Annotated in this window: 76 protein-coding genes and 1 tRNA gene (2 of these 77 only partly in view); 68 read left to right on the plus strand and 9 right to left on the minus strand. The window is 62.9% G+C overall.

From position 1 onward, the window contains the following. Positions 1–126, plus strand: partial view of a zinc finger domain-containing protein gene (locus B5527_RS47600; protein WP_425305098.1) — the end only. The gene continues 198 nt to the left of window position 1, outside the view; the window shows 126 of its 324 coding nt (coding positions 199–324); the start codon falls outside the window, past its left edge; the stop codon is at positions 124–126. A 72-nt stretch (positions 127–198) separates the two neighbouring features. Beyond that, a tRNA-Thr gene (locus B5527_RS14525) sits at positions 199–273 on the plus strand. Positions 274–374: 101 nt separating this feature from the next. Here B5527_RS14525 and B5527_RS43880 read toward each other — a convergent pair. Both B5527_RS43880 and B5527_RS43885 read right to left on the minus strand, forming a co-directional pair. Beyond that, a complete protein-coding gene (locus tag B5527_RS43880) occupies positions 375–551 on the minus strand; it encodes a hypothetical protein (RefSeq protein WP_154072243.1) in 177 nt (58 codons plus the stop codon). Then, positions 544–687 (minus strand): hypothetical protein, encoded by a 144-nt coding sequence (locus B5527_RS43885; RefSeq protein ID WP_154072244.1) that lies wholly within the window; start codon positions 685–687, stop codon positions 544–546. The genes B5527_RS43880 and B5527_RS43885 overlap by 8 nt, the downstream gene beginning before the upstream one ends. A 357-nt stretch (positions 688–1,044) precedes the next feature. Between B5527_RS43885 and B5527_RS14530 the strand changes: the two genes are divergently transcribed. From B5527_RS14530 to B5527_RS14710, 43 genes are all read left to right on the plus strand, one after another. Beyond that, positions 1,045–1,245 carry a hypothetical protein gene (locus B5527_RS14530; RefSeq protein ID WP_079601984.1) on the plus strand — a complete coding sequence of 67 codons (201 nt, stop codon included), beginning with the start codon at positions 1,045–1,047 and terminating at the stop codon, positions 1,243–1,245. A gap of 36 nt (positions 1,246–1,281) precedes the next feature. Further along, positions 1,282–1,497, plus strand: a complete 216-nt coding sequence (locus B5527_RS14535; RefSeq protein ID WP_079601985.1) for a hypothetical protein — start codon at positions 1,282–1,284, stop codon at positions 1,495–1,497. 111 nt (positions 1,498–1,608) lie between these two features. Beyond that, positions 1,609–1,860, plus strand: a complete 252-nt coding sequence (locus B5527_RS14540; protein ID WP_079601987.1) for a hypothetical protein — start codon at positions 1,609–1,611, stop codon at positions 1,858–1,860. Between the two features lie 2 nt (positions 1,861–1,862). Next, positions 1,863–2,045: a hypothetical protein gene (locus B5527_RS14545; RefSeq protein WP_079601988.1), complete on the plus strand. Its 183-nt coding sequence runs from the start codon at positions 1,863–1,865 to the stop codon at positions 2,043–2,045. Continuing rightward, positions 2,042–2,419: a hypothetical protein gene (locus B5527_RS14550; protein ID WP_079601989.1), complete on the plus strand. Its 378-nt coding sequence runs from the start codon at positions 2,042–2,044 to the stop codon at positions 2,417–2,419. The genes B5527_RS14545 and B5527_RS14550 overlap by 4 nt, the downstream gene beginning before the upstream one ends. Further along, positions 2,416–2,541 carry a hypothetical protein gene (locus B5527_RS47100; RefSeq protein ID WP_276329332.1) on the plus strand — a complete coding sequence of 42 codons (126 nt, stop codon included), beginning with the start codon at positions 2,416–2,418 and terminating at the stop codon, positions 2,539–2,541. The genes B5527_RS14550 and B5527_RS47100 overlap by 4 nt, the downstream gene beginning before the upstream one ends. A 20-nt stretch (positions 2,542–2,561) precedes the next feature. Then, positions 2,562–3,071: a hypothetical protein gene (locus B5527_RS14555; protein ID WP_079601990.1), complete on the plus strand. Its 510-nt coding sequence runs from the start codon at positions 2,562–2,564 to the stop codon at positions 3,069–3,071. Next, positions 3,065–3,397, plus strand: a complete 333-nt coding sequence (locus B5527_RS14560; protein WP_079601992.1) for a hypothetical protein — start codon at positions 3,065–3,067, stop codon at positions 3,395–3,397. Before B5527_RS14555 ends, B5527_RS14560 begins: the two co-directional genes overlap by 7 nt. Then, positions 3,394–3,624, plus strand: a complete 231-nt coding sequence (locus B5527_RS14565) for a hypothetical protein (protein ID WP_079601993.1) — start codon at positions 3,394–3,396, stop codon at positions 3,622–3,624. The genes B5527_RS14560 and B5527_RS14565 overlap by 4 nt, the downstream gene beginning before the upstream one ends. After that, positions 3,621–3,773: a hypothetical protein gene (locus tag B5527_RS43890; RefSeq protein WP_154072245.1), complete on the plus strand. Its 153-nt coding sequence runs from the start codon at positions 3,621–3,623 to the stop codon at positions 3,771–3,773. Before B5527_RS14565 ends, B5527_RS43890 begins: the two co-directional genes overlap by 4 nt. Beyond that, a complete protein-coding gene (locus tag B5527_RS14570; RefSeq protein WP_079601994.1) occupies positions 3,773–4,051 on the plus strand; it encodes a hypothetical protein in 279 nt (92 codons plus the stop codon). Before B5527_RS43890 ends, B5527_RS14570 begins: the two co-directional genes overlap by 1 nt. Before the next feature lie 9 nt (positions 4,052–4,060). Continuing rightward, on the plus strand, positions 4,061–4,789 hold the full coding sequence (locus B5527_RS14575; RefSeq protein ID WP_079601996.1) for a hypothetical protein: 729 nt from the start codon (positions 4,061–4,063) through the stop codon (positions 4,787–4,789). After that, positions 4,786–5,259 carry a hypothetical protein gene (locus B5527_RS14580; RefSeq protein ID WP_154072246.1) on the plus strand — a complete coding sequence of 158 codons (474 nt, stop codon included), beginning with the start codon at positions 4,786–4,788 and terminating at the stop codon, positions 5,257–5,259. The genes B5527_RS14575 and B5527_RS14580 overlap by 4 nt, the downstream gene beginning before the upstream one ends. After that, entirely contained in the window at positions 5,256–5,405 is a 150-nt protein-coding gene (locus tag B5527_RS43895) for a helix-turn-helix domain-containing protein (RefSeq protein WP_154072247.1), read from the plus strand. The genes B5527_RS14580 and B5527_RS43895 overlap by 4 nt, the downstream gene beginning before the upstream one ends. A gap of 7 nt (positions 5,406–5,412) precedes the next feature. After that, a complete protein-coding gene (locus B5527_RS14585; protein ID WP_079601998.1) occupies positions 5,413–5,625 on the plus strand; it encodes a hypothetical protein in 213 nt (70 codons plus the stop codon). Then, positions 5,625–5,813 (plus strand): hypothetical protein, encoded by a 189-nt coding sequence (locus B5527_RS14590; protein WP_079601999.1) that lies wholly within the window; start codon positions 5,625–5,627, stop codon positions 5,811–5,813. The genes B5527_RS14585 and B5527_RS14590 overlap by 1 nt, the downstream gene beginning before the upstream one ends. Before the next feature lie 120 nt (positions 5,814–5,933). Then, positions 5,934–6,329 carry a hypothetical protein gene (locus B5527_RS14595; protein WP_079602001.1) on the plus strand — a complete coding sequence of 132 codons (396 nt, stop codon included), beginning with the start codon at positions 5,934–5,936 and terminating at the stop codon, positions 6,327–6,329. Between the two features lie 30 nt (positions 6,330–6,359). Further along, complete coding sequence (locus tag B5527_RS14600) at positions 6,360–6,839, plus strand: hypothetical protein (protein WP_079602002.1); 480 nt, start codon at positions 6,360–6,362, stop codon at positions 6,837–6,839. 17 nt (positions 6,840–6,856) lie between these two features. Beyond that, the gene (locus tag B5527_RS14605) at positions 6,857–7,384 is read left to right on the plus strand and encodes a hypothetical protein (RefSeq protein ID WP_079602004.1); all 528 of its coding nucleotides are present in this window, start codon (positions 6,857–6,859) and stop codon (positions 7,382–7,384) included. A gap of 46 nt (positions 7,385–7,430) precedes the next feature. After that, a complete protein-coding gene (locus B5527_RS14610) occupies positions 7,431–7,610 on the plus strand; it encodes a hypothetical protein (RefSeq protein WP_079602005.1) in 180 nt (59 codons plus the stop codon). 73 nt (positions 7,611–7,683) lie between these two features. After that, the gene (locus B5527_RS14615; protein WP_079602006.1) at positions 7,684–8,166 is read left to right on the plus strand and encodes a hypothetical protein; all 483 of its coding nucleotides are present in this window, start codon (positions 7,684–7,686) and stop codon (positions 8,164–8,166) included. Further along, entirely contained in the window at positions 8,153–9,808 is a 1,656-nt protein-coding gene (locus tag B5527_RS14620; protein WP_079602007.1) for a phage terminase large subunit, read from the plus strand. Before B5527_RS14615 ends, B5527_RS14620 begins: the two co-directional genes overlap by 14 nt. Before the next feature lie 30 nt (positions 9,809–9,838). Next, positions 9,839–10,150 (plus strand): spike base protein, RCAP_Rcc01079 family, encoded by a 312-nt coding sequence (locus B5527_RS14625; protein WP_079602008.1) that lies wholly within the window; start codon positions 9,839–9,841, stop codon positions 10,148–10,150. Between the two features lie 75 nt (positions 10,151–10,225). Next, on the plus strand, positions 10,226–11,827 hold the full coding sequence (locus B5527_RS14630; protein WP_154072248.1) for a phage portal protein: 1,602 nt from the start codon (positions 10,226–10,228) through the stop codon (positions 11,825–11,827). Positions 11,828–11,832: 5 nt separating this feature from the next. Beyond that, positions 11,833–11,994 (plus strand): hypothetical protein, encoded by a 162-nt coding sequence (locus B5527_RS43900; protein ID WP_154072249.1) that lies wholly within the window; start codon positions 11,833–11,835, stop codon positions 11,992–11,994. Then, on the plus strand, positions 11,991–13,421 hold the full coding sequence (locus B5527_RS14635; RefSeq protein ID WP_079602010.1) for an SGNH/GDSL hydrolase family protein: 1,431 nt from the start codon (positions 11,991–11,993) through the stop codon (positions 13,419–13,421). Before B5527_RS43900 ends, B5527_RS14635 begins: the two co-directional genes overlap by 4 nt. 32 nt (positions 13,422–13,453) lie before the next feature. Then, on the plus strand, positions 13,454–13,753 hold the full coding sequence (locus B5527_RS14640; protein ID WP_079602011.1) for a hypothetical protein: 300 nt from the start codon (positions 13,454–13,456) through the stop codon (positions 13,751–13,753). Between the two features lie 161 nt (positions 13,754–13,914). Further along, entirely contained in the window at positions 13,915–17,016 is a 3,102-nt protein-coding gene (locus B5527_RS14645; RefSeq protein WP_079602012.1) for an NUDIX domain-containing protein, read from the plus strand. 86 nt (positions 17,017–17,102) lie between these two features. Then, positions 17,103–17,489: a dATP/dGTP diphosphohydrolase domain-containing protein gene (locus B5527_RS14650; protein ID WP_154072251.1), complete on the plus strand. Its 387-nt coding sequence runs from the start codon at positions 17,103–17,105 to the stop codon at positions 17,487–17,489. Next, on the plus strand, positions 17,486–18,025 hold the full coding sequence (locus B5527_RS14655) for a hypothetical protein (RefSeq protein WP_079602014.1): 540 nt from the start codon (positions 17,486–17,488) through the stop codon (positions 18,023–18,025). Before B5527_RS14650 ends, B5527_RS14655 begins: the two co-directional genes overlap by 4 nt. Positions 18,026–18,194: 169 nt before the next feature. Further along, complete coding sequence (locus tag B5527_RS14660; protein ID WP_197689303.1) at positions 18,195–19,802, plus strand: hypothetical protein; 1,608 nt, start codon at positions 18,195–18,197, stop codon at positions 19,800–19,802. Positions 19,803–19,890: 88 nt separating this feature from the next. Then, on the plus strand, positions 19,891–20,217 hold the full coding sequence (locus tag B5527_RS14665; protein WP_079602015.1) for a hypothetical protein: 327 nt from the start codon (positions 19,891–19,893) through the stop codon (positions 20,215–20,217). Positions 20,218–20,525: 308 nt separating this feature from the next. Next, positions 20,526–21,413 (plus strand): hypothetical protein, encoded by an 888-nt coding sequence (locus B5527_RS14675; RefSeq protein ID WP_079602017.1) that lies wholly within the window; start codon positions 20,526–20,528, stop codon positions 21,411–21,413. Positions 21,414–21,415: 2 nt separating this feature from the next. Further along, the gene (locus tag B5527_RS43905; RefSeq protein WP_154072252.1) at positions 21,416–21,571 is read left to right on the plus strand and encodes a hypothetical protein; all 156 of its coding nucleotides are present in this window, start codon (positions 21,416–21,418) and stop codon (positions 21,569–21,571) included. Beyond that, entirely contained in the window at positions 21,572–21,952 is a 381-nt protein-coding gene (locus tag B5527_RS14680) for a hypothetical protein (RefSeq protein ID WP_079602018.1), read from the plus strand. A 2-nt stretch (positions 21,953–21,954) separates the two neighbouring features. Then, positions 21,955–22,113, plus strand: a complete 159-nt coding sequence (locus tag B5527_RS43910; RefSeq protein WP_154072253.1) for a hypothetical protein — start codon at positions 21,955–21,957, stop codon at positions 22,111–22,113. Next, the gene (locus B5527_RS14685) at positions 22,114–22,989 is read left to right on the plus strand and encodes a hypothetical protein (protein WP_079602019.1); all 876 of its coding nucleotides are present in this window, start codon (positions 22,114–22,116) and stop codon (positions 22,987–22,989) included. 18 nt (positions 22,990–23,007) lie between these two features. Then, positions 23,008–23,163, plus strand: coding sequence for a hypothetical protein (locus B5527_RS43915; protein WP_154072254.1), 156 nt, complete (start codon positions 23,008–23,010; stop codon positions 23,161–23,163). Between the two features lie 80 nt (positions 23,164–23,243). After that, positions 23,244–25,205: a hypothetical protein gene (locus tag B5527_RS14690; RefSeq protein ID WP_079602020.1), complete on the plus strand. Its 1,962-nt coding sequence runs from the start codon at positions 23,244–23,246 to the stop codon at positions 25,203–25,205. A gap of 101 nt (positions 25,206–25,306) precedes the next feature. Beyond that, a complete protein-coding gene (locus tag B5527_RS14695) occupies positions 25,307–25,744 on the plus strand; it encodes a hypothetical protein (protein WP_154072255.1) in 438 nt (145 codons plus the stop codon). A gap of 39 nt (positions 25,745–25,783) precedes the next feature. Then, positions 25,784–26,167 (plus strand): hypothetical protein, encoded by a 384-nt coding sequence (locus B5527_RS14700; RefSeq protein WP_079602022.1) that lies wholly within the window; start codon positions 25,784–25,786, stop codon positions 26,165–26,167. Positions 26,168–26,349: 182 nt separating this feature from the next. Continuing rightward, positions 26,350–27,612: a peptidoglycan recognition protein family protein gene (locus B5527_RS14705; protein WP_079602023.1), complete on the plus strand. Its 1,263-nt coding sequence runs from the start codon at positions 26,350–26,352 to the stop codon at positions 27,610–27,612. 18 nt (positions 27,613–27,630) lie between these two features. Further along, the gene (locus tag B5527_RS14710) at positions 27,631–28,095 is read left to right on the plus strand and encodes a hypothetical protein (RefSeq protein ID WP_079602025.1); all 465 of its coding nucleotides are present in this window, start codon (positions 27,631–27,633) and stop codon (positions 28,093–28,095) included. A gap of 15 nt (positions 28,096–28,110) precedes the next feature. On the opposite strand, the gene B5527_RS14715 is transcribed toward B5527_RS14710, so the two are convergent. Continuing rightward, positions 28,111–28,548: a GIY-YIG nuclease family protein gene (locus tag B5527_RS14715; protein ID WP_172842561.1), complete on the minus strand. Its 438-nt coding sequence runs from the start codon at positions 28,546–28,548 to the stop codon at positions 28,111–28,113. 139 nt (positions 28,549–28,687) lie between these two features. Between B5527_RS14715 and B5527_RS14720 the strand changes: the two genes are divergently transcribed. The 23 genes from B5527_RS14720 to B5527_RS14825 all read left to right on the plus strand — a co-directional run bounded on the left by B5527_RS14720 (position 28,688) and on the right by B5527_RS14825 (position 46,541). Further along, the gene (locus tag B5527_RS14720; protein WP_079602027.1) at positions 28,688–30,655 is read left to right on the plus strand and encodes a hypothetical protein; all 1,968 of its coding nucleotides are present in this window, start codon (positions 28,688–28,690) and stop codon (positions 30,653–30,655) included. Between the two features lie 11 nt (positions 30,656–30,666). Beyond that, complete coding sequence (locus B5527_RS14725; protein ID WP_079602029.1) at positions 30,667–31,149, plus strand: hypothetical protein; 483 nt, start codon at positions 30,667–30,669, stop codon at positions 31,147–31,149. Then, the gene (locus tag B5527_RS14730) at positions 31,146–31,463 is read left to right on the plus strand and encodes a hypothetical protein (protein WP_079602030.1); all 318 of its coding nucleotides are present in this window, start codon (positions 31,146–31,148) and stop codon (positions 31,461–31,463) included. Before B5527_RS14725 ends, B5527_RS14730 begins: the two co-directional genes overlap by 4 nt. Further along, a complete protein-coding gene (locus B5527_RS14735) occupies positions 31,460–31,696 on the plus strand; it encodes a hypothetical protein (protein WP_079602032.1) in 237 nt (78 codons plus the stop codon). Before B5527_RS14730 ends, B5527_RS14735 begins: the two co-directional genes overlap by 4 nt. Before the next feature lies 1 nt (position 31,697). Beyond that, the gene (locus B5527_RS14740; RefSeq protein ID WP_079602033.1) at positions 31,698–32,786 is read left to right on the plus strand and encodes a hypothetical protein; all 1,089 of its coding nucleotides are present in this window, start codon (positions 31,698–31,700) and stop codon (positions 32,784–32,786) included. Then, the gene (locus B5527_RS14745) at positions 32,783–33,298 is read left to right on the plus strand and encodes a hypothetical protein (RefSeq protein ID WP_079602035.1); all 516 of its coding nucleotides are present in this window, start codon (positions 32,783–32,785) and stop codon (positions 33,296–33,298) included. The genes B5527_RS14740 and B5527_RS14745 overlap by 4 nt, the downstream gene beginning before the upstream one ends. Then, positions 33,295–34,242 carry a tail fiber domain-containing protein gene (locus B5527_RS14750; RefSeq protein WP_079602036.1) on the plus strand — a complete coding sequence of 316 codons (948 nt, stop codon included), beginning with the start codon at positions 33,295–33,297 and terminating at the stop codon, positions 34,240–34,242. The genes B5527_RS14745 and B5527_RS14750 overlap by 4 nt, the downstream gene beginning before the upstream one ends. Continuing rightward, positions 34,235–34,603 (plus strand): hypothetical protein, encoded by a 369-nt coding sequence (locus B5527_RS14755; protein WP_079602038.1) that lies wholly within the window; start codon positions 34,235–34,237, stop codon positions 34,601–34,603. Before B5527_RS14750 ends, B5527_RS14755 begins: the two co-directional genes overlap by 8 nt. Before the next feature lie 53 nt (positions 34,604–34,656). Then, positions 34,657–35,766 carry a baseplate J/gp47 family protein gene (locus B5527_RS14760; protein ID WP_172842562.1) on the plus strand — a complete coding sequence of 370 codons (1,110 nt, stop codon included), beginning with the start codon at positions 34,657–34,659 and terminating at the stop codon, positions 35,764–35,766. Continuing rightward, the gene (locus B5527_RS14765) at positions 35,763–36,503 is read left to right on the plus strand and encodes a hypothetical protein (RefSeq protein WP_079602041.1); all 741 of its coding nucleotides are present in this window, start codon (positions 35,763–35,765) and stop codon (positions 36,501–36,503) included. Before B5527_RS14760 ends, B5527_RS14765 begins: the two co-directional genes overlap by 4 nt. A gap of 1 nt (position 36,504) precedes the next feature. Continuing rightward, the gene (locus B5527_RS14770; protein ID WP_154072256.1) at positions 36,505–37,533 is read left to right on the plus strand and encodes a hypothetical protein; all 1,029 of its coding nucleotides are present in this window, start codon (positions 36,505–36,507) and stop codon (positions 37,531–37,533) included. After that, entirely contained in the window at positions 37,533–38,453 is a 921-nt protein-coding gene (locus tag B5527_RS43920) for a glycine-rich domain-containing protein (protein ID WP_154072257.1), read from the plus strand. The genes B5527_RS14770 and B5527_RS43920 overlap by 1 nt, the downstream gene beginning before the upstream one ends. A gap of 84 nt (positions 38,454–38,537) precedes the next feature. Then, on the plus strand, positions 38,538–40,271 hold the full coding sequence (locus B5527_RS14775; RefSeq protein WP_079602044.1) for a hypothetical protein: 1,734 nt from the start codon (positions 38,538–38,540) through the stop codon (positions 40,269–40,271). Next, positions 40,272–40,811 carry a DUF4376 domain-containing protein gene (locus B5527_RS14780; RefSeq protein WP_079602045.1) on the plus strand — a complete coding sequence of 180 codons (540 nt, stop codon included), beginning with the start codon at positions 40,272–40,274 and terminating at the stop codon, positions 40,809–40,811. Between the two features lie 44 nt (positions 40,812–40,855). Continuing rightward, entirely contained in the window at positions 40,856–41,497 is a 642-nt protein-coding gene (locus B5527_RS14785) for a glycoside hydrolase family 19 protein (RefSeq protein ID WP_079602047.1), read from the plus strand. Then, entirely contained in the window at positions 41,497–41,694 is a 198-nt protein-coding gene (locus B5527_RS14790; RefSeq protein WP_079602048.1) for a hypothetical protein, read from the plus strand. Before B5527_RS14785 ends, B5527_RS14790 begins: the two co-directional genes overlap by 1 nt. Before the next feature lie 2 nt (positions 41,695–41,696). Continuing rightward, a complete protein-coding gene (locus B5527_RS14795) occupies positions 41,697–42,164 on the plus strand; it encodes a hypothetical protein (protein WP_079602050.1) in 468 nt (155 codons plus the stop codon). Between the two features lie 50 nt (positions 42,165–42,214). Next, entirely contained in the window at positions 42,215–43,069 is an 855-nt protein-coding gene (locus B5527_RS14800; protein WP_079602051.1) for a hypothetical protein, read from the plus strand. 61 nt (positions 43,070–43,130) lie between these two features. Next, a complete protein-coding gene (locus B5527_RS14805; protein ID WP_154072258.1) occupies positions 43,131–43,316 on the plus strand; it encodes a hypothetical protein in 186 nt (61 codons plus the stop codon). 37 nt (positions 43,317–43,353) lie between these two features. Continuing rightward, the gene (locus B5527_RS14810) at positions 43,354–44,028 is read left to right on the plus strand and encodes a hypothetical protein (protein ID WP_079602054.1); all 675 of its coding nucleotides are present in this window, start codon (positions 43,354–43,356) and stop codon (positions 44,026–44,028) included. Positions 44,029–44,097: 69 nt separating this feature from the next. Then, the gene (locus B5527_RS14815; protein ID WP_079602056.1) at positions 44,098–45,324 is read left to right on the plus strand and encodes a hypothetical protein; all 1,227 of its coding nucleotides are present in this window, start codon (positions 44,098–44,100) and stop codon (positions 45,322–45,324) included. After that, the gene (locus B5527_RS14820; protein WP_079602057.1) at positions 45,321–45,686 is read left to right on the plus strand and encodes a SprT-like domain-containing protein; all 366 of its coding nucleotides are present in this window, start codon (positions 45,321–45,323) and stop codon (positions 45,684–45,686) included. The genes B5527_RS14815 and B5527_RS14820 overlap by 4 nt, the downstream gene beginning before the upstream one ends. Before the next feature lie 273 nt (positions 45,687–45,959). After that, the gene (locus B5527_RS14825) at positions 45,960–46,541 is read left to right on the plus strand and encodes a hypothetical protein (protein ID WP_154072259.1); all 582 of its coding nucleotides are present in this window, start codon (positions 45,960–45,962) and stop codon (positions 46,539–46,541) included. 305 nt (positions 46,542–46,846) lie between these two features. Here B5527_RS14825 and B5527_RS14830 read toward each other — a convergent pair whose 3' ends face one another. From B5527_RS14830 to B5527_RS14855, 6 genes are all read right to left on the minus strand, one after another. Then, positions 46,847–47,452 (minus strand): RNA ligase family protein, encoded by a 606-nt coding sequence (locus B5527_RS14830; protein WP_079602060.1) that lies wholly within the window; start codon positions 47,450–47,452, stop codon positions 46,847–46,849. Positions 47,453–47,469: 17 nt separating this feature from the next. Further along, complete coding sequence (locus B5527_RS14835) at positions 47,470–47,841, minus strand: hypothetical protein (protein WP_079602062.1); 372 nt, start codon at positions 47,839–47,841, stop codon at positions 47,470–47,472. Between the two features lie 250 nt (positions 47,842–48,091). Then, the gene (locus B5527_RS14840; RefSeq protein WP_079602063.1) at positions 48,092–48,523 is read right to left on the minus strand and encodes a hypothetical protein; all 432 of its coding nucleotides are present in this window, start codon (positions 48,521–48,523) and stop codon (positions 48,092–48,094) included. A 164-nt stretch (positions 48,524–48,687) separates the two neighbouring features. Continuing rightward, positions 48,688–48,858 (minus strand): hypothetical protein, encoded by a 171-nt coding sequence (locus B5527_RS45320; protein ID WP_172842563.1) that lies wholly within the window; start codon positions 48,856–48,858, stop codon positions 48,688–48,690. Between the two features lie 207 nt (positions 48,859–49,065). Next, a complete protein-coding gene (locus B5527_RS14850) occupies positions 49,066–49,761 on the minus strand; it encodes an MgtC/SapB family protein (protein WP_079602067.1) in 696 nt (231 codons plus the stop codon). A gap of 518 nt (positions 49,762–50,279) precedes the next feature. Beyond that, positions 50,280–52,206, minus strand: the 3' portion of a protein-coding gene (locus tag B5527_RS14855) for an AAA family ATPase (protein ID WP_079602069.1). Its footprint extends 326 nt past the window's final position; 1,927 of the gene's 2,253 nt are visible here — the last part of the coding sequence; its start codon lies off the right edge, out of view; it ends in the stop codon at positions 50,280–50,282.

Genomic DNA, 52,206 nt, shown 5'->3' on the forward strand with positions numbered 1-52,206 from the left:
GCCTGCCAGCAGCTCAGACCTGATCGGATCAGGGTCGTGCCGACGCACTCCGCTCGCCGGAAGCTGCTCGAGCAACCAGTCAGGGTTCGTACCGCAAGCCGCAAGGCCCCACGCTCCCTCGCGTAGCCGTCGAAGTACAAGGCGGGTAGTCGCGGATCAAAGCGGGTTGGTGACGGCGGGAAAGAACGCACCCAATTCGCTGGAATAGCTCAGCGGTAGAGCAGCAGTTTTGTAAACTGACGGTCGGTGGTTCAATCCCATCTTCCAGCACCAACCAAAGCGCGGTGCCAGCCGTTCGTCACCTGAAGACATAGGGGTGGCTGGCTAAGTGGGGCCATGTGTCAACGGCCGCGCCCATTTCATTTCGCCGTGAGTTAATCCTCGGAGGTGAACATCCAGAGGCGGACTCGCGGACTTTGTCCCGTCGCCCACTTCCACGCCCAGATCGAGATGTAGACGGGCAGGCATATCACCCAAAGGACGACGGCAAACATCCACACCAGCACGTTCTTGACGCCGATGTCAGGCGGCGCCTTAAACTCATCACTCATAGTTGAAGCGGTTCTTTCGGAAGATCACTTTCGCCTTGAACCGGATGAAGGCGCAGAACGGCAGTAAGGCGTCCCAGAGCAGGTAGAGCGCCGGGCAAAGCAATAGCCAAGCGGTCTTGATCGCGAGCTTTTTCATGGGCTGCGCGTACCTCGCGGCGGCTACGTCCGCAATTCAACTGTTCTTCACAATCTCCGGAAAACCAATAACTCGCTCGTCGGGCCCGTGCCCGATCGGGACGCCGGAAAGAGCGAGTAACTTTCTTCACCCAGGGGTGTCCGCCCGTCACTGCCGTCGCAACGGTACGGTCACCGGCCCCCGCTCATAGCAAGCTGTGCTAACCGGAGGGCGACGTGTCCGGTCGGCAGATGTCGGTGCAAGGCACGTCCCGACGGAAGGCAGGGAAACCGGCGACCAAATCAGCCCGCTGTAAGGCGATGGGGCGAAACATCGTCGGAGGTCCGCAAGCCTCCAAGCCAATTCATCGAGGGCGGCATGAAGAAGATCGCAGTTATCGCGCTGCTGGCGTGCTCGCTGGGCGGATGCGCGTCCGTCCCTCTCGCCACGGGTCTCGCGGTCGCCGGCGTCGCCATCTCGGCCGGGAGCCTCGCGGTTGCCACCGGCACCTTGAGCATGAACGCAGTCCACAACTGCAAGGCTGACGGCGGCTGCAAGGACGTCAAGCTGCCCAAGTAATCCCCACCACCCCGAACCCCCACTTCGGAGCCCACCATGACTGTAAGCGTTACGATCGACGTGCCCGAGCACGTCGAGCGCGTCGTCGTCCAGACCCAGAGCCTCACTCCGGACGGCTGGAAGAACGACAATCCCGTCGCGTACGGGCCCGGCAAGCACTTCGTGCACATCTGGGACACCAAGCGGATCTCCTGCGTCGCGGAGCCTTCACCCGGCGAGGAATTGCCGCCCGGCACCTTCGTCGTCGGGTAGCGCAGCAATGAAGACCATCCTGATGTTCGTCATCGTGGCGCTGCTCTGGATCGGCCTTGGCCATCTGGTCGAGCAGAACGACCACATCATCACGCTGCTGGAGCAGCACCGGTGAGCGCGCTGCTACCGTCGGTCTACGAGAACGACGATGTCCGCAGCCACGAAGATCTGTGTACGATCAATCGCGAGCGCGAGGCCAACGGCCAGCGCCCGATCTCGCCCCCGATGAGCTTCAGGCGCGGCTATAGCCGGCTGAGGTCTCTCTCGTTCAATCAAGAGCACGGCTACGGCGGCTGGACGTTCGGCCGCAACGCCAAGCTCAAGCCGAAGCGCGTCGAGCGCAAGCCGAAGCGGCGGGCATGACCATGAGCACCCCTGAAGATCCTCACTTCCGCGTCGGCGAGATCGTCGTTGCAGAGGGCAGGCCGTTCAAGATGACGGTCGAGAGTGCCGAGGCCGCTGGCCGCGTTGGCTGCACCTGGTCCGAACTCGGCGCGGTGTTCCACGCCGTGTTCTTTGCCGGCGAACTCCGCAAGGTGAACGCATGAAGCTGATGCTCTGCGAGGACTGCGGCGACATCGTCGCCCCGTCGCGGACGGACTTCAAGGTCCGCTGGTGCGACTGTGGCCGTCACGCCGTCTGGTGGGAGAACGGCCTCGCGGGCAAGCTCGTGATGCACGACAAGGTGTCGGGCGTCCTCGACCGCCCCGACAGCATCTATGACGGCTTCCCCAAGACCGGCCCGAAGGCGTGGGTGCTCGGCATCCACAACGGCGCGCTGACCGAGAAGCTCGATCCGGGCGTGGTGCAGCGGATGCTGGCCAACTCCATAGGCTTCATTTTCCACGATGTCGGCTCGCTGATCGCGCGGTTCCGTCCGCTCGCCACCAACGACACGCGCTGGAGCTCGAAGCTGCCGTGACCTTCTTCCTGCTCGCGTGGCGCGCCTCCATCATCGTCACCGTCACGCTCATGCTGGCGCCGCTGGAAGGCGTCTTCGACGGCATCGAGACCGAGCTTGAGCGCCGAGGCGTCGAGCTTTAATCCCCACGAAGATCCCCCACATGATCTGGAAGCATATCGAAATCGGCGGCAAGCGTGCCGCCTTCTGTGATAGCGGCAAGGGCCGCCTCTACGTCTGCGAACGCCCCGGCGCGGTCGCGGCATGGGTACGCGGCGCCTTTGTTGGGCACTTCGCCAGCGTCGACGACGCCAAGGCGGAAGCCGCCCGTCGCGCCGCCGGTCATCCGCCGGCGCCGCCGAAGCCAAGGCCTGAGTTCAAGCGCGTCGTTCGCGCCGAACCCGTCGTTGAACCACTTCGGGTGCCTGACGTATTCAAGGACATCACGCCGCCTCCGATCAAGGAGGCTGCCGCGCCGCTGGGACCTCCGGTGTTTCGCCCGGCGAATGCCTTCCCGATTTCCAGCCTGTGCAAATGCGGCGCGAAGCTCGGTCGCTCCGGCAAATGCCCCGCGCTCTGCGAGCCTGTCACGGGCGAGCCTCCGGTCTATGACGGCCCGCGCTTTGTCGGCAAGACCCACACTGCGCGCCTCGGAGCGCCGGTCACATGGTAGCCGTGACGGTCGCCGGGCCGAGGAAGCCTACGAACGACGAGATCAGGGCCGCCAAGCAGCTTCTGGAAGCCAACGGCTACGTCGTGGTCGAGCGCGACCGCGTCGTGGAGGCGACGGTGGATTACAGGATCGAGCTGCGCGATCTGGACGTGATCCCGTCGCCGGATCTCTTGATGGAGAGGGTCAGGCATGGCTTGGCGCTTCACCTCGGTGAGGAGATCGCCAAGCGCGGCGCCGCCCTCGTCACCGACGAGATCAACCATCTCTGCACGCATCGCCGTGTCGAATACCGGGTGACGGTGATCATGCCGGAGCGCAAGCCGTGACGACCTACGTCCACGTCAACCGCAACGTGATCGCCTCCAACGCCAAGCATGGCACCGACAATCCCGCTGTCCGCCTCCAGCGTGGGCGTTACGGCAAGCCGACGTATGCAAACGAGGTCGAGATCGATGGCCCCTCACGGGTCGTCTATTCGCCGCACAAGGCCATCCTGCCGTGCGGCGCGCGGCTCGTGATCGAGACTGACGCGCCGGTGAGGGTAGTACGATGAGATCGCTTATCGCTGGCCTGTTCGAGGGCTACGGCATAGGCGCCGCGGTCTCCTTCGCCGAGCATGGCTACCACTGGGCTGCATATGCGGTCGGCATGGCCGTGGTGACGTTCGCCTATTACGACGGCCGCCACGGATGGAGTGAGTGATGCTCAAGACCTATTACGCTGCCACGCTCTATCCCGCCGGTCAGTTCGTGGCCGGAATGTCCGCTGCGGACGCCGAGGCGCTTTGCGCTGCGATCAGCAGCGGTCGCGATCCGTCCAAGAGCGCGGTCTGCTTCTACAACGCAGCCTCGATCTACGTCATTCAGTCAGGGCAGGCGCCGGTCCAGGTGCCCGTCAACAACTGGATCGTCGCGATGCCGGACGGAACGATTTCCGTCCATGCCGACGCCGACTTCAAGGCGTCGTTCGTCGCTCAATGACGTGATCCCGTGGCCGGTCTCGACTCGATCAAGCACCTGCGCGGCGACGACCTGATCGCCGAGTACAAGGAACGCTACGGCGACAAGACTCTGATCGCGTTCTCGCGCGGCAAGGACTCCATCGCGGCAGCGCTGGCGCTCCGCGATAAGATCGAGATGATCCCGTTCCACTACGACGACGTGCCGGGACTGGAACTCATCGACGAGAGCATCGCCTACTACGAGAAAAACCTGTTCGGCCGGCGCATCCTGCGCATGCCGAACCCGGCGTTCTACAAACACTTGCGCGAGGGCATGTTCCAGCCCATCCGCCGCTCACAGACCCTCGCTGCCTCATCGATCCCGCACCTCAACCACGCCGACGTGGTTCAAATGGTCAAGGATCAGGAAGGCATCGAGGGCGACATCCTGTCCGCCACGGGCGTCCGCGCCCTCGACAACGCGATCCGCTTCCTGTCGATCCGCAAGCACGGACCGATCCGTTCCGGCGCCGGCAACTGGGCGCCGATCTGGGACTGGTCCAAGCAGCGGCTGATGGACGAGATCGAGAAGAGCGGCATCTCGCTGCCGCCCGATTACACGTTCCTGCCGCGCTCGCTCGACGGCTTCTCCTACCTGTACCTGATCCCGCTCAGGAAGCACTACCCGCGCGACTACGAGCGGATCTTGGAGTGGTTCCCGATCGCCGAGGCCGAGCTGCTTCGCTACGAAATCAATCAGAGGTTCTACCCCACGTGAGACCCTTTACCGTCTACATGGCCGGTCCCATCACGGGGCTGACCTATGATGGCGCCGAGAACTGGCGCGCTATCGCCAAGACCGCGCTTTTCAGGTCCGGCATCCAAGGTATCTCACCGCTGCGGGGCCAGGAATATCTCCGCGACATCGGCAAGATATCGGGGACAGGCGAGGGCTACCAGCACCTCAACGTACTCTCGACGCCGCGCGGCATCACCAGCCAGAACCGTTTCGACGCCACGCGCTGCGACCTCCTGCTGGTCAACCTGCTGGGAGCAACCAGCGTCTCCATCGGCACCGTCATGGAGATCACATGGGCCGACGTGAAGCGCATACCGATCGTTGTGGCGATGGAGCCGAAAGGCAATCCGCACGAGCACATGCTGATCAACGAAGTGATCAGCTATCGCGTGCCCACGCTTGAAGACGCGATCCGCGTCGTGACCGTCGTCGCCGACGGCATCCGATGACGTTCATCGACCTCGTACAGCGGGACGCCAAGATCCTGCTGCTGCGTCGCCGCGGATGGTCCCTCCAGGAGATCGCCGACGAGATGGGCCTTACCCGGCTCGACGTCTACCGCATTCTCGACCGTGCCAAGCACCCCAACGACTGAGACCCCCATGATCAAAGTCATCGCCGTCCTTTGCAGCCTCGCTTCACCGCAGGACTGCCACGACGAGGTCGTCACGACCTCCAACTTCGCCCAAATCTCGATGACGGCGTGCCTGATGGGCGCGCCGCAGCTCGCCGACTGGGTGAAAGAGCATCCCGCCGAGCGCCTCGCCGGATGGCGCTGCGAGTTCGGCGAGCGCGCCAAGAAGGCGGGCATCTGATGATGTTCTTCTGCTCGCTGATGGCGCTTGTCGTGTCGATCCTGATGCTGTGCCTGCTGTGCGACGACCTCGCCACCCGCAAGGCCAACCCGTCGCGCTCGGACTATGTCGTCGACGCCTTCATGCTGGTCGGCTTCCTCTGCACGATCGTCCTCGCCTTCCACGGCATCATCGCCGCGCTCCGCTGATCGAGTTTTTGGAGAGAGTGGGCGCTACCCAATTCAGTTGTGAGATGCCCGCAAGGGCTAACTGGGCAAGCGGCTCTCTCCAAATCTAACCCCACCCCCAACATCGGGAGCCCCACGCCCATGCTGACCGCCCAAGAAGCCGCTGAACTCTCTCGCCAACTCGTCGACGGCGAGGTCCTGCTCCAGACCAAGATGTGGGGCGAGACCAACGATCGCGCCGACATCTCGCAGGGTCAGCTGATGGGTGCGGCACTCGCCCAGATCTACGCGGTCGGCATCACCGAGTTCAGCGACACCCGCGAGTCGGCATTCGATCAGGCCGAGATGGAGTTCTTCCCCGCGGACTGGGGTGGCTTCCGCGACTACGGCTCGGACATCGCCAACCTGGTCGTGGCGGCTGCCTATCTGCGCAACGAGATCAAGCGCCGGCTCATGAACGGCGAGAGCAGCCACCGCGCTCCTCGTCGCGCTGACCAGGTCTTCGACGGCTCCTGCGTGCCGAACCCCATCGCCTGATCGTCCACCCCCACACCAAGGCATCCCCCAATGCACCACGTCCACATCTCGACCTTCGCGCTGTTCCTGATCGTGCTGTTCGTCCTCGGCTTCATGTCGATCCTGTTCGCCTTCATCGTCTCGATGCGGAGGGCAAAGGTCGATGCGGCGCGCTTTCGCGCGGCGCGCTTTTCCGATGACTATGCGTCGAGGACGACGTATCGGCAGAGCGAGCGCGGTCCAGCAGTTTCGTCCGGCGGCTATACCGCCGCTCCGGGCGTCTACGCATCTCCCATGGTGGCTCCCGTTATGATGCAGGGCGCCTCCGGCTCTGACCTGCTCACCGGCGTCCTGCTCGGCGAGGCGCTCGCCGGCGGTCACCGCGACACCGTGATTGTCGAGAACGGCGGCGGCTATGGTGGCGGCTACGACGCGCCGGCCTATGATCCCGGCCCGTCATTCGACAGCGGCATCAGCTTTGACAGCGGCCCCGTCTGCGACACCGGCGGCGGCATCGACCTCAGCTGGTAAAAGCGGGCTTAGCCCTCATGGCCCTGAAGAAGATCACGATCGGGATCAAAAAGACCGAGGGCGGCGGCCTCAAGAAAATCGACATGGCCTCGATCGCCAAGCGGCGCGAAGCCGCCAAGGCCCTCGACTTCGTCGGCGACGGGGAAGACGCTCTCGCAGACATGCCGGAGGACCTCAAGCCGGAAGAGGAAGAGGCCGAGCGTCTGAAGCGCCTCGATACGGCGCTCAACGGCGAGAAGCCCGTCACGGACGGGTCGACGATCAAGGCCGACCTCAAGCGCCAGAACGAGGCCCACAAGAATCAGGGCGCCAACGACTACTATTTCGTCGTTGTGTTCGCCGACGGCGACGCTGCCACCGAGATGCTGAAGAAGACAGGCTATCCGAACCCGGATGCCGAGTTCGTCGACGGCTACATTCTCGCCCAGTGCCTCGGCCACGAACTGCCCAGACCAAAATTCAAGTTACAGAAGATTCGTCCACCGCAAAGAACACTCGAGCGGCTGGTAACGGCGTTCCCCAAGAAGAAGGGGAACGAGGCGTAGCGTCGGCGCCTTCCCCGACGCATTTTAACCGGAAGGAGTAGCCATCATGGCTAAGAAGGCAAAGAAGGCGAAAAAGGTCGCCAAGAAAACTCGCAAGACCGCCGCGAAAACCCGCAAGGCCGCGAAGAAGGCCAACAGTCGGAACAACAAGAAAGCCGCGAAGAGCCGGAGCAAGAGCAAGAGCCGGTCGAACAAGGGCGGCTCCGACAACAGCCCGAAGAAGTAACGGCTGCCATAGGCCGTTAAAGAAAGGGGCCTCCCCGACGGGACGGCCCCTTTCTTTTTGAGATCCCCCCACCATGCCATACAAAGCACTCGCGAGCGACGGTAAGGACGGCCGCAAGCGCAAAGGCAAGCGCACGACCAAGAACTCCTCGACCGCCCCGCGCAAGCTCGTCATCACCGCCCGGTTCAGGGAGAAGGCCGCAGAGGCCGTCCAGTACCGGCTGCTCGGATACAAGTTCCAGCAGATCGCCGACGAGATGAAGATCGACATCGCGTACGCCCACCGCCTCGTCAAATGGGCCAAGGACCGCGAGCCGGTCGAAGGCGCTGCCGAGCTGAAAGCGCTCATGAGCGACCGTCTCGAAATGATGCTGACCGGCACGCTCGGTAATGCATTCGAGGGCGACAGCGAGGCGCAGGAGCAGTCGCGCCGGACCATGGAAATTCAGGCCAAGCTCCACGGCCTCTACGCGGCGCAGAAGCTGGAGCATTCAGGCGAGGTCGCCGGAGGCGGCACGTCCGTGATCGTCATCTCCTCGGACGATGCCAAGCTCTAAGGGCGTCCGCAAAGTCCAGATCGGGGACAACGGCGGCCCCCCAATCAATAGCTGGGGAGAGAAGGGCGCTACGCCCGCTCAACTCAAGGCGACCAAACTGCTGGGCGGCCCGCAGCGCCACACCTGCCTCGTCGGCGGCGCGCGATCGGGCAAGACCACGACGCTGGTCCGCACCATCATGCTGCGTGCGATCCGCTTCCCGGGGTCGCGCCATGTGATCCTGCGCTTCCGCGCAGTCCACGCCGACGCTTCCGTCGCCCTCGATACGATCCCGAAGGTGATGAAGATGTGCTTCCCCTCGCAGGGGTATAAGCACGTCAAGTCGCCTCACAACCTGATCCGCTTGCCGAACGGATCGGAAGTCTGGATCGGCGGCCTCGATGACGCCGCCCGCGTCGACAAGATCCTCGGCAACGAATACGCCACCATCTTTCTCAACGAGTGCAGCCAGATCAGCTGGTACTCGGCCAAGCTCGTCCGCTCCCGTCTCGCCCAGGTGATCGACGGTTGCACGCAGCGGATGCTCTACGACATCAACCCGGTCGGCAAGTCGCATTGGACCAACCAGCTGTTCGGGCTGAAGGTCGACCCCGACAACGGCCGCACGCCGCTCGGCGATCCCGAAAACTACGAGCGGATGTTCATCAATCCGATCGACAACGCCCAGAACCTCGACGCCGGCTACGTCAAGGAACTCGAGAACTCGACCGGCAACTACAACAAGCGCTTCTTCAAGGGCGAGTACATCGACGAGGTCAACAACGCGCTTTGGACCCTCGATCTGATCGAGGCTTGCCGCGTCAACCCCGGCGAGGAGCCCGAGTTCGTCCAGACCGTGATCGCAATCGACCCGTCGGGGGCGAGCGAAGCGGGCGATTCATCCGACATCGAGATGAAGCCGCTGAACGACGAGATCGGCATCATCGTCGCCTCGCTCGGCAAGGATCAGAAAGTCTACCTGCGCGCCGACCTGTCGTTGGTGGCCGGGCCCATCGGTCAGGGCATCGATCCCGAGACAGGGCAGAAGCGTCTTGGATGGGCCGAGGTGGCGGTCGCTGCCTACCACTATTACAAGGCCGATCACATCCTCGCCGAGATCAACTACGGCGGCGGCATGGTCGAGGCCGTGATCCGCGCCCAGGACGGCAACGTGCCGGTCAAGACCGTGCGCGCCTCCACCGGCAAGCACATCCGGGCCGAGCCTGTATCCACGTTGTATACGCGCGACGGCGTCCGCCACGTCGGCCAGTTCCCGCAGCTGGAGGATCAGCTTTGCGCGTTCACGTCGCTCGGATACGGCGGCGCCAAGTCGCCGGATCGCGCTGATGCGTGGGTCTGGGCAGTGACGGATATCGCGCTGCAGGACGGCGCCAACAACTGGATCGAATACTACAGAAGGCTCAACGAGAAGGCCGGCACGCTTCCAGAGCAACAGGCCGACGAGAAGAAGCCGGAGTTCGGCTACGCGATCACTCCGCCAGACGCCAACAAGAAACACCGCGTGCTCGTGCCAGAGGGCATCAGCACGCTCTTCCTGATCGACGGGACCAGCATGCTGGTTCCCGTTGACCGCATCGTCTCGGTCTCCGCGGAGGACGCCACCGCATTTGGAATGCGCGGTTGGGAGCGTCTGGCCGCCTGACCATCACACCATCCTTGAAGAGGGACGTTTATGCCCAAGACCGCTAAAGACCCTCTCTCCGGCACCACCGTCGAGCCGATCATGGCCGCCCGCAATGGCGCAGTCGTGACGCCAAGCGACACCGAGGATCTTTTGAACGTCACCGCCGGCCTGATCGTGACGATCGGTTCCGGCGGTACCGGCATTGCGGTGATCTTCGCCAATGGCAGCGACCAGCAGGCTGTCGATATTCCGCTCGCGGTCGGGACCTATCAGTTCAACATGCAGGTCCGCCGCGTCATGGCGACCGGCACCGTGCTCGGCACCGGTGGTGGCGTTGTCGCGCTTTGGAGCCAGGGGTAACGGCTCGTGGTCGATAACGTCGGCGACGATCCTGACCTGAACAAGGTCTCGACTCCGCGTGGAGAGGGTCGCAGCATGACCGAGCTGTCGCAGCTCGGCTCCTATGACGTGCGCGTGAATGGCGCGCGCCCGCAGTCTGGCGTCCAGTTCTCCTACACTGGCCCGGACTGGATGGGGCCGCTGCTGCCGATGCAGCCGATCGCGCCGCCCGAGGTCGCCGGCCGCACATGGGACTATGTCCCCGGCTACAACCTCACGACGCAGCCGCGCGCCTATGAGCCGGTCAGCTTCCATGCCCTGCGCATGCTCGCCGAGAGCTTCGATCCCGTGCGCCTCATCATCGAGCGCCGCAAGGATCAGATGTGCCGGATGCCGTGGGCGATCCGGGTCAAGCACGACGATCCGACCAAGAAGCGGCCAGCGATCACCGAGTTGCCGAAGGCCAAGCGTCAGCGCCTGGCCGACATCACGAATTTCTTCAAGTACCCCGACCGCGAGCTGACCTTCCGGGTCTGGCTGCGGGCGCTGCTGGAAGACCTGCTCGTCCTCGACGCGCCCAGCCTCTACTGCGAGCACAGCATCGGCGGCGACCTGATCGGCCTGCGCTACATCGACGGCTCGACCATCAAGCGCGTCATCGACGACTGGGGCCGCACGCCGCAGCCGATCGTCTGGACCGGACAGCCTTTCGACTGGAACGGCTACACCGTCACGGCTGAGAACTTCCGGAGCCTCGGCTTCGTACTCGCCCCCGGCGAGGTCGTCGCCCACCAGATGCCGATGGGTATGAAGACCCCGAAGCAGGTGCTGCTTCCGCCCGCCTATCAGCAGGTGCTCAAGGGTCTGCCCGCGGTCAACTACACGACGTGGGACCTGATCTATCGTCCGCTCAATCTGCGCCCCGGCAAGGCCTACGGCCTGTCGCCGGTCGAGCAGGTGATGATGACCGTCTCGATCGCGATGCGCCGCAGCGTCGCTCAGCTCGAATACTTCCGCGAGGGCAACCAGCCCGACGCCGTGTACGGCCTGCCGGAGTCGTGGACGCCGGATCAGATCCAGCGTTTCCAAGACTATTGGGACGGCCTGTATTCCGGCAATCTGGCGATGCGCCGACGGATGAAGTTCGTCGCCGGCGAGGGCAAGTACACCCCGACCCACGAACCGCCGCTCAAGAACGAGTTCGACGAGTGGCTGGTCCGCATCGTCTGCTTCGCCTTCTCGTATCCGCCGCAGGCCTTTGTCGCGCTCTCGAACCGCTCGACCGCCGAGCAGCACGAGAAGACGGCCGAGGAGGAGGGGCTCGACCCGCTCAAGGAGTGGGCGGGTGAGATGTTCAACGAGATCATCACACGCCGTTTCGGCGACGATGACATCGAGTTCGCGTGGACCGAAGAGGAAGAGGTCGACCAAGAAAAGCAGTCGACCATCCTGCGCGGCTACGCCGAGGACGGCATGCTCACCATCAATCAGGTGCGCGAGAAGCTCGGCGAGCAACCCGATCCGAACCCGGCGGCCAACCAGCTCATGGTCAAAACGGCCACCGGCTACGTGCCGATCGACGCCAACCTGATCGACAAGCAGGTCGAGGCGGCCAAGGCGATGGCAGCTGCCGTCCCGCCGACACCCACACCGGTCACGACCGGCGGGCCCAAGCCCGCCCCCGACGAAGACGAGTGATCGATATGCCCAGACCAGCAGGCTCCTATCGCGGCGCCCGCCGCAACGAGGCGAAGCAGAGCAAGAAGCCGATGCTGACCCTCGAAGAACTCCGCCGCATCAACGCGATGCGGATCGAGCGAACGAAGCCCGATAACCGCAAGCAGAGCGAAGCCCTGAGAAAATGACCACGCATCGACTGATCCCGCCGGCCGTCGCGTCAAAGGTCACTCTCGACGGTCGCGTCTATGATCCGGCCGCCGGTGGGCAGGACGTCCCCGACTATGATTCCATGGCGCTGCAAGCGAATGGCTGGAGCTTTCTGGCCGTCAGCGGCCCCACGTCGGCGCGACCGCACGCGGCTGTCGGGCCTTATCCGTTGCTTCGCGGCACCACGTTCTGGGACACGTCCGTCGACCATCTGGTCTCGTGGGACGGGGCAACATGGCGCGACGAAAACGGCAACATACCGCAGGTCACATTCCCGCTGCAGGCGCGGATGGTCGGCCTTGGTGACTCCATCATGGCAGGCTCGGTGGGGCCGAGCCTTCTGAACCCGGCGCTCTACTACAGCGGTGGCCGGTTCTATCTCGTATCCAACCAAGGCGTTGGCGGGTCAACCACGGTCGATATGCTTTCGCGGAACGCCACGACCACCGGCGGCGTCGCCAGCACGCTGACGCTGTCTCCTGACGTGGTCGATCTGCACATCGGCACCAACGACATCACGGGCCTTGGGTCGGGCGCGGCGGCGATCTTCGCCAACATCCAGGCGATCGTCAGCGAACTCACTGCCGGCGGCGTGAAGGCGGTCTTCGTCCACACCGTCCTGCCGCGCAGCGACAGCGCGTGGACCGCCGCCTACGAGACGGTCAGGCAGGCGCTCAACGCCAGCATCATGACGCTGCAGTATCCGGCGATCCCGGTGAACCTCGAAACCATCGGCTTCAACTCGACGATCGGTGTCGACACTGTCGAGGGTCTGCACCCGAACAGGCCCGGCGCGTGGCTGGTCGGATCGGCGGTCGGCGCAGCATGGGCGTCGAAAGCGGTTACCAACTCTGTGCTGTTCAACAGCGCATCCGACTGGGGCAATCTGCTCGTCGACAACGACATGACCGAGGGAACGGCCGGCGTCCTTCTTGGCACTGGCACGACCGGCAGCGTTCCTACCGGGTGGAATGCCGGCGTCAACGTGACCGGCATGACAACAACGTGCTCGATCGCGACAAAGAACGGCTTCCCTCAGATGGTCGCCAACTTCAGCGGGACGCCCGGCTCCTCCGGCATTCTCCTGCTCTATCGAGATCAGGCCTACAGCGGCAACATCGGCGATGTCTACGACTGCTGGGCTGATGTCGAGATGGCCGGACTGACCGGAGTCGGCGGCACCTTTTTCGCAACGGATGGCGTGACGGTTTGGGAGGCCTCCGGCAACGCGCTGGGGCAGCCGCCGAATTTCAACGGCATCATGCGCGGCGGCCCGGCCGCCCCGCTCACGGCGGCCCGCACCGTGTCCAGATTCCAGTTCGGCGTCTATCTCGAGTCCGGCGTGGCCTGCAGCGGAACAATCAAGCTCTCGCGCTGCACCTGGCGCAAGAACCCATCACCGTAACAAAAACCGAACTCAGCCCAAGGGGAATGTAAATGACCGCGCCGCTCACGCACCGTCTGATCCCGCCCGCCAACGGCGGCAACGTCAAGGTCAACGGCCGCACCTATTCCGCCACTGCCGGCGCTCAGGACGTGCCGGAGTTCGACGCCACGCATCTTCAGGCCAACGGTTGGACCTACCTCGCACCGTCGGGGCCGACCACCCAGCGTCCGACCAGCGAACTCGGTGTCTATCCGCGCGTGCGCGGCGCCAAGTTCTGGGACGCCACGCTCTCGCACATGGTGATCTGGGACGGCGCGAACTGGCGCAACGAGGCGGGCGCCATCTCGTAATTCCGCTCCTCGGCCAGTCGCAGGTCGATCGACCACAGCACCGCAAGCATGACGCGGTTGTTGATGTGGCGCCGCCACTCCTCGTCGCTCAGAACCGCGATGTCGCCGGTGGCTGTGATCTCAAGGTCATCCATGCGGATCACCCTTAAGAGGAAATTGAAGTGACCGCAATCGAGAAATCGACCTTTGCCGAACCGGCATCGGCGACGAGCGGCTTGCAGGGCTACGACCTCGAAGGCGCCAGCAACAACAAGCGCACGTTCTATCGCCATGGCGGCAAGATCACGCTTGGCCCCGAGAAGTGCGAGGAGCCTGACGTCGAGAAGCAGGCGCCGATCCTTGCCGCCGGTTTCGCGCTCGTCACCGACGAGGGCAAGGCGCTGTTCCTCAAGCGCAGCGGCGGCGATGGCGGCGACCACGCCGGCGAGTGGTGCTTCCCGGGAGGGAAGATCGAGCCGGGCGAGACGGCCTTGCAGGCCGCGATCCGCGAGACGTTCGAAGAGATCAGCTTCAGGCTCGATCCCGAGGGCGACCGCGTCGAGGTCTGCCGCGTCACGCTCAACGGTGTCGACTTTACCACCTTCTTCCAGCGCGTCGACGAGTTCGAGCCCAAGCTCGACCATGAACACACAGCGTTTCGCTGGGCTTCGGTCGAAAAGCCGCCGGAGCCGCTGCATCCCGGCGTTCGCGCCTCGCTGCCGCTGGTGATTTCGCAGGCGATCGACACGACTATGAAGGTCGCCAAGGGCGAGAAGCGCACGCTCTACATCAAGCGCCGGCTGCGAAACGCCGAGACGCTGAAGCAGTGGGCGGACGCTAACGGCTTTCCGACCACGCTTACCACCGACGATATGCACGTCACCATCGCGTATTCGCGCGAGCCGGTGGAGTGGGCACAAGTTCCGCGCTCGTCGCAGCCGATCATTCGGATCGAAGGCGGCGCACGCACTCTCGATCGTCTCGGCAAGGATGGCGAAGCGCTCGTGCTTCGCTTCTCGTCCGACGATCTCGCCTCGCGTCATCGCGAGATCCACGACGCTGGCGCCGTCTGGTCGTGGCCTGACTACAAGCCGCACATCACCCTGACCTACCAAGGAGAGGGGCTTCCGCTCGATCGGTTGGTCCCTTGGGACGGCGTGCTCGAATTTGGCCCCGAAGAATGGGCCGAAGTCAAAGAAAATTGGATGGCAACCGTCGTCGAGAAATCCGACGCAGGAGAAGTAGAAATGGATAACCTTTCCTTGTTCGTGCAGCTGCACAAGGTCGATGTCGAGAAGCAGACCGTCTACGGCACTGCGGTCGAAGAAGTGGCCGATCGCGCTGGCGAGATTTTCGACTACGCCACCTCCAAGGGCGAGTTCGAGAAGTGGTCGGGCGATATTGAAAAGTCCACGGACGGCAAGTCCAAGGGCAATGTGCGCGCGATGCATGGCAAGGTCGCCGCCGGCAAACTGACCGACATCGGCTTCGACGACAAGCGCAAGGCGATCGATGTCGCCGCCAAGATCGTCGACAAGGACGAATGGCAGAAGGTTCTGGAGGGTGTTTACACCGGCTTCTCCATCGGCGGCTCTTATCTCAAGCGCTGGACCGACGGCGATTTGAAGCGCTACACCGCGCGCCCCGCCGAAATTTCGCTGGTCGATCTGCCGTGCGTACCGACCGCCACCTTCTCCATCATCAAGGCGGATGGCTCCCAGGAGATGCGCAAGTTCCAGCAGCCCGCTGCGGACGAGCCCGTCACCATCAGCAACGAGGCCGTCGCAGAGCGCGCGACCGATCTCGCCAAGGCCGCCGGCGATGCCGGCCAGTGGCTCGCTCATATCGCCGATGCCCGCAAGCAGCTCGAAGACGAGGTCGCGAAGGCGGCTGAAGCGGCCAAGGTTGTCGAGCCGGTGGTTGTTGACACAGAAGTCAACAAGGACGGTGTGACCGTCGATGCCGACGCCGGCCGGACCACTCCCGACGACGTCGAGCAGGTCTGGGTATCCAAGCGCCTGCCCGGTGCGACCTTCGCCAAGAAGGGCGACCTCGCCAAGGCGCTGCTCGAACTCGACGCCAAGGAAGCGGCTGCCGCCGCTGCCGCGCCGGTGCTTGATGCGCTCAAGGCCGTGACCGGTACCGGCATGGATACTCAGGCCGTGTCCACGCACAAGGACAAGAACTCCAAGACCAACGTCGAGCACGCATCCGGCAAGACGGACAAGACCAACCCCGAGAAGGTCGACGGCAGGAAGCCGAAGGGCGCCGACACCAACGTGGAGGCAACCTCCGGCGTCAAGCCCGCCGGCAACAGCGTCAACACCGAACAGACCGACCCGAAGAACAACGAGACGACCGACCTCTATGGCGGTGCAGACTCGACGGCTGGCAAGCGCGCCCCGATCGAGAGCGTGAAGGATCTCGAGATCGCGCTCAAGTCGCACCAGCCCGGACAGGCCGGTCTCGCGATGAAGCGTCACCTGATCAAGGCCGCACGCACTCTCGGCTCGATCGACCTGCTGCCGGAAGGCTGGGTCAACAAGGCCGAGAAGGTCGAACTGGAGAAGGCGGCCGACATCCACTTCGTGGCCGACCTCCTGCACATGCTCGCCTGCGTGGAATGCCTTGAAGAGCGCGCCGAGTTCACCTCGCTGTGGGGCGGCATCACCGTTCCGAAGGAGCTGACCGACCGCTTCGGCAGCGCGCTGGTCGAGATCGGCGACATTGTCTCCGACATGCTCGACCTGGTGCTCAACGAAATCCGCACCGAGGAGGCGAGCGAGGCCTCGAAGGCGGCGGTGTTCGTCGATCTGCTCAAGCGCGGCGCCCGTCACTCGGCTCGCGACAAGGCCATCATCAAGAAGACCCACGACCACATGGTCGAACTCGACAAGTCGTGCTGCGGCGGCGGTATGGACAAGACCGTGACCGTCGATGTGGCCAAGGCTGCCGAAATCGAAGCGGTCACCGCCGAGAACGAGCAGCTCAAGGCCGAGAAGGCCGCCCATGGCGAACTGCTCAAGGACATCAAGGCCGGCATCGAAGCGATGACGACCAAGATGGCCACCATGGAGACCGAGAACGCGGCGCTCAAGAAGAGTTCCGAGGAGATCAGGGTCGATCTCTCCGCCATCCGCTTCACGCCGGCGCCGGTGCCACCCGGCACGTTCCGCGTGATCGAGAAGGGCCTGCCCATCCAGGACATCTCCACGATCAGCGACGCTGAACTTCAGCGCCGCGGCGCGGAGGCGCAGGCCACCCGGTTCATGGGGCCTCGCTAAAATAGATGAGCGCTACCACGCTCGACAATCGCGCGCCGCGGCCACCCGCGGCAGCAACCAAACCACTCGGCACCAATCCAAAGGACATGGTCGGCCTCAAAAAGGTCGACCTGTCCGTGGTGCCGGGGATCGCCTTGTTCCACGAGGCGATGGCCATGATGGACGGAGCCCGGAAGTACGGCCCGTTTAATTGGCGGGACAACGCCGTTATGGCCCGCATCTACGTCGCCGCCGCTCTACGGCACATCCAATACTGGGCGGCCGGCGAAGAAGTAGCCAAGGATTCCGGGGTTCATCATCTCGGCCATGCGCGCGCATGCCTTGGCATCATTTTGGACGCACAGGCGACCGGTAACCTGATCGACGATCGGGCGAAGTCGGCTGTGCTGATCGAAGCGCTCGATGCGCTCAACGACACGGTCCGGCTCGGCGCCGAAGCGCGCAAGGCTGCCGCCGACGGAGTCAACCGATGAAGCGTCTGTTGCGGTACAATTCGCGGCACATGCTGCATTTCCCGGGCGACGGGAAGATGCCGCAGCTCAATCCGCTCAGCTACTCCAGTCAGAGCAAGAGCGGCAAGCGCACGAAATCGCTCCACGAGCCGTTGCGGATGTTTCGTTTGCGCCAGCGGCTGTTCTGCTTTGCCGGCCGACAGCGGTGCGGTGAGCGCGGCGAAGGCGCTTCGACGCCGGACACCTGGGACCTCGGGCCCGACGATAACCGGACTTGCTCCCACTGCGGTTCGATCCATCCCGACGACCTGATGGAGATTTGCCGCAAGACCCTTGTGGACGATCGATACGGCATCGAGGGGACCACCAAAAGCTACAAGGTCTATGTGCGTCAGCCGGGCGTGAGAAACGCCAGCGAGGGCGCCATCAAGTTTTACAAATGGCACGCGCCGGAAAGCCCGACCGAAGAGGATCAGGAGCTTTTCGCCCGCGCGTGCCGCGTGACGAGAGAACGATTTGACGCGCAGTGGGCCAAGACCCGCGCGTCCGCTTCGTAAGTCACCTTCCACGAAATTCTCGCGCGCCTTCCGGGGACGGAAGGAGAGCGCGGATCAAGCGAACCGAAAGCCCGCCGGGGACGGCGAGGGCTCGCGGATCGCGCACGCCTGCCACCGGGGACGGTGGTCACACCCGCACATCCACTCATTCAAAATTCGGAGAAACACGATGAACGCAATCGTGCGTAACATCGCATACAGCGAGCATCTGCCGCTGGAACTGCAAAAGGGCTGGGCGCCCATCTACGGTCAGGGCGGCAACATCGACCGCGCTGCCATCGCCGCTGAAGTCGCGAGCTTCCTCGCCTCGGTGCAGAAGACGCAGGCCGTCAAGGACTTCGTTCCGGACTTCCTGTCCAAGAGCACCTTCCAGCAGGCCGGTTCGGCCACCTCGGGCCTGACCTACTACGATCTCGAGCTCGGCGCGAAGTTCGTCTATCCCGTGCTGACGCCGCTGCGCAATGAGATCCCGCGCGTCACCGGAAAAGGGGGCATCCAAGCCGCCTGGAGGGCGGTCACCGGCGTCAACACCGGCGGCATGCGGATCGGCGTCTCGTCCGGCAACCGCGGCGGTGTGCAGGCGGTCTCCACGCAGGACTATTCTGCGGCTTACCGCGGGCTCGGCCTGGAAACCAACGTCGACTTCGAGGCCGAATACGCCGGCCGCGGCTTCGACGACATCCGCGCGATCGCGGCCAAGGTCGGCCTCGAAGCCACGATGATCGGCGAAGAGGGCGTGCTGCTCGGCGGCAACACCTCGTTGCAGCTCGGCATCACACCGACCCCGACGGTGACCGCCTCGGCCACTGGCGGCGCGCTTGCGGCGGCGACCTATTCGGTCATCTGCGTCGCGCTCGCGTTCGACGCTGTGCTCTACGGCTCGATCGCTGGCGGCATCCAGGCCTCCATCACCCGCACCAACGCTGACGGCTCGTCCGACACCTTCGGTGGCGGCTCGGCCCAGAAGTCGGCCAACGCCACCGGCACCGTGGCCACCGGCACCGCCGGCTCGCTCACCGCGACCGTCACCCCCGTCACCGGCGCCTGCGGCTACGCATGGTTCTGGGGCGCAGCGGGTTCGGAAGTGCTCGGCGCTATCACGACCATCAACTCGGTCGCGATCGTGGCTGCTGCAACCGGCACCCAGACGGCGGCGTCGCTGCCGGCGGGAGACTTCTCGACCAACAGCCTCGTGTTCGACGGCATCATCACCCAGATCCTCAAGAATGGGTCGAATGCCTACTTCGCGATCCAGTCGAGCGGCACCGCAGGTGTCGGCACCCCGCTCACCGCGGATGGCTCCGGTGGCATCGTCGAGATCGACATGGCGCTGAAGGATCGTTGGGATAACTACCGCCTGTCGCCCGACACCATCTGGGTGAACTCGCAGGAGGCGCTCAACATCTCGAAGAAGATCCTGCAGGGCAACAGCAATGCGGCCCAGCGCTTCGTCTTCGACAGCCGGCAGGACTCGCTCGGCGGCGGCATCATGGTGCGCTCGTACCTGAACCGCTTCTCGATGGGCGGCGCCAAGTCCCTCGACATCCGCATCCATCCGAACATGCCGCCCGGCACGATCGTGATGACCAGCCGCTCGCTGCCGTACCCCGTGTCCGGCATCGCGAACGTGCTGCAGGTGCGGGCACGGCAGGATTACTACCAGATCGAGTGGCCGCTGCGGACCCGCAAGTACGAGTCCGGCGTGTACTGCGACGAGGTGCTGCAGTGCTACTTCCCGCCCGCTTTCGCGGTGATCACCAACATCGGTAACGGCTAAGGCCGTCGCCTGATCGGAGGAGCGCGCGTACGCCGCGCGCTCCTCTCTTTCCCCATTCCTTTTCCCCCACCACCTTTCGGAGAACCCCATGGTCCGCCTGTTCGCCCCCAATGGCGCCACCCACTTTTCGCACAACGGCCACGAGTTTGAGGTCGGCGCAGACGGATGGGTCGAAGTCGCCCCCCACGTCGCTGCCGATTTGCGCAGTCACGGCTTCAAGGATGCGCCGCCTCCGCCCAGCGAAACCGTCTCTGTCAAGCGCAGTGACCTGCTCGCAGCGCTTGAGAAGCTCGGCACCGCCGCCAACCCTGACATGGATGCAGACAAGCTCGCCGCTGCGCTGGCCGCTGCTGTGGCCACCAAGGAGACCAAGAGGGCGACAACGCTCTCCATCGACAAGAACAAGGGCGCCTAATAAGGCGCGCCTGAACTGGACGAGACATGGCGGCATCTATGCAGCTGAGGGGTTGCCCGTGCCCGGCGTGTTCCTCGTCCCGTTCTTCGATGCTCGGCTCGCTGCCGATACCTCGCGGCACGATCGAGTTGCCCGTGCCGGCGCGCATCGAGAGCGCGGCCGTCCCCGACGCCGTCGAGATTAAGCCCGAGCCGCCCTTCACGCCATCGACGCGCACATTCATCGCGCGACCCGATCGTGGGCGCACCGTATCGGCGCCGGCGTCCCGATCCGTTGCCGTGCCCGCGAAAGAGTAAGGAACCGCTCCAATGATGTTCTGGGATAGCGGTAAGGCGCCTGCCGCAGTCGAGGACTTCGACATCGATTGGACCGTCGCCCTCAACGGCGACACCATCACGGCGTCGTCCTGGGCGATCACCGGCGGTGACGCTCCGGCCTCCGGCACGCTGGCAATCACCTCGAACAGCTTCACCACGACGCTGGCCAAGGTCGTGCTGTCGGCCGGCAACCTTGGCATCACTTATACGCTCACCAACACGGTAACGACCGCTGCCGGCCAGACGCTGGTCGAGTCGGTCCAGCTGCCGGTCCGCGCTCCCGTCGTTTCGTTGACGACGCTGGCGAATGCCTTGCAGTGGCTGGGCCTCACCGCGGACGATGACGGCTACGTCTCCCGGGTGCTCGCCACCATTTCGACCGAAATCCAGAACTGGCTCGGCTTCCAGGTCGCGCAGGCGAGCTACTCGCGCAGCTTCGACGGGCAGGGCACGAGCAAATTCTTCGTGCCGGACATCCCGCTGGTTTCCGTGCAGTCGCTCACCATCGACGGCGTCACGATCCCGAAGGGCGTGAACGGTACCTACCGGCCCGGCTTCTACAACAACAACCAGTCGATCAACCTGATCGGCTTCTTCTTCACCCGCGGCTTCCAGAACATTCAGGCCGGCTACACCTCGGGCTACCAGACGGTGCCGCCGGATATCGAGCAGGCCTGCCTCGACTGGACCAAGAACGTCTACCTCAGCGGCAAGCAGGTCAGCATCCCGTCGAACATCGTGCGGGTCGCGGCCGGCGATACCTCATTCGACTATGGCGGCAGCGGCTCCGTCACCGACGTCACCAAACTCCCGATGCCGTCGGGCATTTACGCGGTGCTGCAGAACTATCGCCGCGTCACACAAATCAGCGGGTGGTGAACATGACCAGCAAATCGAAAGAGCGCAACGTCGTCGGCGAGCATATGCGTGAGATCGCCAAGAGGGTCGCCGCCGAGAAGATCAGGCGCGCCAACGCCTATGCGAGGCAGCTTGCCAAGGCGCACATCACAATGCTGTTCGGCGGGGACGACGAGTAAATGCTGTATCCGCGCCGTATCGAAATCCACCGCCTCAAGACGGTGGCCGGCGCGAGCGACGACGTGATCGGCCTGACCGGCTATTCAGGCGCCGAAGCCTCGACCAGCGCCTCCGACCCTAACGGCGAGACCGTTCTCTTCACCAACATCCCCGCCAACATTCAGTCGGGCCCCGGCGGTCGCAAGCGCGACAGCTCGCTTCCGCAGGACGCGGTCACCAACCCGTCGTGGATTATCTACATTCCGATCACGGCGCTGCCGGCGGGCGCCATCCGCGACCGCGACATCATCGTCGACGACAGGCAGTACCGCTACGAGGTCGGGCAGGATTACTGCAATATTTTGGGCTGGAAGATCACCTGCCTCCGCCTGGAGGCGTGACGATGGTTCGCTTTCGTCTCGTCGTCACCATCCGCTGGTGGGTGTACCCGCTGATCGAGTTGGCGAAATTCAACCTCTTCATCGGCATCCCGGTCGACACCGATCGTCTGGCCCAGATCATCGCCAAGCACGGCCTCAAGATCAAGTTCAAGGCTGAGTAAATGGCCGACCTTTCCGATCTCACCGCCTATCTGGCGCAGCAGGCGGCGAGCGCCGTCTATCCGAGCGGCACAAGCTCCGCATCGGTCGCCAATATGGACTGCCGTATTTTCGAAGGCTGGCCGATACCCAATCAGCTCGACCTCGACATGGCCGGCAAGATGCAGAATGCCGATGGCGAGGTCGTGTCTCGCCCCGGCGGCCCCGTCGCCAACGTCTCGATCTTCCCGATGCAGGGGACTGGCGTCAACGTCTACCAGAACCTCGACAAGACCTACGTCATACAGGCGCCGAGCTACGGGATGACGTTCTCTCTCGATGGCGACACCATCACCGTGACAGGCCAGCCGAAGACCGGCGAGTACCTGACGCTCATCATCGACGATGGTGTGGTCTGCTCGCAAGGAGGCGCCACCACGGCGGCGCTTCTCGCCGCACTCGCCACTGAGGCGCAGGGCAGCGGGTATTCCGGCGCGAGTTCGACCGCCGACACACTGACCGTTCCTGCCGGGCATTCTCTCGTGGTGCGACAGGGCGGCACCGGCAAGCTCGGCAAAGCCACGCATCGTCAGCGCCACTCCGTCATGGTGACGGTGTGGGCGCCGAACCAAGCAACCCGCGCGACGCTCGCCAAGGCGATCGACAACCTGATCAAGCAGACGATCAGGGCGTCGATGCCTGACACGTCGCAGGCAACCATTCTCTACAACCGCACCAACGTCATCGACGAGCAGCAGTCGCAGACGATCTATCGACGCGATCTGATCTACGACGTCGAATACGCCACCGTCGAGCAGTTCGTCGGCTACGTCATCACCTCGACCCAGACGTCGATCGCGAAGCCACAGAACGTCGCAATCGCAACCGCAACCACCTAACACAAGGGGTGCCATCCCGTGAATTACCACCTGATCTGCGTCCACCCCTTCGGCAAGTACGTCAAAGGGCAGAAGATCACCGACCCGGCTCTTGTCGAGCAGCTGCGCAAGGCTCGCGACCGTCACTTCGTAAAGATCCCTGCGCCCGCCGCTGAGCCCGCGAAGGCCGAGTAATCGCGCAGCCGACCAACCCACCCATCCCTTTCCCGATGAACCCGCCCTTTGAGGCGGGTTTTTTATTGGAGCCAACTTAAATGTCCAACACCTTCCTTGATGGGCAGCAGAACCTTTCGGCGCTGACGGTCCCCGGCGTCTATGGCGATATCGTCCTGCCCACCGGGATGATCCTCGGCACGGCCACGAATATCGAGGGCCTTGTCGGCGTCGGAAGCTGGGGCCCGCTCAATGCGCGCATCCCGATGTCGACCCCCGCCGATGCTGCGCTCAACGTCGGCCCTCCGGTGATCCGGCCCTACGACATCTCGACGTACATTGCTGCGGCGTCGCAGGTTGGCGGCGCGATCGGCTTCTACGGCATCCGCGTCTCCGACGGCACCGATACGGCCGCGACTGCGACGATCCAGTCCGCGATCACGATCACCGGCAAATACACCGGCATTCTCGGCAACGGCATCCAGTTCTCGATCCAGAACGGCAGCCTGGCCAACAGCTTCATGGGCGTCGTGGCCTTCCCGGGCTATCCGCCGGAGCAGTTCAACAACATTCTTGGGCCGACGCCCGCGAGCGCCGCCTATACGTTCTCTGCCAATCCGGCGGCGAATGACGTGATCACCATTGCCGGCACCGCGGTTACCTTCGTGAACGCAACTCCGACCGGAAACGAGGTGCTGATCGGCACGACTCTGGCCTTCACGCTGTCGAACCTGCTGGCGATGCTGCTGACTTCGACCGATACGGGCCTGTCGAAGTGCAACTACGCCCTTGCCGGCAGCGTGCTGAAGGTTATCGCCAGCCAGACCGCCGACGGCGGCGTTAATGCCGGCACCGCCGGCAATTCGTTGACGGTGGCGAAAACCTCGACAGCCATCACGGTGTCGGGAGCCACACTCTCCGGCGGCACCGGCACCTGGCAGACGTTCTGGACCAATCTCGCCAACGCCATCAACAACGGCACGCCCTATCACGGGCCCTCTGCCTATGTGATCGCCACCGCGGAGACCTCGACAGTGGCTCCGACCCTGTCGACGACGGTCCAGCTCTCTGGCGGAACCGACGGTGCAGCAAACGTCACCGACGCGACGCTGATGGGTGAGGACGTCTCGCCGCGCACCGGCATGTATGCGCTGCGCAACTCGCTGTGCGACTGCTTCACGCTGTGCGATCTGTCGACGGAAGCCGACTACGCGGCGATCGTGTCGTTCGGTCTTTCCGAGACCATGCTGCCGATCTTCGCCACGACCTCGGGCGACACCGTCGCCGACGCGCTCTCGATCCGGGTCAATGCCGGCATCGACAGTCCATGGTTCTGGCTGATCGTGGGCGACTATCCGACGTTTTATGACAGCTACAACGGCGTCTCGCGTCTCATCAATCCGAGCGCGTTCGGCATCGGCATCGTCGGCAATCTGTCGCCGCAGCAGTCGCCGTTGAACAAGCCGCTGCAGGGCGTCTCCGCCACGCAGACCTCGACGCTGGGCCAAACCTACAGCGACACCGAACTGTCGCAGATCAACACCGGCGGCATCGACGTCATCCTGCCGGCGTCCCAGTCGCCGGGCGGGAACTACTACTCGTTCGCCACGGGCCGCAACGCTTCGAGCAACACGGCGGCGAACGGCGTCGAATACACCCGCATGACCAACTTCCTGATCCGCGCCGCGCAGAGCAAGGCGGCCGGCAGCTTCATTGGTCAGTTGCAGTCGATCCAGCCGACCGACGAGACGCGCGCAAACGCAAAGTCTCTGTTCGACGGCTTCTCGGCGCAGCTTGCGTCCGCGTCGGTAGGTCTCGGCATCAACGGACAGGGCATGATCGACACGCCTTGGCTGGTGCAGTGCGACGCCAACAACAACCCGGCCAACCTGCAGGCGCTCGGTTACCTGTTCCTCTACTGGCAGGTCCGCTACCTCAACGTCATCCGATATTTCGTCGTCAAATTCCAGGGCGGCGGCAACGTCACGGTGACGGTGCAGTCCACGCCGCCGAGCCCGTCGCAGTTCACGAGCGCGGCCAACACCTCGACGACGCAGTCCTAATCCGATCGGGCGGCCGCAGCGAGCGGCCGCCGATCACCTTCACCCGAAAATTCAAAAACTGATGCCGACGTGCGCAAGCCGCGCGGCGAAGGAGCGATTCTATGCCCGTTAATGGAATGAATGTCGGCGTCGACTATTCCATCAGCTACTACGATGGCACGTCCGGAACGCTGATCGACCTCGGCGACGTCCAGGACGTGAGGATTTCGGCGCAGAAGCACGACATCAAGTCGATGCCGTACAACGCGCCGCCCCGCTACGGCTTCGTGCCCGACGGGTTCAAGATCGACTTCACGATCACGCGCACCGGCTCGGCCATCGAGGACTTCATGGTGGCGGCCGAAGCCTCGTTCAACGCCGGCCAGGTGCAGAGCGCCGGCTATCTCAACGAGACCATCACCAATCCCGACGGCAGCGTGTCGCGCTACCAGTACACGGGCTTCGTGGTCTTCCTGACCGACCACGGCAACATCTCGCGCGACAAGAACGTCACGCTTGCGCTGACGGGATACGCCTCCACCAAGGTCTCGATCGCTTAAGCGATCCCACCGCCAACCCTCCCCACAGGAAAAAAGTAAATGACCACGCAAAGCGAGATCATTCTCGCGCGCTACAAGCGCGTCGAGAGGGAAGCCGACGCCTTTGGGCGTCTGATCGGTGTCCGCAAGCTTAAACCGAGTGAGCAGACCAAGGTCGCCGGCTACACCGCCGACCTCTCCGGCGCCGACGAGGTCTTCACTCCGGACGGAAGGAAGGTCAACTTTCCGCACCGCATACCGCTCTTGGTCGCGGCTGCGGTCTGCGAGATCGACAACTTGCCGATCCCGTTCGCGAAGAGCCGCGCCGAACTCGATGCGATCTATGATCGTCTCGACGAAGAGGGTCTTGCCGCCGCAAGCCGCGCCGTCGCGCGGCTGCAGGTCGATGCTGTTACTGATCCGAACGACGCCGCAAAAAACTAACCGAGGACTCCGTTCTCCGGCTCATTTGCTGGAACATCAAGAACGGAGTCCCGTTCGACGTCGCCCACGAGATGGATGACTGGGAGATGCTTGGCTACGCCATCATTTTCGCCCAGCTCGAAAACGGCAACAAAGAGTGGGACTGGGACGGCATGCGCTTCATCGATCGGCGGTAACGTCTCATGCATGTCGGCAAGATCACGGTCAACGGCAGGGTCGTCGGGACCGTCACACTTCTCGATAATGCGCCGGCGTCTCCCCCGACGCCGGTCCTTGCCAGCTACGAGGGCATGGATTTCGCGCCCGGCGAGTATGGGGGCGCTGATGGAGGCGGGGGCTTCGGTGCGGGGTCGCGTCAGCATCCGGTGCCCAGCCGCGGTGACGTCAAGGGTGCCTATCCGGACGTCAACATTCATGACCCGTCCCCGACGGGTGGCAGCAGGGTCTATGGCGGCCTCGCTGACGCACGCGACCGCGCGCGCCAGGAGCTCAAGGACAAGCCTTGGCTCAACGACAAGGCCATGCACATCTTCGCGGGCGAGAACCCCGATCCCACCGCGTCGACATCGTTGTGGGAGAGCGCCATCAACCGCGCCGCCGTTCGTGGCACCAGTCTCGAACAAGAGCTGCGCACGACGAGCGAGGGCGGCTACTACGCCGGCTGGAGCGACAACATCTCGCCTCAGACCCGCAAGACGCTGGAAGCAAGCCGCGACCGCGCGCTGAATTACTCCAACACCTCGAACTACGCCACCGACAACGCCTCCAACCAGCCCGGCAACAGGCTGGCCGAACGCGATGTGACCAGTGGCCGCTTTCAGGAGCGGGCGGTCCAGAATCGCGAGCATTTCTTCGCCCCGCTCGGCGAAAGCCCCAAATGGCACGAAAAATGGAGCAGCCTCGTCAACGAGAGCGAGGCCAAGCAGGCGGCGGACCCGAGCACAGCGGCATCAGCTGCGGCTGCCGCCCCCGACATTGCCGGACAGCCCGGCCGTGTCCCGGGCGTCGAGCCGAAGGCCTTCATCATGCATCACACCGGCGGCCGCGGATCTGTGCAGGGCGTCGAGGACACCCTCAACCAGCGCGGCCTTGGTGTCGAATACATCATGGACCGCGACGGCAAGATCACAGCCTTCGGCCCGGCTGGCTCGAAGCACATCCTGTCCGGCTGGGGTAAGGGCGCAGGCCTCAACAACGACAACACAGTCGGCATGGAGGTGATCGCCAAGGACAATAACGACGTGACGCCGGCGCAGGTCGCCGCAGCGAGAGCCTTCATCGCCAAAAACTATCCCGATACGCCGGTTTACGGGCACGGCGAGGTCAACCCCGGCCACAAGGAGGCCGACGAGGGCCTGACCATCGCCAACGCCATCCGCGCCGATCGCGCTCGCGAGACGGCCGACGTCGGCAAGAAGACCGCCGCGGACGACGGCAAGATCTGATCCGGAGACCGCAGCACCATGAAAGAGTTCTCGCTGCTCGGCTTCATCGAGCACGTCGCCGTCATGGGCCTTGAGGTGGAGCACGCCAACCACCACGCGCTTGAAGAGGTCGGCAAGCTCGTCACCAAGGAAGTCTACCGCGTCATCGGCACTTACGATTACGGCTGGCCAGAACTGGCCCCGTCAACGCAGGACGACCGCGAAAGCCACGGCTTCGCCCCCGACGAGCCGCTCAAGCGCACCGGCGAGATGCGCGACTCGGTCTGGTACAAGGTCGGTCACGATGAGGTGACCGTCGGCACCGATAGCCAGATTGCGGTCTGGCAGGAGCTGGGTACGAGCCGCATTCCGCCTCGGCCTTTTCTTCAAGGGGCGGCGCAGCACAAAATGCCGGAGGCGCTCGACATCATCGGGCGCGCAACGGTGGCTGCCTTGTCCGGAGAGATGGTAGGGGGCGCCAACTCGATCGTACCGAAGAAGTAGGCGTCGGGGACGGGTCTAGAAAACTACGAGCGCGATCACGCCAGCAAGAAACGCCGCCGAAAGCCAGAAGAACCACCATAGCCACAACGGCGCGCGCCGCGCTGGCGCGGCCTCTCCGGGCTGGTTCGCCAGATGAATGATCTGCGGGACCATCTCCGGGGAAACTTGCTGGATGGGCTCGCCAAGGCGTTGGGCCGCCTCGATGACCGCGCCAATCGCAATCGACGCCGGGACTGCGAACCATTCGTTGTGAATGCGGCGCTGATCCAGAAGGTCGTGGGCGGCGCCCTCGACATTGAAGCCCGTCCCCGGCGTCACCCCGATGTAGGCGAACTTCAATTCCTGCGCCGAGCCGGTCTGCAGGTCTGAGATCCGCTGGATGGGGTTGGTCGACTGGCCAATCTTGTGGCCGCCGATGCCGTTGGAGATCACGTAGACGAAAGAGCCGGTCATCTGACCGGCGCCTGAAGCCTGTCGGGGACGGGTTAGCCTTCGCAAGTCGCTGGGGCCGAAGCTGATACCGGGTCGAATGCCCAAGATGCGCGGGCCGGTAAAGAAAAAACGCATTCAAACACCTTAAGAGGGTTTCGCCGTGTCGGACGCTTACAAGATTGGCGTTTCCATTGTTCTCGCCAATGGCATGTCGTCCGTCCTTGCCGTTATAGGCAAGGACCTGCTCGGGCTCAAGACGTCGGTCGGTGAGGTCGAGAAGGGTTTCGGCAAGTGGGGCACCGCCATTGCGGGGGTCGGCCTCATGCTGGGCGGCGCCGGCATCCTCGGCGTCATGACCAAGCTGGTCGAAACGGCGGCCGACTTCCAGGATGCGATGACCAAGGTCTCGCAGCTCAATCCGAAGGTCGCCGAACTGGTCAACAACGGCGAGATCAGGAAGCTCTCCTTCGGCCTCGCCACCAAACTCGGCATGAAGGTGGAGGACGTCGCCAATATTTATGGTGGCGTCTTTGGCGTTCTGCAGGACCCCGAAGAGGCGGAGAAGATTACTCCGTACGCCGCCCGCTACGCGCGCCTGATGGAGATGCGCCACCCCGGAAGCCATCCCGAGGAGAGCATCAACACCTTGATGCGAGCCGGCGAACTGTCTGGCCGGCTAAGCACCAATGGGGCCATCGATCCCGAGAAGGTCAAGAAGTGGTTCGACACCGTGGCGCAGCTCCAGGCGGCCACCCACGGTCAGGTCGACGCGCAGACTTTGCTCGGGCTCGCCCAACAGGCCGGTGGCGGCGCCATGCGAGGCCTCACGGAGGAGGGCTTCGATCATATGGCCATCCTCTCCCAGATGATGGGAGGCCAGCGCGCCGGCACGGCGCTGCTGTCTCTGCGCAGCCAGATGACCGGCTCCATGATGAAGCGCAATGCCGAGGCGATGCTGGACTACAATGTGCTGAGGCCGGGAGAGGCGACGAGCGAAGGTGGTCACGTCTCTTTGACTCCGGAGGCGACCAGCCGTTTGCTCGGGATGCTCAATAAGGACCCGGTGAAGTTCGTCGACTATCTGGTCAAGACGCTTGAGGCGCAGGGGATCACCGATCAGGAACAGCAGATCGAGGCCATCAGCCGGATGGTCGGTCGGCAAACCTCGAACCGCGAAATCCAAGACATCCTGCTGTCGCGGCAGCAGATGGAACGTGAAACCACAGGCCTCAAGCAGGGCGCGACCGTCGATGAGGGCCTGGCCGGATTCGACCGCAACTTGCACGCGGCCCAGCAGAACCTTGGGGCCGCTTGGCACAACCTTCAGGTCGCGATGGGGGAACAGGAGACGGATAAGTTTGCCGATATCCTCAACAAAATCGCGAGCGGGTTGAACTCGGTTACCGATAGCATCACGCGGCTCACCCCCGAACAGATGGACAAGATCTTCGAGGTTATCACCGGCATTGCTGTCGGCATGATCACGATCGGCGGCATCCTCACTGCGGCTTTGGTTACGTCCATTGTCGGCCTGCCGGTCATACTCGGTGCTGCTGGTTTTGCGTTCGCGGCAGTTGGGGCCACCATCGCCGCCTTCAACTGGGACAAAATTACGGCGAATGCGGAAGGTGCAAGGAAGGACATCCTCTCTTGGGAAAATATAAAGAAAAGCTTTTCACTCGGCGTGATCGGGGAAGGGCTTTCCTGGGTCGGGGCGCGTATCGTCGATCTGTCTCATCTCGTTGATCACGGTCTCACCACCATGTTCAATGGCATCGAGAGCGCGATATCGGGGTTCATCAACTTCATAGAAGGGCTCTACAATCGCGTCAAAGGGCTGGTTGGCCCCTCCGCCCCTCTGCCTGAATCACATACAGCACCTAATGCGTATGGTAGTTGGACGCCTGCTCAGATGTTAGCTGCCGGCATGTCGCCTGTGAGCTTCAACCCCGGCACCGACAGACCGAAGCCGCAGCCAGTGTCTCTGTCCCTGAACGTCGACGGCCGCACGCTGGCGCAAACCGTCAGTGCGCAACTCGCCGAACTGATGATGTTCCCGACCGGTGCCGGCGCGCCGGATCACTGGGGTCAGTGGGCCGACGCCGATAGCAACCTGTCGACGACCTAATCGAGCAAACAATGGCTGACGTTCTCACACTCGGAGGCATCGCCTTCGATGACTTCTCGACGCCTAGCGGCATGGGCGCCGGTGGCAGCCAAGCTATGGTCGTCCACAAGCTGCCCGGCGGCGCGCGTGTCATCGATACCCTCGGACCTGACGAAGCCCCCATCAATTGGAGCGGCACCTTTTTTGGCAACAACGCGCTGGCGACGGCACTGGCGCTCGATGCGCTGCGCGCCGCCGGCAACGTCGTCGCGCTGACCTTCGCCGGCCAGTACCGGTCGGTGATTATCGACAAGTTCAGCTACACCATCCGGCGCCTGCCGGTGTGGGTGGAATATTCCGTGTCCTGCACGGTCTATCAGAACCCGGCGCTGGGCAACCTCACTCCATCAACATCGTCTGTCGACAGCCTCGTCAGCTCAGATCTCGGGACCGCGTCGGGCGCGGCGTCGGGGTCGGGCACCTCGTCGTCATCGGGCGGAACGATATCGACATGAGCATTCCCACGAACATCACCACCGAACTGACCAACCTGCAGGCTCAGGTCGCCGCGGCCGCGCCATTGGCGTCGGCCTCGCGCGCCACCGTGCTGGCGATCAAGCTGAATGCGGCTCAGCTCGTCACCGACGTGCAGTCGGCGCTGGTGGCGCCGAACAACATGCTCGACACGTGGACCGCGCCGCCTGACCCGCCGGCCATGATCGCCGGTATCGAAGGCCTGCTCGCGGCCTCGCAGGATCAATCAAATCTGGCGCTGATGCGCGGCGTTACCGGCCGCGCTGCGTCGAACCTGGAACAGTTGCCATCATGACCACGACCACGCCGGCCGCCGGATATATCGCCGCGACGGTGCCGGCGCAGACCGTTCGCGTGTCCGACACCACGCTGTTCGAAGTAGCGATGTTGCAGGCGGGCGACCCCTTGCAGTGGGTAGCGATCGCCGAATTGAACGGCCTGATCGACCCATGGATCGTCGCCCAGGAAGATATCCTGATCCCGCCGGTGCTTCCCACGGGAACGCAAACCGGGATCTGGGGCCAGTAACGTGGCGATCACGTCCGGCGCAGGACCGCATTCCGCGTTCCTGAACGTCAACGGCCAGTCGTTCCCGATCGAGCACGGCTCGGTGGAGCAGCAGGCCAAGCGCAAGAGCGGGACGTTCTCGTGCGCGATCCCGCTGACCTATCCGGGCGCGCTCGAAGCACTGACCGGCCTCGGACAGAACACCGCAACCATCACCGTCACGACGCGCGGGATGAACGAGCCGCTGACGACTGGAGAGATCGACAAGACCAATTTCGACCTCATCGGCCTCGTCATCAATGTGCATGGCCGCGACGCTTCCGCCCCGCTGCACTCGAACAAGACCAGCGAGAAGTGGCAGAACAAGATGGGCAGCGACATCGTGACCGATCTCGCCACCCGCGTCGGCCTGAAGGTGCAGGCAGACCCCTCCGGCCTGATGGCCGGCAAGCAGCTGCAACAGGATTATGTCCGGCTGTCGGATAACGTCAGCTTCTCCTACGTGATCCACAAGCTGGCGGAGTTCGACGGTGCACGCTGGTATATCGATGCGACCGGAACGCTGCATTACCAATCACAGGACAATCCGACCGGCGTCTACACGCTGAACTATGTGCCGCCCGGTCCGGGGCCGATGGCGGCCGACTCCCTCGCGCTCGTGGTCAAGCGCAACGTGCAGGCCGGAAAGAGCCAATCGGTCTCGATCAAGGCGTGGCACCCGAAGCAAAAGCAGGTGTTCACGGACACCTATGTCGTCCCGGGCAAGGTCGGTCAGGTCAGCTACAACTATCACATCCCCAATCTTCTTCAGGACCATGTCAGCCAGCACGCCAAGTCCAGAGCGATCGAGCGGGCGCGCAACGAATTTACCATCGAGGCCAGCGTTCCCGGCGATCCGACGGTCAATGTCGGGATGGATCTGCAACTGAACGGCACCGGCTATTTCGACTCGACCTATCAGATGGACAGCGTGACCCACGAGATCGGAATGGCTGGTCACACCACACACATCACCGCGCGCGGTGCGGCCGCAGGCCGAATTGCCTCGTCCACCTCGTCCACGGCACCGACACCGGCCGAGCAACTCGCAGCGGGCGAAATCGCACCATGAGCGATCTTGAAGACAGGGTGCTTGCCATCGTCGAGCGATGGTACGCCAGCCGTTACAGCGAGCGACACGGGCTCGTCACCGCCTACGACCCGGTCAACTATCTGGCCAAGGTGGCGTTCATGCCCGAAGGGCAGGAGAGCGGCTGGCTCCCGATCGAGACCGGCCACGTCGGCAACAGCTACGGCGTCGCGGTCGGACTGCAGCCGGGCGACGGCAAGAAAACCGGCGATCAGGTCGTTGTCCGCTTCCAGGAGGGCGACGTCGAGTCCGGCAAGATCGTCCAGCGCGTGCACTCCGACAGCGACACGCCGCCGGCGGTTCAGTCCGGCGAGATGGTCATGTGGACGAAGTTTCAGAACAGCGGCGGCGGATCGGATAGCGCGCAAGGCGGGCAGGGCGGTACCGGGCAAAAAATCTACTTCAAGAATGACGGATCTCTCACAAGCGAAGACGGCAACGGCGCTGTCACCGTCCACGACGGCCAAGGCAACGTCACGGTAACCGCAGTATGACCATCACCCATCGTGTCGTGAACCAGACCGGCCCCGCCGAGCTGCCGGGAAGCCTGTCCGATATCGCCTCGCAACTATCCGGCATGGCCGCCCAGGTCTCTGCCTTGGCGGGGGCGGGTGTCGGCTTGCCCGGACTCAACAGCATCGGCGGACAGATCAGTTCGCTTGCGACCTCCATAAGTTCGACGCTGACCGCCGCCGGCAATGCGTCGGCTGCGGGCATCGCGACCGAGATCGCCGGCATCGGATCGCAGATCGCCTCCAGTGGCATGACCGGCATGGCAGCGCTTGCGACCTCGCTGTCGGGCCTCACCTCGCAGCTTAGTAGCCTGTTGAATGCAGGCGGGTTGGCGCAGGCGCTGCACCAGCACATTCTCGATAAGATCAACGGCATCACCCATAGCGCCTTTCAGGGTCAGCATATCATCCAGTTGCTGACATCGGGGATCGTGCACCAGTCGGTCGCGATGGTGCAGCATATGGCGCCACAGATCCCTGTTATCGGGAATTTGCTCGGCTCAGACACAGCAACCTTCACCAAGGGCATCACGGCGCTCGGCTTCAACGTCTCTTCGGACGCGAGGCTCAAGAGCAATATCGAGACGTACGAGCCATCGATCGACGCCTTCATGCAGGCGGCCGTCAAGACTTTCATCAAGCGCCACATCCACACCGTGGTGCACGACGACGGCACAGCCACTTCCGAGGTCGGCAAGGACGAGGGCGTTCCTTCGTTCGGTTTCATCGCCCAGGAAATCCGGAAACTTTTCCCCGAGATCGTCAGCGAGGCGAACGGCTTCCTCACAGTCGACGAAGGCAAGCTCGGCTTCATCGTCTGGGTGGTGCTGCAAGATTTCATCGCCCAGACGCGCGCAGCGACAGCTTCGATGCGCTCCGAGATCGACGCCCTCAAGGAAGAGATGAGGCAACTTAAAAATGGCTGATCTCTCTCTCGAGTGGGAAGACGACTTCGGCGTCGATGCGACAGGCGACCTGCTTGTCGTTGACGGCGATGATGAAGTTCGCCAGCGCCTTGAGCGGCGGCTGTTCACTGCGGTGCAGGGTTACGTTTGGCACCCAGACTATGGCGCCGGCTTGCCGCAGAAGATCGGCAGCGTCCTTTCGGTCGAGGAAATCAGAGCGGTGGTCACGTCGCAACTCGCGCTTGAGGCGTCGGTAGCGCCATCCCCACCGGCGCAAATAACGGTTTCCGCCGATCTCAACCAGCCCGACCTGACCACCATCGGCATTCTTTATTGGGATGCGCAGACCGGCGTCAGCGTCTCTTTCTCGATCACCGCTTGAGGGCATAGATGCCGACACTTCCGACCCAATCGTTCGCAACGATCGTTGCGAACGTGGCCGCCGGCATTCAGGGCCGCGCCGCGAAGTTGCTGAACTTCTCGACCGGATCAACCCTGCGCGCGATCGCCGAGGGTTTCGCCGGACTCTTCCTGTGGTTTCAGGCGCTGGTGATCCAGCTGCTTTCGGCCATTCGACTGAGCACGTCGAGCGGGAACGACGTCGACACTTGGTGCGCCGACTTCATGCCTGTGGTGCCCGGCACCAACTCGCCTCGTCTCCCGGCTCAGGCCTCGACCGGCGTCGTCACGTTCTCGCGCTTTACGGCAGCACCCACCTCCCGCTTCATTGCTGTCGGGGCGACCTTGCAGACGGATGACGGCTCCGAGAACTTCGTCGTCACCGCGAACACCACTTACGCGACCTATTCGGCGGCGCTGAACGGCTACACGCTGGCGGCCAACGTCGGCTCGATAACCGTTCCGGTCCAATGCGCGACCCCCGGATCGGGAGGCAACGTGGCGGCCGGCACCATCACGGTCATCACGACTCCGATCACCGGCATCGACACGGTCACCAATGGCGCCGCCTTCATCAACGGCTTTGACTCGGAGAGCGACGCCGCGCTGAAGGCGCGGTTCGTGCTTTATATCGCCTCGCTGCGAGCCGGGACCGAGGGCGCGATCGGTTATGCGATCGTGAGCATCCGGCAGGGGATGCAATACCAGATCTGGGAGCCGGGCACCGGCGGCTACACTCAACTCACCGTCTTTGTCGATGACGGGTCTGGGGCTATCCCCACGGCCACCTTGACGGCCGCGCAGGTGGCGGCGTTCGGCGTGAAGGCGGCCGGGCCGCCGATGGCGGTGCTCGCCGCCACGGAAATTAGCGCCAACCTCACCATGACGATCACGACCGCCCCCGGCTACGACCATCCGACGGCGGTGGCGCAGGTGTACGCCGCGATCACGAACTACATCAACGGCATTGGGCTCGGCACAACTCCCGCCGCCGGCACACTGTCTTACGGCAAGCTCTATCAGATTGCGTTCAACGCCTCGCCCGGAGTGACCGACGTGACCGGCTATACGCTCAACGGCGTACTGGCTGATCTCGTCCCCGGTGCGGGGCAGACGATCAAATCCGGGTCCGTGGTCGTATCATGATCGGAGACAGCAACGACATCCTCCAGCGCGTACGGAAGGTACTCCCGCGTCGCTGGTTTTCTTGGGGCGCGCCGATCCGCGACGCCCTTCTTGGCGGTCTCTCCGACGGCGCCGCGTGGTGCTATTCGTGGATAGGCTACGCGCGCCAGCAGTCCAGGATCGCGACGTCGAGCGGAATATTCCTCGACATCGTGGCGTGGGACTTTTTCGGCGCGAATTTCGTTCGACGCTCCGGCGAAAACGACGCATCGTTTCAGCCTCGCATCTTGCAGGAGATCCTGCGTCCGAGACAGACGCGCGACGCGATCAGCCAAGTGCTGACGGACCTGACGTCTAAGCCGCCGAAGATCATCGAACTCTGGAACCCGCAGGACTGCGGCGGCTACGGCGTCGCTCAGATGGGCGGCTACGGCTCGGGCCCCGGCTGCTACGGCTCGCTGCTGTTCGACAACCAGATGCTCGTGTCCGCGTATCACGCACCCACCCAAGGCATCCCGAATGTCGATGGCTATGGCGGGTACAACGCCGGCTATGGCGTCGGGACAATCGAATATGCCGACCTGTCGCTGATCACCGGCCCCATCACGGACGCCGAGATATACGCGCGCGTTCAGCAGACCATCGCGGCCGGCACGATAGCTTGGGTCGCCATTCAAAATCCGCCGACGCTCCTGATTACGGACGAGAGCGGAATCGCACTAACCGCCGATAGTGGCGACATACTCGTGGTTGGATGACATGAAAAAACTGACGTGTGCTGCCGTACTGTTGTTCGCCTTGTTCGCGGGCGCTTGCCCGACGCTGGCACAGACGACCCAGACGCAACCGTTCTCTTCTTTCGTTCTGGGCCTGCCGGCGATCAGCTCGCTCGCCGGAACCGAAAAGATCTTGACGTTGCAGGGCGGCGTCCCGATGACCTCCACGCCGGAGCAGATTCTCTCGGCCGCCAATGGAGACTGTGCGTTTAATCCATCGAGTGTCTGCACCAAAACCAGCGGTCTTCCCTTCGCACCATCGGCCACGACCGACACAACCAACGCTGCGAACATCACCTCTGGCACTCTTAGCGCCAACCGTCTCGCCCTGCAGACGGCGTACTTCTATGTCGGCAACGCATCGAACAATCCGGTCGGCACCCCGATGTCGGGCGACTGCACGCTGGCGAGCACGGGCGCGGTTACTTGCACCGAGACCCGTGGAGTTGCGTTCGCGCCCTCGGCCACGACCGACACGACCAATGCCGGAAACATCAGCTCGGGGACGCTGAACCTTAGCCGCCTCTCTCTGCTCCAGGCGCAATTCTACGTCGGCAACGCATCCAACAATCCGGCCAGCGTACTGATGTCTGGCGACTGCGGGCTGGCCTACACTGGCGCGGTCACTTGCCCCACGTCCAATGGCTACGCCACCGCAACACTCAACAAGCCCGATCAGACGGTAAGCGGTGGTGCGAATGTCACGACATTGATTCTGACCGCAGGAAGTTCGCCGACGATAGACTGTGGCGCTAGACCTTTGCAGTCCATCATAGCTTCTGCGAGCGCGTGGACAATCTATCCACCATCTAGCGATGGTTCCTGCATGTTGATGGTCATTAACAATGCGACATCTGGTAGTCCGGCCCCCACCTTTGCGTCCGGCTTCTATGTTGGCTCAAACACGGGCGACGCCATCCCGACGGGCGCTGGTGCGGTTTACATTATCTCCATCGTTCGCATCACGGGGCCTACTGGCGCAGCCTCGACCTACTCGATCAAGGTGATCTAATGATCAGGAGCACTCGTCTTCGCTCCGCGATCTTTGCGCTCGCCGCCTTCCTCGCGCTCTCGCCGAGCGCCGCACAGATCGGCCCGCTGCCCGGCATGGGGCCGATTGTGTTGGGAGGCGCTATTCCTGCGACTCCGAGCGTCAACTATCTCGTTGTTGCTGGCGGTGGTGGCGGCTCGCGTAACGGCGGCGGCGGCGGTGCTGGCGGCGTGCTCCCCGGCACAGCGTCGGTTTCCGGAGCATACAGCATCACAGTTGGTGCCGGTGGTGCTGGCAGCGCTGCCTCGGGAGTTAACGGCAACAACGGCGCAAATTCCGTATTCGGTTCGATCACTGCAATCGGTGGCGGCGGCGGTGGCGGTAACACCGCCAACGGCAATGCGGGCGGTTCTGGCGGCGGCACGGCGGTCAGCTCAACATCATTAGCGGGCGGCGCGGGCACGTCCGGACAGGGCTACGCTGGCGGCGCAAACTACGCGGCCTCCTACTATCCATCAGGTGGTGGCGGTGGTGCAGGCGGCGTCGGCGGAACCGGTTCTGGATCACAGTCAGGATCTGGCGGCCCCGGTATAGCTTCCAGCATAACTGGAACATCGACCTACTACGGTGGTGGTGGCGGCGGTGGTGGCACGTTTTATGGTGGTCTGAACGGCGCTGGTGGAGCTGGCGGCGGTGGCGCTGGCGGAAATGACAACGGCGGCAACGGCATCAGCGGCACGGCGAACACGGGCGGCGGCGGCGGCGGCGGTGCTGCCGGGCAGACCTACGCTTACAACGGCGGCAACGGTGGCAGTGGCGAAGTCGTCATCTCCTACCCGAACAACTATCGTCAAGCGTCGGTGAGCGGCTCGGTCTCGTTCTACAACATCGGCGGCAACTACATCTACGTGTTCACCGGTAGCGGCACGATCTCGTTCTAGCGGATCTCGACCAGCAACACGTCCGTCCCAAGGCGCCTCACGGCGCCTTTTTCTTTTCCAACACCCAATCAAGGAGCATGGCGCATGGACCGCCAGACGATTTACGCTGGCCAGATTCCGCTTGAGACGGATCAGCTCAAGCAGTCGCAGAACGCGATGGTCGGCCTCGCCAAGCTGGCTTCCGCCGTGCTCGGCTCGACCACCATCGTCAACGCATTCACTGTCACGCCGACGGTGCCGGCTTCTCTCAACGTCATCGTGACGCCGGGCGAAATCTATCAGCTCGAAAATCTCGAGGCGTCGGCGTGGAGCTCGCTGTCCCCCGACACGCACACCATCCTGAAGCAGGGGGTCATCCTCGACCCCGTGACGCTCGGCATCACGCCGCCGACCACGGTCGGATACAGCCAGGTCTTCCTCATCGAGGTGCAGTATCAGGACCTCGACACCGGGTCGACGGTGCTGCCGTACTTCAACGCCAACGTCCCCACCGTCCCGTTCTCTGGCCCCGGCAACGCCGGCTCTGCGCAGAATACCGTGCGCAAGGGCGTCGCCTCGGTTCAGATCAAGGCCGGTCTCGCTGCGCCGTCCGGCACGCAGACGGCACCCACGGCGGATGCCGGCTGGACCGGCATCTATCTGGTCACCGTCGCCAACGGCGCGACCACGATCACGTCGGGCAACATCACGCCGGTGTCGGGCGCGCCGTTCATTCCCGTGACGCTCCCGCAAGTCCCGGCGGGTGTTCAGTCCGGTCAGTGGCTGTACGGCACCGACACGGGCGGCGTGAACGCCATGGTGGCGAACGTCACGCCGGTCCCTACGACGCTTACCCCCGGCATGACCGTCCACATCAGGGCGGCCAATTCCAACACGGGCGCAACGACCTTTAACCTGAACGGCCTCGGCGCATCGGCCGTTCACCGCGCCAACGGCGCGGCCTTGTCTGCCGGCGACATCAACGCCGGCATGGTCGTCGAACTTATCTGGGATGGTTCGAGCTGGCAGATCGCCAATTATTTCGGCTTCACCTCCAGCACGGTCAACAACAACACTTACACGCTGTCGATCCCCTATGCGGCGGACTCGAGCGGCGTAGCCAACTCAATCGTGGTCGCTCCCAACCCGGCGCTCACCGCGCTGACGGCGGGCAACGAGCTTATGGTCAAGCTCGCCAACACCAACACGGGCGCGACGACGATCACCGTCAACTCTCTGGCGGCGGTCTCTGTCGTCAACCCCAATGGTTCGGCGCTCACCGCGGGACAGATCGTCGCCGGCGAAATGCTTTGGCTGCTCTACGACGGCACCCACTTCCAGGTGTGCAATCCCAGCGTGGCCACCGTCAACGTCTACAACCTCACCAACGCGCCCTTCGCCGACGTCAGCACCTTCTACGGGTCCGGTTCTGTTGAAGCGCCGTATGCCACTCACACCTTCGCGCCGTTCACGTCGGCGACGATTGGAAGTCAGGGCAACGTCGCGTTCTCTTCGGGAGAGATCGTGATCGAGACGGCTGGCCGCTACCTGTTCGCGTACTCCACCGACGTCTACAGCGTTTCCGGCTCCGATCCCTACGCCGCGTTGTCGTCAGGCTGGATACTTTGGAACGGAGCCGTTCAGTCGCCGTCTGGAAACGGTCTCCAGATCGTCAACGACTCTGGTCCTTACATCAAGGAGGATTACGGCGGCGGATGCTGGATACAGAGCCTTAGCGCCGGCGACACCATCGCGTTCGCTGTCTACCAGGTTAACGGTAGCTCGCTGACGTACGATGTTGGCTACGGCTTCAATGTAACCGTGACGAGGGTGCACTAAATGTTGACCTTGACCATGACAGCCGCTCAAGCGTCGGTGTTTTGCACGCGGTTCAGCGCAACTGAACCGGCGGCTAATCCGGTGTGGAACGGAACCGCGCTGCTGATCCCCGATGCCTACGCGACCGCCGCGCAGACGTTGTTCGCCGCCGGCTTTGCGCCGACGGCGGCAGAACTGATCTCCTACGCCAACACCAAGCAGTCGAAGATCATGGGCGGGGGCACGCTGGTGTCGGTCGGCAACGGCGTCCTCGTCGAATGTTCGACTGACCCCTCCAGCCTTGTGCTGCTGCAGGGGGCTGCGTCGATCGCTGCGACCTCTCCGACGGCCACGTTCAATTGGGTGCCGACCAACGGCACCCCGATCACGCTGGTCGCCGCGCAGATGACAGCAATGTTCGCCTCTGTGTCGACCTTCCTGCAAGCAACCTTCACGACGCTCAGTCAGGTCATCACCGCTATCAACGCCGGCACCATCACCACGACGGCGCAGGTCGACACGCCGCCGTCGCCGATCCCGGCGTGGCCGGTTAACTCGTAACCCTCAAAGCCGCCTTCGGGCGGCTTTTTCATTCGGACATCACCATGGATCAAGCGCTTTTCGGCGCCGCTTTGACGCGGCTGTGGCCGCACGCGGACATGCATATCCCCGGCCTGACGGCGGCAATGATCGCGCAGGCGCCGGTACTGTTCCCGAAATACGGTCTGACCTCGCCGGTGGCGATCGCCATCATGATGGGCGAGTTCACCGAAGAGTGCGCCGGCGGGGAGCAGGTCGAGGAAGACCTCAATTACCGCGCCCCCGTGCTGCATTCGCAGTGGCCGACGCACTTCACGATGGCTCAGGCGCTGGAGATGCAGCACCAGCCGCGCCTGATCGCGAACCAAGCCTATAACGGGAGGATGGGCAACCGCATCGGCACCGATGACGGTTGGGACTATCGCGGCCGCGGTCCCGCGCAGAGCACCGGCGAAGAGGCGTACGCGCTGCTGACCAAGCTGCTCGGCGTCGACTTCATCAACCATCCCGAACTCATCAACACGCGCGAGCACTTCTTCGAGGCCGGCATCGTCGACTTCGTCAAGATTTGCGGCTGCCTGCCTTACGCGCAGCGCGGCGACGAAGTGAACGCCACGCGCCACCTCAACGGCGGCCTGATCGGACTCAAGCAGCGCGAGGTCTCGACCTCGATGTGGGGGCACGCCTTTGGCGTGGTGCTGCCGTGATGACGCAAGCTGCCGTGAAGACATCGATCGACAGCGCGCTCGGCTCCCAGCTTGACCGGCTGTTCGGGGTTTTGGTTACGAACCTGGAAACGCAATCCGCGGCCGAAGCGACCGCCGAATTTCGCAAGGGCCTCGAGTTCAGCCTTCGCGCGCATGCCATCGCGACCTCGGTCGCCGAAGAACTCATCAAGGGCTAAAAATGATCACGATCCGGTTCGTTACCGGACACGACCTCGTGTCCGACGGCATTCGCGCGTTCGAATATGGCTTTTGGGCAACACACGTCGAAGCTCTGATGCCGGACGGGACGTTGCTGGGCGCGCACGCTGAGGGCGGCGTCCTGGCTCGCCCGCACGACTACGACAAATCCGTGTTTACCCGGGAGCTTTATGTTTCGATCCCGGCAACGGCTGCACAGACGGACGCCTTCCATAGCTTCCTGCGGTCGCAGATCGACAAGCCATACGACTTCAAGGCGATCGCCGGCATCGCGCTAGAGCGAGACTGGCAGTCGACCAATGCATGGTTCTGCAGCGAGCTGCAGGCCGCAGGCCTCTGTCGTCCGGAAGTGGCGATCTTCCCGCCGCATCTGGCGACCGAGTTCAACCACGTTACCCCTCGCGATTTGCTGCTGATCGTGAGTGGTCGCATCGACCTGGCAGCGTAACTCGAACCACCCGCGTTCGCAGCGGGATACCCCCACAAGGAGACCGACCGATGAAGTTCAATATCAGTATGGCCATTCTCTTGCTGGCCTTTCTGATCGATGTTGAGGGCGCGATCGCCAACGACAAGATCAGCCTCGTTGGCATGGTGCCAGCCGCCTGGATCGAAGCGATCAAGGCGTGGGACAAGTTCCTGCTGTTTTGCGGCACCAGCCTGATCGGACTGCTCGCGGCCCCCGGTGCCTTCACCAAGAGGGTTGCCGGCGCAGCGGCGGCGGTTCTCGTCGCCTTCGCCCTGCTGACCGCCACGGTCAGTACAGCGCACGCCGCCGACGTCGTCACCACGACTGCAACGACGAGCGCGGCGGTCACGCCAGCGACGCAGAACAACTGCCTCATCAACTCCTGCACCGGCTGGTATGCTGGTGTCGGCTTGACCGGCAACGGCACCAACGCCGACATCCTCGGCAGCGGGCTCAACGGGTCGGTTTTTGCCGCGGGCGGCATGCTGGACATGCACGGCGGCTACCAACTCTGGAACGGCACCTATTTCGCCGCGGTGGAAGCCGGTCTCGGATACCAGTTTCAGAACGGTGCGATTGCGGTCACCACCAACAACCTGACCGGCTACGAGATCGTGAAGTTCGGCGGCAACCTTAGCGGCCTAGTCAACAACGCATCGAGCCCAATCGCCATTCCGAGCTCGCTGTCCAATGTCCTGATGTCTCCGTATTTCGCTATGGGCGCGATCCAGCGTGATGGCGTGTCGCAGTGGGCGACCGGCGCAGGTGCCGCGTTCCTGCTGGCGACGAACTGGGACTTGGACATCCGGTACCTGTACGCGCCGGCGGCCGGCAATGTCGGCTCCGACAACCTCGTCACGATCGGTCTCAACAAGCACTTCTGAGTGCCCGTCCACACAGGCGGGCTGGCTCGTCGGCAGCCCGCCGACAATCAAAGGAAAGATCATGCGAATGCACCATGACTCGTTCGTGAACATCCCGCTTGCAGTCGTCTGGATGGCCTCGGGGTACTGGCTTCATCTCTTCGAGAGCGGGTCGTGGTTCTTCGGCACGCTGCTTCCCTACATCGGGGTCGCGGTTGGTGGCCTGCAGATCTTCCTCCTGACGCGAAAACTCAGGCGCCCGAACTAGGGCGCCTCTTTCAATCATCACCGCAATAGAGGCTTAAATGGTTCCCCACGTTGTTATCATCGGCGCCGACAAGGGCGGCGTCGGCAAGACCACCGTTTCCCGCACCTTCATGGACTACTTCCAGTCCCACGGTATCAGCGTCCGCGCGCGCGACACCGAATACCCGCAGGGCGTCCTGCAGCGTTTCCATCCCGACAAGACCAAGATCGTCAATCTCGAAGAGAGCGACGACCAGGTCGAGGTGTTCGACAATCTGCGCGACGCGCAGGTGACGTTGATCGACATCCGGGCCGGGCTCCTGTCGAAGACCCTCGCGACGCTGTCCGAGATCGGCTTTCTTGCCGGCGCGAAGGACGGCCGGCTACGGATCTCGGTGGTGCACGTCATCGGCTCGAACAAGGCTTCCTTCGACGAGATCGAAGCCACCGCCAGCGCGGTGGAGGGGGCCAAGCACTATGTGCTGCTCAATCACATGAACAAGTCGAAGTTCATGGGGCTGCCCGCTTCAGTCAGAGACCCCATCATCGTGCCGATGCTCAACGAACTCGCGGCCGACACCGTCGACCGCCTCGGTATCGGCTTCGATGCCTACTGCTCCGGCATCGGCCTCGAGGCCGGTCAGACCCCGTCGAGCGTTCTGGCTGGCTATATCCGCGCCTGGAAGACCCGCGTCTTCGCCGAGTACGACCGGCGCGCGCTCAACGCACTCTAACCGATCGACCAGTCCTTCCTCCACGGCGCGGCTTCGGCCGCGCCGTTTTTGTTTGCTTATGAGGTGACCATGCCGAGACCGCCGCTTTCTAACGAAGTTCTCACTGCGACGGTGGAGGCGTACAACGCCAATGACAGAAGTTGGATAAGGACCGCGCAAGCTCTCGGTATAGGGGAGCGCACCGTAGGGGATAGACTGAAACAGGCCGCCAAGCGCGGCCTTCTTCTTGACCACCCGCCGGCAAAGCCGGGTTTCGAGATCACCAAGATCACGACCGCCCCCGACGGGGGCCAGCACATCACCGAAAAGCTAGAACACGGCGACGTGTTCAAGATGCCGAAGACGCACTTCCTCGGCAAGATGACGGTCAACCGCGACGCCAGCGGTCGCGTCATTCAGGACTGGATCAGAGCCGAAGTTGACGACGTGGCGCGCGAGGCGGCCATGCGCGCCGCCGTTGCCGCGTTCTCGTCGGAGATCCCCCGCGCCGAGCCTGTCCACCTCAATCTCATCGGCAACGCCGACCTCGTCAACCAGTACACCGTGACCGACTACCACTTCGGCATGCTGTCGTGGAAGGAGGAGACGGGCGGGGACTGGGATCTGAAGATCGCCGAGAAGCTCTGGATCAATTGGTTTGCTGCCGCGATCCGGCAGTCGCCGGATGCCGAGCAGGCCATCCTGGCGCAGCTCGGCGACCTCCTGCACTTCGACTCGCTGAAGGCGATCACGCCGGCGCACGGGCACATCCTCGACGCCGACTCGCGCTTTGCCAAGATCGTTCGTGTTGTTATCCGCTGCATGCGCGCCGCCGTTCGCATGCTGCTTGAGAAGCACGACCACCTGCATCTGATCATGGCGGACGCCAACCACGACGAGGCCAGCGAGGTCTGGCTTCGCGAGATGTTCGCCGCCCACTTTGAAGACGAGCCGCGGATCACCATCGATCGCACGCCGGGGACGTACTACGCCTACGAGTGGGGTCTGACCTCGCTGTTCTACCACCACGGCCACAAGAAAAAGATGAAGGACGTCGACTCGACGTGGGTCGGGCGCTACCGGGAAATCTACGGGCGGACCAAATTCGCCTACGGCCACACCGGGCACCTCCACTCCGACGAGTTGATATCGACCAACCTGATGAAGGTGGAGCGTCACGAGACGCTGGCGGCGCCGAGCGCCTTCGAGGCCAACGGCGGCTACAACTCCGGCCGTTCGGCCAAGGTCATCACGTACTCGAAGCGCTTCGGCGAGGTCGGGCGCGTCACACTGACCCCGGAGATGGTTGCCGCATGACGCTGCCGCTGCACCCAGAGTCGATCGCGGCGCTCTATGAATACCTGCGATCGATGCCGCCGTTCCGGACGCTCAAGGGGATGCCGCACGCCGACGAGGTCGAGTTCTGGGTTGTGAAGGACCGCGAACGCTTCGGCTGGTATCGCCGCATTGGAGGGCGACCGCGCATCTCGATCTCGTCTCCGTCGATTGGCCAGACCGTGACGCTCATCGAGACCCTTGGTCATGAAATGATCCATCTCGTGCTCGAGTGCTCCGGCCTTGAAACCGGAGGTAACGAGAACACTCACAACGCGCCATTTCGAAAACTGGCCGCGCGCTTCTGCAAGGTGCACGGCCTCGACTTGAAGGCGTTCTATTAGTGTCATCGGCTCCTGCCAGTGAAGCCGGCGCGGTCGCGGTGGGTGTGCTTAATGCCGACCCTATTGAGCGATGTCCGTTGTTGGGGCCAAAGCGGAAGACATCTGCTCGCAGCGAGTATTTCGCCTTTTGACCCCGAACGGACATTCCTTGATCTAGATCAATCACCAAGCGCGGTGTTCGGTTCGGATCGAGGGCAATCGACGCATGTAATCGAGCGCTTCTACAATCAGCGGCGGCGGACGCTCTCCGGCCCCGCAATCAGGAGGATCGACATGGGAAAATGGGCCTTTGTAGCGTTAGTAGTAGCAGTGTTGCTCGGCTCGAGCGGCATCGCCAGCGCGCAGGACAAGCCTTTGATTTGCGACCAGCAATTTGCACTCTGCACGAGCGCCTCGTGCGTCCCGTCGCCCGGCAATCCGAAGGTGGCGCTCTGTACCTGCGATGTGTGGGACACCAAGGGTGGGACGATTGGGGTTGCCTCGTGCGACGCCATCAAGCCGAGCACCGACGCCAATGGCTGGCGCACCGTTTATTCCTATTTCGCGCTCACGCAATCCTATCAGGGCAAACGCGTGATGAAATGCGCCGCCGGAACGCCGTGGGCGGAGTGCCTCAACGCGAAGTGCACTGTCGACCCTGCCAATCCGTCAAAAGCAATCTGTGCCTGCGAAACTATGTTCCAAACCGGCGAATGGGTCACGTGGGCGGGCAACTGCAACACGCAGAGTTGCAGTAAGGGTTTTTTGAACGGCACCACTCTCGCTGCAGTGTCTCCGGGGATCGATATCTTGACGAAGGACCTCAACCTGAAGAAGTCCCCGGTCAATTATTGCAGTCCGGGTGACGCTCGGTAAAAGGTATCGCGTCGTAAAACGGGCTCCGAACAGGGGGGACGCCTTCACCCGTTCCCTGAACCGAACGTGCCCGCGAACCCAATCTCCGTTCGCGTGATCGAATGAGTGCGGTCACTTCCGAAATTGGGACTTAGCGGACATCCTGGCGCGTGGCCCGGATGTCGGCTTTTGAGAGCGAAGCGGACATCGCCATGTCTGCATGGACATACCAAGTTTATGAGTACACGCCCCTAGATAGCTCCCCGATCCGGGGGCGAAAAGTTTGGCCGCCCCTTAACCGGGGGCGGCCTTTTTTGCGTTTCTGGTCACGAGAAAGAATCCTTCACGCGGTACAGCGCCGGGTGAAGCGGGTTCTTCACCTTGACCCAGCTCCGTTGGGGGCCGGGACGATAGGGGCTGTCCAGGCGCTTCGACACCATGCCCTCCAGCCCCATCTCGCAGGCCTTCGGGAACATGCGCGGGTCAATCGGGCCCGGCTCGAACGGGGCGGCAAAGATGCCGTCAGGACGTCGGTCGAGCAGGCGGGCCAGCTTGGTCTTGCGCATCGACAGCGGCAGCTTCCTCACATCATCTTCATCCGTGGCCAGCATGTCGAAGGCGTAGAGCTGCGCCTGGTCATCATACTTCCGCGAATGCAAGGAATCGAAATCCGAAACGCCATCGACGCCGAGCACAACGGCCTCGCCGTCGAGGACGAAGCGCTTCGCAGGATTCTTCAGCGCCGCCTCTACAATCCATGGATAGCGCTTGGTCCAGTCGTGGCCGTTCTTGGTGAACAGCCGAACGCGATCACCGTCGCGCTGAACAATCAGGCGATAGCCATCGTACTTGATCTCGTGAAGCCAATCCGCGCCGGAGGGAACCTCTTTCCCGCGGGTCGGGAGGCAGGGCTCAAAAAGGGCTTTGGGCATGGCCTTTAGATAGGATTTTAGCGCCGGTTTTGGAGTCCCGTCAGACCAAGCCGGAGGGTCAGCTGGCGCGGCCCTTCGTGCCGCTCCAGGAACTCCTCAAGGCTCTGCGGAACGTCCCGCTGCTCCAGATCAATCAGCCGGCGCAGCTCACGGGCGACGTCCGCCGAGACGTCGCGCGACCATCCCTCGCCAGTGTTGAAGCAGAAAATGCCGATCGGATTTTTATACTGCGCTGTGAGCATGTCCGCGACGATGGTCTCGAAGGTGGTATCTTCGTAGTCTGCCTCGCACCAAATCCTGCCCAGCCGGCCCAGGTCGTCCACGACAAGGTAGACATCCTGATCGTCGCCTCGTGGCACGATAGACGGCGTCCAATCGGATTTACTCATACTCGAACTCCACACAACCGCGACTCAAGCCGGTTCCGGACAATTCGTTCCTGTCAGTGCCGCCAGCCATCCTTATCGACCTCAATCCTGAAGCCCTCCGGCATCCGCGGCACTTCGCCTTCCTTCGTCACGTTACAGTCCGGGCACGGCGCGCCCGGCGCGCCGCAAGGGCATGCGTTCGGACCTTCCCAAGGCCGATCCGGGTGGGCCTCGCAGACCCACGCACTGTCTTCGCAGCGGGTGCATTTCATCACGCCATGTCCATATGCGCGCTGCGGACGTGCTCCGGCACGCTCGCGATCGTCAACTCGGCGCCGCAGAAGCATCGGGACCGGCCGTCGGTCGTCTGGGTCGGTAGCTGGCGACGGGTGCCCCACATCTTATACTTCCAGGCGGTGAAGGCTCGCTCCCGGCGGTTCTCTGTGAAATCGGCCTCGGTGCATTGTGGAAGGTATTCGAGCCACGCCCGCTCGAACTCGGCTCGCGCTATTTCAAAGGTCGCCGCGGTGCCATCGGGATGGTGCCCTTGATGCGATCGCGGATAGAAGCCGCAGTCCCAGCCCCATTGGTCGACGTCAGCCGGCACGCCGGCGCGCTTGGCGATCGTCCCGACGTGGGTGTCTCCATAGTAGACGTGCCAGCAATCGGGGATCTCAGGGTTTCGGCGGCGAGTGAGTTCCATCCCGCCATTTTAGCAGCCGGGCAGGGGATTGCGCCAGCGTTGGCCGGGATCGTCACGGTTGCGGACCCATCGCACCAACATTGATCGCTATCGCAGATTGCTCGGAACACAACTCTCAGAGCTTGAGCGCCAGTACCTGGAACGGCGCCGACCCGCCGAGCTAGTCAGCGGGCTTTGTCTTTCTCTTTTTTCTTTCGTTTCAAAACGTCGGCCTGGCTTCGATAGGCCAGCGCTACGGCACGAAGCCCAGCCGCGCGATCAGGGTCCGACGCGCGCATGGCCGCTTGCTCCGCCTTATCCGCCTGTTTTCGAAAGAACTTAGTTTGCTTGACCATGGTGACAACGGGATTGGGAACGCATGGGTTTCCGTTTCAATATGGGCCTCTTCCGTTGCAAATGACACCGCGCGGCACCTGAAATTTTAGTTTAGTACTTTTCCCGTCGCAATCGGGTCGGCCTCGATTGACCTGCGCGGAGAGCTGGGGTCCCCTCGTTTACGTTTTCGTTTCGACCAGCCCGCGATCCTTTCCGAGTAAGTCGGTCTAGCTTGGTTCGCCGCGTCGGCGGTCAATCACAGCGACAGAGTGCACACCATCTAGTTCGTCTAGCTTTGCAACAAAGGTTTTGATGTCTTGCGACGAAACCTTGCTCAAGAGGACAGTGACCTCTTCGATGCCGTCGCGAGGCGTAGTGAGAAACCGTTTAATCTGGCCAGTGCGAATATTGAGTGTTCGTTTGACAACCTCCGGCGTAACAGAGGCTTGCGTCGCTTCAATTTTCAGTCGGCAGCTTTGATTGCGAGCGCGATAAGCTTCTTCCAGCGGCTTTACTCCAGCGAGAATAACAATGATGACAGCGGTGGAAACGCCAGCCGCGAAATAGAGACCGCCACCAACGGCCAAACCAATTGCAGCGACCGTCCAAATACTCGCCGCTGTCGTCAGACCCCTGACTATCTCACCTCGGGCCAGAATTGCGCCGGCACCAAGGAAGCCAATGCCTGAAACCACCTGTGCAGCAACCCGCGAGGGGTCAAGAACGACGTTTTGAGAGGAAAGGCTGTCTCGGAACCCAAAGGCGGAGACGATCATGATCAGGCAAGCACCAACGCAAACCAACATATGCGTTCGGATACCAGCGGCCCAGAGAAGTCGCTCGCGTTCAAATCCGATGACGCTGCCGAATACCGCCGCTACTAGCAGGCGAGCAACGACGTCCAAGTTGGGAAGCGTGTTCATGCTGACCTCTTTTCATTCAGAAAATTCTCCGCACCGTAAATTGAACCGCGTTCGTCGAGGGAAAACAACCCGGCGTCGAAATTGGATACCAAATAGGCAGCCGACGTGCCGGCATCTTGACAGTCGGCACGTCTGGTCTAAGAGGGCTGACGACGACGATGATCGACGAAAACTTGGAGCGGTTCCTGCCGTCGAGCCTTGCCCGGTGTCGGTCAAAAGCGCCGAAGCTTCCTCAACGAGACTGAGGCGATCCGCAAGCTCGGCATCTCGATCATCCGCAGCTACCTCCTCCGCCGCCTCTTCGCGACCCATGTCAAGCGGTTTGCCGCTTGGTGCGAACGCATCGTGGCGTTGATCCCGGAGTACTGAAATTCGGAAGGTAGCGTAAGCCCGTGTCCAGTCGGGAAACTGCCCTCACGCGCCTGAACGATCATCTCATGAGCAGTTCAATCCGAACATCCAGCGCCGGGATGACGTGGAAGGCGTTGGAAGCTGTCCCGATCTCACGGATGATCCGATTAGGCGATCGCCTCTAGCGCGACGGCAGCCGCACCTTGAGTGGGATCGGCGGGCTTCTGGGCTCCCATCATCATCTTATAGTGCCCGTGATGATCTGTCTTTTCGAAGATGCGGCGGAATACGTCGAGATAGCGAGCCACGACGCTGTCGTCAGCGGAGATGTAGAGATCGTCGTGGGCGCTGTGCGATCCGTCATTGACCCAAGAGAAAAGTGACGTGCAGAGTTGCTGGTCCTTGCCCTCGAACTGCGCGATAATATCGTCCGTGTCGACGTTGCCGAGAATCTTGAAATAGTTCTCGATGATGCGCCTGAGCGTGTTCTGGATGGTCATGTTCGAGCGGTTCGGGTTCCGCACTTCCGCCCAGAGTAATTCGTACGACGTCTTAATCGGGTTGTGATTGTAGCCGACGACCTTTGAGACGCCGTCGACCTTGCGGACGATCCAGAAGGTCTCTTGCGCTCTGCATTCCGCTCCCCGGTTGCGATCGAACGATACCTCCTTGTGAAAGTAGATGTTGTGAGTCAGCAGGAAGACTTGCTTGATCTGGCCTTTGCCATCGGAAGCCTCTTTGAGCAAACGCTTGATCAGGTTGCTGACGATGAACAGCACGTCGCTGTCCAGACTCGACACCGGATCGTCAAACACGACAATTCGGTCGGAGGTGACATCCGACTCTGATACGCTGCCGCGTAGCAGGTGGTAAAAATAGAGGAAGCAGACGAAGCTTTTCTCGCCTTCGCTAAGCGTCGCCGCCGCGTTGTCACCGCCGTTGCGGACAATTTCATAGAGGTGGCCGCGCTCGCCCGCCGTTCTCAGCGTGAAGCCAGAGAAGCCAAACGAGGTCAACAAGGAGTTGATCGCGCTCACCGTCGGCTGAACGCTTGTGACTTTTTTTTCCAATTCACGCAGCTCCGCCCTTGCGGTAAGCAGCTGGCCCTCTTTCGCTGCGAGGCCTGTAGTCAGTCCTCCGACGGCCTTGTCGAGCGCGTCCCACTCCGCCCGGTACTTCTCGATTGTCGCGCTGTACTCATCGAGCAGGTACTTCCAGATTTGGCCGATGAGCGTGCCGCGCTCGGCGGCAATGTTGTCTACGAGCGCGTTATGAGCGGCAATTGAGGCATTGGCGGTGGCGATCCTGGCGATAATCGGCTCCGCCAGTTCTGCGAGCGGTTCCAACGTCACCGGCGTGCTGGGCTCGCGCTTCTTGGCTTCGAGCAGGCGCTTGTTCACCGCGAGGCGGGCGGCGATTCGATCGACATCTGCGCGCAGAAGCTCCCGGTCGACGTGACGATTGTCGTGGGCGATAGCTTCTTCGAGCATCTTCAAAGTCGAGCCAGCGACGACATCGTATGTCTCAAGCGCAGCGGCGATCGACGCCATATCGTTGAGGAAGGTTTCGTCGAAATAGGCATTGAGCCGCGCGGCAAGCTCCGCCTCGACTTCCTGCTGACAGAAAGGACATTGAGATCCATGGCCGAGATACTGCAGTCCTTGCCTAACCCAATCGCTGTTGCCAAGTCGCCGAATTAGGGCGGCGACATCGACATCTTCCTTGCCGAGCACTTTCTTAGCGAGCACGGGCGCGCGTTCGACCGCCAGTAGATCGGTTATGTCAATAGTGCCTATCACGGCGTGGCGCTCGAGCCCATCTTCAAACAACGTCACGGCCTTGCGCTTCAGCTCATCGACGGTCACGAGCGGCGCCGTGTTGGCCGCCAACTCTACCAGCACCTTGTCGCAGAACTTCGACTGCGAGTTTCGGACGCCTGAGAAGGCGTCCTTAAAATAGGGATCGTACTTGCCCTTGATCTTCCAGCAGTCAGATTCGAACTGGGCGCGCAGCGTCCGTAGCTCTCCCCGCTTACCGGACGACGAGTCCACCACGCCTAATGTGCCGTTCAGCTTCGCAATACCATCCTCAAGG

It is taken from the genome of Bradyrhizobium erythrophlei (genome assembly GCF_900129425.1).
In the GTDB taxonomy this organism is placed as follows: Bacteria; Pseudomonadota; Alphaproteobacteria; order Rhizobiales; family Xanthobacteraceae; genus Bradyrhizobium; species Bradyrhizobium erythrophlei_C.

What these genes read in the sequence shown, in the direction of transcription:
- B5527_RS14780 (WP_079602045.1), top strand. Translation starts at nt 40,272, where the DNA reads ATGTTGACCTTGACCATGACAGCCGCTCAAGCGTCGGTGTTTTGCACG.
- B5527_RS14615 (WP_079602006.1), top strand. Translation starts at nt 7,684, where the DNA reads ATGCCATACAAAGCACTCGCGAGCGACGGTAAGGACGGCCGCAAGCGC.
- B5527_RS14830 (WP_079602060.1), bottom strand. Translation starts at nt 47,452, where the DNA reads ATGCCCAAAGCCCTTTTTGAGCCCTGCCTCCCGACCCGCGGGAAAGAG.
- B5527_RS14735 (WP_079602032.1), top strand. Translation starts at nt 31,460, where the DNA reads ATGACCACGACCACGCCGGCCGCCGGATATATCGCCGCGACGGTGCCG.
- B5527_RS14785 (WP_079602047.1), top strand. Translation starts at nt 40,856, where the DNA reads ATGGATCAAGCGCTTTTCGGCGCCGCTTTGACGCGGCTGTGGCCGCAC.
- B5527_RS14815 (WP_079602056.1), top strand. Translation starts at nt 44,098, where the DNA reads ATGCCGAGACCGCCGCTTTCTAACGAAGTTCTCACTGCGACGGTGGAG.
- B5527_RS14625 (WP_079602008.1), top strand. Translation starts at nt 9,839, where the DNA reads ATGCCCAAGACCGCTAAAGACCCTCTCTCCGGCACCACCGTCGAGCCG.
- B5527_RS14620 (WP_079602007.1), top strand. Translation starts at nt 8,153, where the DNA reads ATGCCAAGCTCTAAGGGCGTCCGCAAAGTCCAGATCGGGGACAACGGC.
- B5527_RS43920 (WP_154072257.1), top strand. Translation starts at nt 37,533, where the DNA reads ATGATCAGGAGCACTCGTCTTCGCTCCGCGATCTTTGCGCTCGCCGCC.
- B5527_RS14745 (WP_079602035.1), top strand. Translation starts at nt 32,783, where the DNA reads ATGAGCGATCTTGAAGACAGGGTGCTTGCCATCGTCGAGCGATGGTAC.
- B5527_RS14705 (WP_079602023.1), top strand. Translation starts at nt 26,350, where the DNA reads ATGCATGTCGGCAAGATCACGGTCAACGGCAGGGTCGTCGGGACCGTC.
- B5527_RS14650 (WP_154072251.1), top strand. Translation starts at nt 17,103, where the DNA reads ATGGTCGGCCTCAAAAAGGTCGACCTGTCCGTGGTGCCGGGGATCGCC.
- B5527_RS14610 (WP_079602005.1), top strand. Translation starts at nt 7,431, where the DNA reads ATGGCTAAGAAGGCAAAGAAGGCGAAAAAGGTCGCCAAGAAAACTCGC.
- B5527_RS43895 (WP_154072247.1), top strand. Translation starts at nt 5,256, where the DNA reads ATGACGTTCATCGACCTCGTACAGCGGGACGCCAAGATCCTGCTGCTG.
- B5527_RS14635 (WP_079602010.1), top strand. Translation starts at nt 11,991, where the DNA reads ATGACCACGCATCGACTGATCCCGCCGGCCGTCGCGTCAAAGGTCACT.
- B5527_RS14835 (WP_079602062.1), bottom strand. Translation starts at nt 47,841, where the DNA reads ATGAGTAAATCCGATTGGACGCCGTCTATCGTGCCACGAGGCGACGAT.
- B5527_RS14680 (WP_079602018.1), top strand. Translation starts at nt 21,572, where the DNA reads ATGCTGTATCCGCGCCGTATCGAAATCCACCGCCTCAAGACGGTGGCC.
- B5527_RS14600 (WP_079602002.1), top strand. Translation starts at nt 6,360, where the DNA reads ATGCACCACGTCCACATCTCGACCTTCGCGCTGTTCCTGATCGTGCTG.
- B5527_RS14675 (WP_079602017.1), top strand. Translation starts at nt 20,526, where the DNA reads ATGATGTTCTGGGATAGCGGTAAGGCGCCTGCCGCAGTCGAGGACTTC.
- B5527_RS14700 (WP_079602022.1), top strand. Translation starts at nt 25,784, where the DNA reads ATGACCACGCAAAGCGAGATCATTCTCGCGCGCTACAAGCGCGTCGAG.
- B5527_RS14790 (WP_079602048.1), top strand. Translation starts at nt 41,497, where the DNA reads ATGACGCAAGCTGCCGTGAAGACATCGATCGACAGCGCGCTCGGCTCC.
- B5527_RS14715 (WP_172842561.1), bottom strand. Translation starts at nt 28,548, where the DNA reads ATGACCGGCTCTTTCGTCTACGTGATCTCCAACGGCATCGGCGGCCAC.
- B5527_RS14660 (WP_197689303.1), top strand. Translation starts at nt 18,195, where the DNA reads ATGAACGCAATCGTGCGTAACATCGCATACAGCGAGCATCTGCCGCTG.
- B5527_RS14560 (WP_079601992.1), top strand. Translation starts at nt 3,065, where the DNA reads ATGGTAGCCGTGACGGTCGCCGGGCCGAGGAAGCCTACGAACGACGAG.
- B5527_RS14550 (WP_079601989.1), top strand. Translation starts at nt 2,042, where the DNA reads ATGAAGCTGATGCTCTGCGAGGACTGCGGCGACATCGTCGCCCCGTCG.
- B5527_RS14605 (WP_079602004.1), top strand. Translation starts at nt 6,857, where the DNA reads ATGGCCCTGAAGAAGATCACGATCGGGATCAAAAAGACCGAGGGCGGC.
- B5527_RS14535 (WP_079601985.1), top strand. Translation starts at nt 1,282, where the DNA reads ATGACTGTAAGCGTTACGATCGACGTGCCCGAGCACGTCGAGCGCGTC.
- B5527_RS14750 (WP_079602036.1), top strand. Translation starts at nt 33,295, where the DNA reads ATGACCATCACCCATCGTGTCGTGAACCAGACCGGCCCCGCCGAGCTG.
- B5527_RS14640 (WP_079602011.1), top strand. Translation starts at nt 13,454, where the DNA reads ATGACCGCGCCGCTCACGCACCGTCTGATCCCGCCCGCCAACGGCGGC.
- B5527_RS14695 (WP_154072255.1), top strand. Translation starts at nt 25,307, where the DNA reads ATGCCCGTTAATGGAATGAATGTCGGCGTCGACTATTCCATCAGCTAC.
- B5527_RS14840 (WP_079602063.1), bottom strand. Translation starts at nt 48,523, where the DNA reads ATGGAACTCACTCGCCGCCGAAACCCTGAGATCCCCGATTGCTGGCAC.
- B5527_RS14805 (WP_154072258.1), top strand. Translation starts at nt 43,131, where the DNA reads ATGCGAATGCACCATGACTCGTTCGTGAACATCCCGCTTGCAGTCGTC.
- B5527_RS14585 (WP_079601998.1), top strand. Translation starts at nt 5,413, where the DNA reads ATGATCAAAGTCATCGCCGTCCTTTGCAGCCTCGCTTCACCGCAGGAC.
- B5527_RS14570 (WP_079601994.1), top strand. Translation starts at nt 3,773, where the DNA reads ATGCTCAAGACCTATTACGCTGCCACGCTCTATCCCGCCGGTCAGTTC.
- B5527_RS14730 (WP_079602030.1), top strand. Translation starts at nt 31,146, where the DNA reads ATGAGCATTCCCACGAACATCACCACCGAACTGACCAACCTGCAGGCT.
- B5527_RS43905 (WP_154072252.1), top strand. Translation starts at nt 21,416, where the DNA reads ATGACCAGCAAATCGAAAGAGCGCAACGTCGTCGGCGAGCATATGCGT.
- B5527_RS43900 (WP_154072249.1), top strand. Translation starts at nt 11,833, where the DNA reads ATGCCCAGACCAGCAGGCTCCTATCGCGGCGCCCGCCGCAACGAGGCG.
- B5527_RS14710 (WP_079602025.1), top strand. Translation starts at nt 27,631, where the DNA reads ATGAAAGAGTTCTCGCTGCTCGGCTTCATCGAGCACGTCGCCGTCATG.
- B5527_RS14630 (WP_154072248.1), top strand. Translation starts at nt 10,226, where the DNA reads ATGACCGAGCTGTCGCAGCTCGGCTCCTATGACGTGCGCGTGAATGGC.
- B5527_RS43910 (WP_154072253.1), top strand. Translation starts at nt 21,955, where the DNA reads ATGGTTCGCTTTCGTCTCGTCGTCACCATCCGCTGGTGGGTGTACCCG.
- B5527_RS14545 (WP_079601988.1), top strand. Translation starts at nt 1,863, where the DNA reads ATGAGCACCCCTGAAGATCCTCACTTCCGCGTCGGCGAGATCGTCGTT.
- B5527_RS14850 (WP_079602067.1), bottom strand. Translation starts at nt 49,761, where the DNA reads ATGAACACGCTTCCCAACTTGGACGTCGTTGCTCGCCTGCTAGTAGCG.
- B5527_RS14795 (WP_079602050.1), top strand. Translation starts at nt 41,697, where the DNA reads ATGATCACGATCCGGTTCGTTACCGGACACGACCTCGTGTCCGACGGC.
- B5527_RS14800 (WP_079602051.1), top strand. Translation starts at nt 42,215, where the DNA reads ATGAAGTTCAATATCAGTATGGCCATTCTCTTGCTGGCCTTTCTGATC.
- B5527_RS14775 (WP_079602044.1), top strand. Translation starts at nt 38,538, where the DNA reads ATGGACCGCCAGACGATTTACGCTGGCCAGATTCCGCTTGAGACGGAT.
- B5527_RS14825 (WP_154072259.1), top strand. Translation starts at nt 45,960, where the DNA reads ATGGGAAAATGGGCCTTTGTAGCGTTAGTAGTAGCAGTGTTGCTCGGC.
- B5527_RS14765 (WP_079602041.1), top strand. Translation starts at nt 35,763, where the DNA reads ATGATCGGAGACAGCAACGACATCCTCCAGCGCGTACGGAAGGTACTC.
- B5527_RS43890 (WP_154072245.1), top strand. Translation starts at nt 3,621, where the DNA reads ATGAGATCGCTTATCGCTGGCCTGTTCGAGGGCTACGGCATAGGCGCC.
- B5527_RS43885 (WP_154072244.1), bottom strand. Translation starts at nt 687, where the DNA reads ATGAAAAAGCTCGCGATCAAGACCGCTTGGCTATTGCTTTGCCCGGCG.
- B5527_RS14590 (WP_079601999.1), top strand. Translation starts at nt 5,625, where the DNA reads ATGATGTTCTTCTGCTCGCTGATGGCGCTTGTCGTGTCGATCCTGATG.
- B5527_RS14820 (WP_079602057.1), top strand. Translation starts at nt 45,321, where the DNA reads ATGACGCTGCCGCTGCACCCAGAGTCGATCGCGGCGCTCTATGAATAC.
- B5527_RS14665 (WP_079602015.1), top strand. Translation starts at nt 19,891, where the DNA reads ATGGTCCGCCTGTTCGCCCCCAATGGCGCCACCCACTTTTCGCACAAC.
- B5527_RS14690 (WP_079602020.1), top strand. Translation starts at nt 23,244, where the DNA reads ATGTCCAACACCTTCCTTGATGGGCAGCAGAACCTTTCGGCGCTGACG.
- B5527_RS45320 (WP_172842563.1), bottom strand. Translation starts at nt 48,858, where the DNA reads ATGGTCAAGCAAACTAAGTTCTTTCGAAAACAGGCGGATAAGGCGGAG.
- B5527_RS14555 (WP_079601990.1), top strand. Translation starts at nt 2,562, where the DNA reads ATGATCTGGAAGCATATCGAAATCGGCGGCAAGCGTGCCGCCTTCTGT.
- B5527_RS14530 (WP_079601984.1), top strand. Translation starts at nt 1,045, where the DNA reads ATGAAGAAGATCGCAGTTATCGCGCTGCTGGCGTGCTCGCTGGGCGGA.
- B5527_RS14595 (WP_079602001.1), top strand. Translation starts at nt 5,934, where the DNA reads ATGCTGACCGCCCAAGAAGCCGCTGAACTCTCTCGCCAACTCGTCGAC.
- B5527_RS43880 (WP_154072243.1), bottom strand. Translation starts at nt 551, where the DNA reads ATGAGTGATGAGTTTAAGGCGCCGCCTGACATCGGCGTCAAGAACGTG.
- B5527_RS14810 (WP_079602054.1), top strand. Translation starts at nt 43,354, where the DNA reads ATGGTTCCCCACGTTGTTATCATCGGCGCCGACAAGGGCGGCGTCGGC.
- B5527_RS14755 (WP_079602038.1), top strand. Translation starts at nt 34,235, where the DNA reads ATGGCTGATCTCTCTCTCGAGTGGGAAGACGACTTCGGCGTCGATGCG.
- B5527_RS14685 (WP_079602019.1), top strand. Translation starts at nt 22,114, where the DNA reads ATGGCCGACCTTTCCGATCTCACCGCCTATCTGGCGCAGCAGGCGGCG.
- B5527_RS14770 (WP_154072256.1), top strand. Translation starts at nt 36,505, where the DNA reads ATGAAAAAACTGACGTGTGCTGCCGTACTGTTGTTCGCCTTGTTCGCG.
- B5527_RS14725 (WP_079602029.1), top strand. Translation starts at nt 30,667, where the DNA reads ATGGCTGACGTTCTCACACTCGGAGGCATCGCCTTCGATGACTTCTCG.
- B5527_RS14655 (WP_079602014.1), top strand. Translation starts at nt 17,486, where the DNA reads ATGAAGCGTCTGTTGCGGTACAATTCGCGGCACATGCTGCATTTCCCG.